The organism is Enterobacter sp. HSTU-ASh6 (assembly GCF_026319105.1).
Lineage (GTDB): Bacteria > Pseudomonadota > Gammaproteobacteria > Enterobacterales > Enterobacteriaceae > Enterobacter > Enterobacter sichuanensis.
In genome coordinates, this window is sequence record NZ_WSPD01000009.1 from 1 (window position 1) to 57,671 (window position 57,671).

Below are 57,671 nucleotides of genomic sequence, written 5' to 3' on the forward strand. Positions count from 1 at the left end.
AAGTCGATCACCATGGGTAAAGGATGTTAAAAAGTGTTCACCATGTCCCCGAACACCTGTCTACCATGTCCCCGGACCGTACACCCTCAAGGGAGAGGGGGTTGTCTGTGCAGGCATTATTTTGTGGGGGTTCCTCAGCCCTTTGGGAGAGGGTTAGGGTGAGGGGAAACCTACCCCTCCGGCTTAAACTGCGGATTCGCCAGCATAAATCCTCCGTCGACAATAAACGATTGCCCGGTGGTATAGCTGGCGTCGCCATCGCACAACCACGCCACGAGGCTTGCGATCTCTTTGGTATACCCCGGTCTTGCCAGCGGGATTTCCGGCAATGAACCTTCTTTCACCGTGCTGTCATCCATGTCATTCATGGGTGTGGCAATCGCCCCCGGCGCGACGGCATTCACCAGAATGTTGTGCTTAACCAGCTCCAGCGCCATGGACTTCGTTAACCCTCCCAGCGCATGTTTTGCTGCGGTATAGGCGCTGGCCTCCGGCAGCGGCGTGTGCTCATGGACCGAGGTGATATTCACAATCCGCCCCCCTTCCCCCTGCTTCACCATCTGACGTGCCGCTATCTGCGAGCAGAGAAACGCGCCGTCCACATCGACGGTGAAAATTTTCCGCCAGTCGTCAAACGGCATATCCAGAAACGGCGCTTTGGCCATCGCCCCGGCATTATTGACCAGCACGTCCAGTCGACCAAAACGCGCAATCAGCGTTTCTATAGCCTCAGCGCCGTCCGGCAGAGTACTTAAATCAAGATGGATAGCCTCTGCACGCTGGCCCTGCGCTTCGATTTCACGGCAGGTGTCCAGCGCCCCTTTTTCATCTGAGTGCCAGGTGACACCAATATCAAACCCGCGCTCAGCCAGCATCAGCGCCGTGGTTTTACCAATCCCGGAATCCGATGCGGTAACAATCGCTACTCTGGTCATACTCACCTCCTGAAAAACAGCAAAGAGGTAAGTATAGATAATGGCCTTTTTTAGCCGTGATGATAGCCACCGCCCAGGGCTGAGGTCAGCTGCAGCGTGGCGTCAACGTACTGACCTTTCAGCATTAATCCGGCGAGATGCTCTTTAAGCGCCGGGATTCTGGCTTCACTGACCCGGGAGCCGGCAATCATTCCCGCGCTAAAACGCGCCTGCGCCAGCGCTACCACCCGTGCCGCATCTTTTTCCACCTGTTGCTGATGACGGTTTTTCGCGGTCAGCGTTTCGACGTCACTGGCCGTGCGCGCCACCTGATTAACCGCCTCCACCACCGCTTTGTTGTAGTTCGCCACCGAGAGATTGTTCTGCGCCTGCGCGATATCCAGGCTGGCGTTCAGCCTGCCGCTGTCGAAAATGGGCAGCGTCAGCCCGGCGGTCACGCCCATCTGCTGCGCGGAAGCGCGGAACAGATCGCTGAGGTGGAGGGCATCCTGCTGTAAAAAGGCCATCAGGTTCACGTCAGGATAAAATGCCGCTCTGGCGGCCTCCACCTCACTCATGGAGGCTTCGATGTACCAGTGCGCCTCCTGCAGATCCGGACGGCGTGCCAGCAGTTCGTATCCCAGCGTCGAGGGTAACGAGGCTTCCACCGTCGGCAAGGCGTGCCGGGTAAGTGTTAAAGTGGATGAATTGGTCAGCGCGATCAGACGCGCCTCTATGGCTTTCATCTTGCCGCTCACCTCAGCCATCTGCTCTTCGGTTTTGCTGGCGTTGATATCCGTTTCGACGCCCTCTACGGAGGAGGTAATCCCATGCAGATACAGCTCGCGGTCGGCCCCGATGATATTGTCCTGTTCGCGTTTAATCTGCCCGAGTACATCCTCCGCGGCGGCCTGGGTTTGCCACTCCCAGTAGAGCCGCGCCACGCTGCTGGCCAGCAGCTGACGGGTTTGTTCAAGCTCCGCTTTTTGCGCATTGACTTTGCCTATTCGGGCCTCCACCTGCGCGCGATTTTTTCCCCACAGGTCGAGATCCCAGCCGGCGGTCAGGCCAAAGGTGCCATTGGTATACCACGGCCCGGTGGTGCCTGCCGCCGGGTCAGTAATAGCGAAGGGCCCCATCAGCCCTTCGGCGGACATTTTCTGACGTTCGGTATCCGCTGAAAAATCCATCTGCGGACCGTCGGCAGCCAGCGTGGCTTTTGCCTGGGCTTCGGCAAGCGTAATACGCTGGCGGGCAATCTGCATATCCGGCGCATCGTTCAATGCTTTTGCAATAAGACGGTTAAGCTGGGGATCGTTATACGCCTTCCACCACTCATTTTTCGGCCAGTCCTGATGATGCAAAACCGTATTAACCGACGCCGTTACCGTCCGGGCCTTGAGAGGGGAAACCGTGGCATGTTCCGGCGCACAGGCAACCAGTACAAACGCGAGAGGAGCACTCAGAGATAAAATAAAAGAACGTTTCATTACGCCATAGACTCAAAAAAGAAAGGCGCAAATTACGCTTGATGTTATTTGTTTTTTTAGTAATGCGTGGCAATCCGTAAATTGTTATACATTTACATAAACAGAAAATTATTCATCAAATGAATTAATTACTTCGACTGAATTACCCGGGCAATATCAGCGGAGGTTTGTAATGTCCGGATCTCCTGAAATAACCCCAGCGCTTCATCATATTCTTTGCGTAAATAACTCAGCCACTGTTTAATTCGCGCCACGTGATACAAACCGGTGTCGCCCTGCTTTTCCAGACGGCTGTATTTTTGCAGCAGCGTGACGACATCTGCCCACGGCATACGCGGCTCGTTATATTTTACCACCCGGCTGAGGTTGGGCACATTCAGCGCCCCGCGGCCGATCATCACCGCATCGCAGCCGGTGGCGTTCAGACAGGCCTGCGCGCTCTCGTAGTCCCAGATTTCGCCGTTGGCGATCACCGGAATGGAGAGACGTTTGCGGATCTCACCGATCGCCTGCCAGTTAATGCGCTCGGCTTTGTAGCCATCCTCTTTGGTGCGGCCATGCACCACCAGCTCGGTAGCCCCGGCCTGCTGCACCGCATCGGCGATTTCAAATTGCCGGGCATCGCTGTCCCACCCCAGGCGCACCTTAACCGTCACCGGCAAATGCGAAGGCACGGCCTCACGCATTGCTTTCGCGCCGCGATAAATCAGCTCCGGATCTTTCAGCAACGTCGCTCCGCCGCCGCTGCCGTTCACCAGCTTCGACGGGCAGCCGCAGTTGAGATCCACGCCGTAAGAGCCCAGTTCAACCGCACGGGCGGCGTTTTCCGCCAGCCATTCCGGATACTGACCGAGCAGTTGAATACGCACCAGCGTGCCGGAAGAGGTCCGGCTGTTGTTGTGCAGCTCGGGGCACAGGCGGAAGAAGGATTTTACCGGCAACAACATATCGACCACGCGCAGAAACTCCGTCACGCAGAGATCGTAATCGTTCACCTCGGTCAGAAGCTCGCGCACGAGGGAGTCGAGCACGCCTTCCATTGGGGCCAGTAAAACACGCATAGCAGTACCTGTAAAAAAAGACGCGCTATAGTATCTGCTCTCCGGGTATGTGGAAAGCACGACGTTCCATTCCGGAATGTCTGGTATGCTCAAATTTCATGATGTGATCCGTGGCACATTTTCAGGTTTAATTGTATGATGAATGCGTTTCAGCAAGGACTTTCACCATGAGTAAATCATTGAACATTATCTGGCAATATCTGCGCGCATTCGTCCTGATTTATGCCTGCCTGTATGCCGGGATTTTCATCGCGTCGCTGCTGCCCATTACTATTCCCGGCAGCATTATCGGTATGCTGATCCTCTTTGTTTTGCTGGCGTTGCAAATTTTGCCCGCAAAGTGGGTCAACCCTGGGTGCTTTGTCCTTATTCGCTATATGGCGCTGCTTTTCGTGCCTATCGGCGTCGGGGTGATGCAGTATTTTGATTTGCTTAAAGCCCAGTTCGGCCCGATTGTGGTCTCCTGCGCGGTCAGTACGCTGGTGGTTTTCCTGGTGGTGAGCTGGAGTTCGCATCTGGTGCATGGTGAACGCAACGTGATCGGGGAGAAAACAAAAAAATGATAGCCAATATCTGGTGGTCGCTGCCGTTAACCCTGGTGGTGTTCTTCGCCGCACGTAAACTTGCCGCACGTTTCAAAATGCCCTTGCTGAACCCGCTGCTGGTGGCGATGGTGGTGATTATCCCGTTCCTGCTGCTCACCGGCATTCCTTACGAACGCTACTTTGCTGGCAGCAAAATCCTCAACGACCTGCTGCAGCCCGCCGTTGTCGCGCTGGCGTTTCCTTTATATGAACAGCTGCACCAGATCCGCGCTCGCTGGAAATCCATCATCACCATCTGTTTTGTCGGCAGCCTGGTGGCAATGATTACGGGGACATCGGTGGCGCTGTTGATGGGGGCTTCCCCGCAGATTGCGGCGTCTATCCTGCCGAAATCGGTGACCACGCCTATCGCGATGGCGGTCGGCGGCAGCCTCGGCGGTATTCCGGCCATCAGCGCAATGTGCGTGATTTTCGTTGGCATTCTTGGCGCGGTATTTGGTCATACCCTGCTGAACGCCATGCGTATCCATACGAAGGCTGCCCGGGGACTGTCGATGGGTACCGCCTCGCATGCGCTGGGCACCGCCCGCTGCGCGGAGCTGGATTATCAGGAAGGGGCGTTTAGCTCCCTGGCGCTGGTGATCTGCGGGATTATCACCTCCCTGCTGGCCCCGTTTATTTTCCCGCTGATTCTGGCGGTGATGGGCTAAAATTTGCGATGCGTCGCGCAAATTTCATTTTGATTTCATAAGTTGCATACATAATGAGAAGTGGATCACATATAAAGCCCTGACGGCTCCGTAAACTACCGATCCATTAACCTTTATGAGGCAAACGCCATGCACCCACGTTTTCAAGCTGCTTTCGCCCAGCTTGCAGAGAATTTGCAGTCAGCCCTGGCTCCCGTTCTGGCAGATGCACACTTCCCCGCCCTGTTGACGGCTGAGCAGGTCACGATGCTGAAACAGGCAACGGGACTGGACGAAGACGCGCTGGCTTTCGCACTGCTGCCCCTGGCCGCCGCCTGCGCGCGGGCCGATCTTTCCCACTTCAACGTCGGAGCCATTGCACGCGGGGTCAGCGGTACCTGGTACTTCGGTGGCAATATGGAGTTTCTGGGCGCAACCATGCAGCAAACCGTTCACGCCGAGCAGAGCGCCATCAGCCACGCCTGGCTGCGCGGTGAAAAAGCACTGAGCGCCATTACCGTGAACTACACCCCTTGCGGTCACTGCCGTCAGTTTATGAATGAGCTGAACAGCGGTCTGCAGCTGCGCATCAACCTGCCGGGCCGCGCGCCGCACACGCTGGCGGATTACCTGCCAGACGCATTTGGCCCGAAAGATCTGGAGATCAAAACGCTGCTGATGGACGAGCAGGACCACGGTTTCGCCCTGTCCGGCGATGACCTGTCCCAGGCGGCCATTCGCGCTGCCAACAAGAGCCATACCCCGTACAGCAAGTCCCCGAGCGGGGTGGCGCTACAGTGCCGCGATGGGCGCATCTTTAGCGGCAGCTATGCGGAGAACGCGGCGTTTAACCCAACGCTGCCGCCGCTGCAGGGCGCCCTCAACCTGCTGAGCCTGAACGGCTATGACTATCCTGACATTCAGCGCGCCATTCTGGCAGAGAGAGCCGATGCGCCGCTGATTCAGTGGGATGCCACCGCCGCGACGCTCAAGGCGCTGGGCTGTACGACGATTGACCGCGTACTGCTTGCCTGATTCCTTCCGGCGGGCAGAAATGCCCGCCAGTTTGCTGAAAAACCCCTCAGTTGAGTCGCTGTTTCTTGCGCTAACCAGGCGGGTAAAGTAGCCTGAGTTAAATTTCATCTTCGGTACGAGCCATCTGTATGTTAAAGCGCGTGTTTTACAGCCTGTCTGTCCTGGTCGGCATACTGCTGTTGATCGTGCTCGGTCTCGACCGCTGGATGAGCTGGAAAACCGCCCCCTATATCTTTGATGACCTGCAGGACCTGCCTTACCGTCAGGTGGGCGTGGTGCTCGGCACCGCCAAGTATTACCGCACCGGCGTCATCAACCAGTATTACCGTTACCGCATCCAGGGCGCGCTGAACGCCTACAACAGCGGCAAAGTGAACTACCTGCTGTTAAGCGGGGATAACGCCCTGCAAAGCTATAACGAACCGGTGACGATGCGTAAGGATTTGATTGCCGCGGGGGTGGACCCTGCTGATATCGTCCTCGACTACGCCGGGTTCCGCACCCTCGACTCCATCGTGCGCACGCGCAAAGTCTTCGACACCAACGACTTCATCATCATCACCCAGCGCTTCCACTGCGAGCGCGCGCTGTTTATCGCCCTGCATATGGGTATTCAGGCGCAGTGCTATGCGGTGCCATCGCCAAAAGATATGCTCAGCGTGCGCGTTCGCGAATTTGGCGCCCGCTTTGGCGCCCTGGCAGACCTCTATATTTTCAAACGCGAACCGCGCTTCTTAGGCCCGCTGGTGCCGATTCCGGCGATGCATGAAGTGCCTGAAGACGCTCAGGGTTACCCGGCGGTGACGCCAGAGCAACTGCTTGATATGCAGAAAAAAGAGAAAAAATAGCCCGCCTTTATACTTTCTTTACGCCGGGCGCGACGCTTTTTATCCCGCCTTTACGCTGGCTCTTTTACGCTGAGTTCACTGCCGCTACGGCTTCATTGAAGAATGAATATGAACTCAATAATGAATGCGTTTTTCCTGAAAAGTCTCCGCCCGTATTTTAACTTTCCCGGTTTATCCCTCCCCGGCACACTGAATTCCGGTCTCTGGCTTGATGAAAAAATTGATGCCCTGCAGCACAACATTGCCGTGGAAGTGGCCGATTACCTGGAACGCTACCCGCAGACGAAGCACGTTGACGTTTATCTGAACGATATCAACGGCACGATGCGCGGCAAACGCCTCTCGGTAGAGAGCATGCTGACGCTGGAAAACGGCTGTTATTTTCCGCTTTCCGTCTATTCGATGGACCAGAAAGGACAAATCGCCGCCTCGCTGCCTGATGAACCCGACCGCCTTTGCGTCCCCGTCGCCGGCTCCCTGCGTCCCTGTCCACACGATCCACAGCACAACGCGCAGATCCTGCTGACGATGAAAGACAGCGACGAGAAACCCTGCCCGCTTGAGCCGCGAGTGATCCTGCAGACTGTACTTTCCCGCTTCCACCAGCACGGGCTCTTCCCGGTTATTGCCCCGGAAATCGAGTTCTACCTGACGGCACAGGGGCGACAGGATGCGCAAAATCAGGGCTGCTTTCATATGGATACCCCAAGCGCGCACGCGGCGCTGTTTGACGAACTGGAACAGCTGGCACACCTTCAGCGCATTCCGCTCACCGGGATCGTGGCGGAAGCCGAGTCCGGTCAGTACGAATTAAATCTGAAGCATAGCCATCACGTTGTTGAGGTCTGTGATAACGTGCTGGCGCTACGCCGCCTGGCCCGATACGCGGCGGAAAAACACGGCCTGCAGGCCAACTTTATGGCCAAGCCTTTCAGCCAGCTCTCGGGCAGCGGTTTTCACGTCCACTTCAGCCTCAACGACAGTCGCGGCAACAACCTCTTTGCCTCACCGGTGAATGCGCTTAACAGCATGATGCGTTTATGTATCGCGGGCCAGCTGGCGCTGATGCCCGCCTCCGTCGCCATTCTTGCCCCGGGCGTCAACGCGTTTCGTCGTTTGCGTAAAAACCTGACGGAACCCCTCTTTCACTCCTGGGGTTATAACACCCGTACCGCCGCCCTGCGGATCCCCTGCTCGGATGACAGCAACCGTCGCATTGAGTACCGTCTGGCCGGGGCTGATGCTAATCCCTATCTGGTGGTTGCAACCCTCCTGACCGGCATGCTGTACGGGCTGGAAAATACCGACGAGGAGGCGTTGGCTGAACCGCAGCAGGACCAACCCGACCTGCCGCTGTTTCAGCAGGAAGCGATTGAGACCTTCGCCCGCTGTCAATATCTCACCGACAGCCTGGGTGAGGCCTTTTCTGAACAGTGGGTTGCCTGCAAGCTCTCAGAACTCGACTGGTTTGAGCGCATTGTGACCCGGGAGGAGTCAAATCTGGCGTAGGGCATAAAAAAGCCCGCTCGTTGAGCGGGCCGCAGGAGACGAGTGAGGCTTACTTCTTACGCGCGTATTTCAGTGAATCCAGCGCGACCGCGAAGATGATGATGGCGCCCTTGATGATGTACTGCCAGTAAGGGTTTACGCCGATATAGGTCAGCCCGTAGTTGATGACGGTGAAGATGATCACACCGGTCACCACGCCGAGTACGGTACCCACACCACCGCTGAAGGAGACGCCGCCCACCACGCAGGCTGCGATCGCATCCAGCTCATACATAAAGCCAAGGTTGTTGGTTGCAGAGCCAATACGGCCCGCTTCCAGCATCCCGCCGAAGGCGTAGAACACCCCGGACAGGGCATAGATGATGAGCAGGTTGAGGGCAACGTTGACGCCGGAGACTTTCGCCGCTTCCGGGTTACCCCCGATAGCGAAGATGTTTTTACCAAAGCGCGTTTTGTTCCACAGGATCCAGACGAAGGCCACCGCAATCAGGGCATAGAAGGTGATATACGACAGGCGGAAGCTGCCGAGCGCGATAAACCCTTGCGTAAAGCTTGAGAAGCCGCTGTCAAAGCCCGAGATAGGAGACGCACCGACAAAGTCGTAGTACAGGGAGTTGATACCGTAAACGATGATCATCGTACCCAGCGTGGTGATAAATGGCGTCACGTTCAGGTAGGCGATGATAATACCGTTGATCAGACCAATCACCGCACCGATGGCGCAGACAATCAGGATCACCACGAAAATGGGCATGGTGGCCATTTCCGGGAAGACCTTGTTGGCGTTTTCCATCGACTGCAGCAGGGTTGCCGCGATAACCGCCGCCAGGCCGACCTGGCGACCGGCAGAAAGGTCTGTCCCCTGGGTGACGATCAGACCCGCTACGCCCAGCGCAATGATAATACGCACGGAGGACTGGGTCAGGATGTTACTCAGGTTCAACAGGCTTAAGAACGTAGGGTCCTGGAAAATGATAATGGCCAGCAGTACTAAAAGAACAACGTAAATACCGCCTTCTTTCAGATAAGTGAGAAAACTTTTTTTATTTAACGCACTCATGAGGAGCCCCTGATCTTAAAGGTGCAAAGACGCAAGACGCAAAATTTCGTTTTGCGTTGTCGTTTTGGTGTCAACAATACCGGCAACGAGACCATTGCTCATAACCAGAATACGATCTGTGATCCCTAACAATTCCGGCATTTCGGAAGAAATAATAATGATCCCTTTATTCTTTTTCGCCAGCTCGGCAATCAGTTGATAAATTTCAAACTTCGCGCCGACGTCAATACCACGGGTAGGCTCATCCAGCATCAGAATCTCTGGCTGGGTTAATAACCAGCGGCCGATAATGACTTTCTGCTGGTTACCGCCCGAAAGCGAACCGATCTGAGTGCGGTGCCCTGGCGTTTTCACACGCATGGAGTCAATAACCCATTGGGTATCGCTCTTCATGCGGGAGTTATCCAGCAGCCCGACTTTGTTTTTATAATTGCGGATATTAGAAATTAACGAGTTAAAGTTAATATCCAGATACGCATAAATACCGGTCGAACGACGCTCTTCCGTTACCAGCGCAAAACCATTATTAATGGCTTCGTTGGCGTTGTGGTTGTTAATCTTTTTGCCGTGCAGCGTAATCGTGCCTTCGGCTTTCTCACGAATGCCAAACAGGGTTTCCACGATGTCGGTACGCTTTGCCCCCACCAGACCGGCAATGCCCAGGATTTCACCCTTGTGCAGGTCGAAGGAGACATCGCGGATAGAGGGCTGACGCAGCGAAGTCAGGTTGCGGACTTCGAGGATCACTTCACCCGGTTTGTTTTCTTTGTCCGGGAAGCGCTGGTTCAGGGAGCGGCCCACCATCATGGCGATGATCTTGTCCATGTCCAGCCCTTCGAGCGGCTGCGTGGCAATCCACTGACCGTCGCGCAGAATGGTTATCTCATCACACAGCTGGAAGATCTCTTCCATTTTGTGGGAGATATACACAATGCCGCAGCCGCGTTCTTTAAGCTTACGGATAATGGTAAAAAGGTGATTAACCTCTTTTTCCGTCAGTGACGATGTCGGTTCATCCATGATGACGATTTTCGCATCATAGGAGAAGGCTTTAGCAATTTCGATCATCTGCATCTGGGATACGGATAATGTTCCCACGCGGGCGCGCGGATCGATATCAATATCCAGCTCATCGAAAATCGCTTTGGTGTCTCGATACATTTTGTCCTGATCGACAAAAACACCTTTGGTTGGATAACGTCCCAACCACATGTTATCCATGACTGAACGCTGCAGTACCAGGTTTAATTCCTGGTGAACCATCGAGATACCGTTTTCCAGTGCTTCTTTCGCTGAATGGAAATCGATCTCTTTCCCCTGAAAAAGAATGCTGCCAGAATCTTTTTGATAGATCCCAAAAAGGCATTTTAATAATGTTGATTTACCCGCACCGTTCTCCCCCATTAAAGCATGAATAGAGTGAGGACGAACTTTTAAATTAACGTTATCGAGTGCCTTAACGCCGGGAAATGACTTGTTAATACCGTTCATTTCCAACAGGTATTCACCGGATGACGGAGTAGTTGTGCTGACCATAATTATACCTTGTTGGCCTCGCATATCGCGTTATAAAAGGGCGCAACGAATTGCGCCCAGTGAAGACAATTTAATGCTCTTATTTACCGATAAACTCAGCCAGGTTGGACTGGTCTACGCCCACGTAAGGTACGCGAACGATTTTATTATCAATCTTCCAGTTGGTGCCATCTGCCGCACCTTTGCCATCGGCCAGATTTTTCGCCAGATCGAAGGTCGCTTTCGCCTGGTTGTTGGCATCGTTCAGCACGGTACCGGCCATCGCACCGGATTTAACCAGCGCCAGCGCTTCTGGCAGCGCATCCACGCCGAATACCGGGATGGAGGATTTATTGTGAGCTTTCAGCGCTTCTACCGCACCCATTGCCATCGCATCGTTGTTGGCGATAACCACTTCAATTTTGTTGGCGTTAGGACCGGACAGCCACGCGTCCATCTTATCTTTCGCCTGAGCGGTGTCCCACATCGCGGTATCTAACGCCAGCTGCTGGGTTTTCAGACCCTTGTCGTTCAGCTCTTTGATAACGTAAGTGGTACGGGCTTCCGCATCCGGATGGCCAGGTTCGCCTTTCAGCAGCACAAACTGAATCTGACCGTCTTTGTTCAGGTCCCAGTTCGGGTTTGCCGCCCAGTGTTTCGCGATCAGATCGCCCTGAATAATGCCGGACTCTTTGGAGTCGGTACCGACGTAATACGCTTTGTCGTAGCTGTCCAGCGCCTTACGGGAAGGTTCTTTGTTGAAGAAGACGATCGGCACGTTCTGGCCGCGCGCTTTTTCAATCACCGTGCCTGCTGCCGCCGGGTCAACCAGGTTGATGGCCAGGGCTTTCACACCTTTCGCCAGCAGAACGTCGATCTGGTCATTCTGTTTGGACTGGTCGTTCTGGGAGTCATTCATCAGCAGCTGAACGTCTGGCGCTGCTTTAGCATCTTTCTCAATTGCTTTACGCACAACAGACATGAAGTTGTCGTCGTATTTATAGATGGTCACACCAATACGGGTATCCGCAGCGTGCGCTGCTGCACCAAAAAGCATGCTTGCCATTACAGCAGACAGAGTCAACACCTTCTTATTCATGGTATCTCCGGTTTTTTTTATGCAGGGTAGTTCTTGTGAATAACGATCGGCGGGCAGGTGTTAATAAAACGTTACTGACAGCCGAAGTTCACTTATAAAATTTCTATCTTCCGTGTTCGGTAACGCTCCAGAAATGCGTTTTATTCGTTGTTTGCGGCACGTTGGCTATAGTGAAAGTGAATAATCACTGTTACATAGCGTTTCAGCCCCTAAAACGCTGACATCATAGTCAGCGCCTTGTTAAGATACTGTGAATTTACTCACAGATTGAAAACGGTTACATCACCCCATGTAATCAGTTAGTGATCGGAACCACAATTTGCCGGGCCGCAACGGAGTGTCGACGTACTAAAGTCGGCATGAAACAATGTGTTGCCCCCGGATCCAGTAGCCCTGCCGCCCCCTGTAACGCCAGTTCAGTCGCCAGTTTCGCCATAGAGGCTATAGGGTAACGCACCGTTGTCAGCTGCGGGTCGGTGTAACGGGCAATCGGGATATCGTCAAAACCAATGAGCGACAAATGCTGTGGCACCGCAATACCGTTATCTTTCAGCGCGGTCAGGGCCCCGGCCGCCATGCTGTCGTTATAGGCAAACACCGCTGAAAGCTGGAGATTGCGGCCCAGCAGCTCCACCATGGCCGCCTCACCGCCCTGCATATCCGGCGAACCGGTTCCCACCCAGCTCTCGGATGGCGTAATGCCGTGCTCTTTCAGGGCGTTCTGCCACCCCTCGCGCCGCAGTTCGTCATCTTCAATCTGGTGGCTGGAGGCCAGATAACCGATCCGCTGATGGCCGTTGTTGATGAGCATTTTGGTGGCCATCATCGCGCCGCTGACGTTATCCAGCCCGACGCAGCGGTGGGCATAGCCCGGAACGATGCGGTTAATCAGCACCATGCCCGGGATCTGATCCATAAACCCGATTAACTCTTCGTCGCTCAGGGCCTTAGAGTGAACGATCAGGGCGTTACAGCGCTGACGGATCAGCACTTCGATGGCATAGCGCTCTTTTTCCGCCTCATGATAGCTATTGCCGATCAGGACATATTTCTGATGCTGCTGGGCGACCACATCGACCGCTTTCACCAGCGCACCAAAAAAGGCGTCCGATACATCCATCACCACCACGCCGATGGTGTCGCTGACCTGCGTTGCAAGCGCCTGGGCATTGGCATTTGGCCGGTACCCAAGCTGAGTCACGGCTTTCATTACGGTTTCACGGGTTTCAGGGCTAACCAGCGCGCTGTTGTTCAGGACACGCGAGACGGTAGCCACAGAAACGCCCGCCTGACGGGCGACGTCACGAATGGTGATCATATTCACCATCCTTCAAAGGATTGCAGCAACTCACAGACACCCCCTGTGTTTAGCAAGGTGGCTATTTTGGCAGTGAGAGAAAGGGGACTACGTGAAGAAGCTCACACTCATGAAAACGCTTACATCCGTTTTGTTAATGATTGTGATCCAGATCGTTATCTGGATGTATTTTTCAATGATATCCCTGAAGCACGTGCGGTTAACTGACGCCACACCCACTCCAGTGGCCCCTGGCGGAAATAGCGTAGCCAGAGAACAGAAAACGCCAGGTTTACCGCCCAGACCGGGATAACAAACGCCAGCAGTTCGAGGCGGTCGAATTTCATAAACAGACCAAAGCGATAGAAAAGCGTGGTGCAGATAAGCGTTTGCAGGAGGTAATTGCTTAACGCCATGCGCCCCACGCAGGCGATAGCGCTGACCATCCACAGGCGAGAAAGCGTCGGCCAGAAGCCATAGATCAGCGCCGCATAGCCGATGGTCTGGAACGGTGCGCTCAGCTCACGCGGTACCTGGAGCAGGAAAGCGCACCAGCGGTAATCCCAGTGAAGGTGCCACTGCGCCATCACCGCCGGAAGGTTAATCAGCACGCCGAGCAGCACCAGCCCGGTGCCGGTGCGGCGATAGTGGCGCAGGCTGAATTCGCCTTTCAGCCAGCCGGTGCGCATCAGTGACGCGCCCATCAGCATCATTCCCGCCAGCTGCCAGCCGTATTGCGCGCCCAGCGCAAGGAGGCTATCGCCCAGCATATCCGCACGGTTGCTTATTGCTTCCGTACCGCCCTTCAGCTTCCAGTATTGCTCGTACTGCAGGTTTGCGGCATCCGGGATCCAGGAACGGTTTGTCGCCTCGCCCGAGATCATCCCCAACAGCAGCAGCACTGCCAGCCCCATAACATAGAGCATTACGCCGGTGTTAAAGAGGCTTTTTACGCTGTGCGCATCGCGAATGAGACGCCAGCAGATGAGCCCGACTAAGCCATACGCGAGGAGAATATCGCCATCCCAGAAGAACAGCCCGTGGATAAACCCGAGAATAACCAGCAGCGTCAGACGCGACTGGATCCAGCGCGTGCCGCGCCTGAGGAGGAGCTGCAGGCCTGCGCCAAACAGCAGGGCAAAGAGCGTAAGAAATTTGACCTGCGCGAAGAGATCGAGGATCGCCCACGTCCAGGCATCACTGCGCGTGATGTCGCCATACCACGCAGGGTTAAGATAGGCCGCCTTCGGCAGACCGAAGGCGCTGATATTGAGCAGCAGGATACCGAGAATGGCGACGCCGCGAACAAAATCGAGCGTGACGTTTCGCTCCATGGTCCCTGCCCTGTAAGACTTAGTTGTGGTGACGAACGGCGCGCAGGAACTCCTGGCGGGTATTCTGGCTCGATTTAAACAGCCCACCCAGCGAGGTAGTGGTAGTCGCACTGGTGGCATCACGCACGCCGCGCGCTTTCACGCAGTAGTGAACCGCGTCGATTGAGACGGCCACGTTATTGGTGCCGAGCAACGTTTGCAGCGCGGTCAGGATCTGCTGCGTCAGACGCTCCTGCACCTGTGGACGCTGCGCAAAGAACTGCACAATGCGGTTGATCTTCGACAGGCCAATCACCGTATCTTTGGGGATATACGCCACGGTCGCTTTACCGTCGATAGTGACGAAATGGTGTTCGCAGGTGCTGGTCAGCGTGATATCACGCACCGTCACCATCTCATCCACTTTCATCTTATTTTCGATGACGGTAATTTTCGGGAAGTTGGCGTAATCCAGGCCAGAGAAAATTTCGTCGACGTACATTTTCGCGATGCGGTGCGGCGTCTCCATCAGACTGTCGTCACTCAGATCGAGATTCAGCAGCTCCATGATATCGGTCATATGACCGGCAATCAGACGCTTTCGGGTTTCATTGTCCATATCCTGAACGGGCGGACGCAGTGGCGTTTCAAGACCGCGCGCAACCAGGGCTTCATGGACCAGGGCAGCTTCTTTACTGAGTGATGACATTTTGTTCTCCTGCAGGTGTGGCGTCTTTTGCCCTCGTTGTGGCAAAAGTATGCGCTCATTGTGCGTGAGGCCGCGCACATAATCCAGTATTCACGACGATAATTATTGCAATTGCTGTTGCCTTTCAGCGTGACGATTCCACACCAGGGCACCGCCGACGAACAGCGCAACGCCCGCCAGGCCCAGCGCAGGCTCCAGCCGGTGGGTAAGCCAGGTCGATAACGCTGAGGTTACCGGCCCTACCAGCTGGCCTATGGCATACCCGGTGGTGAGCAAACCGGCCATATACCGCGTGTGCTCCGGAGCCAGTTCGCGGCCGTACAGCAGCGAGAGCTGAACGGCGCAGAGGAACCCGCCGCCCACCAGTAGCCCGCCTGTCAGCAATCCGCCAATTCCGGGCAGCAGCCAGGCCGCCAGCACGCCGGCCCCCTGAAGCCACAGCACGATAGCCAGCCGGCGGTTAGCCGTTGAGGTATGGCGTAAAAGAATGCTGAGCGCAATGCCCACCACGGCGGCGAGACCAAAAATCGGCCAGACGAACTGGGCAAACAGGCTGCCGGGAAAACGTACGGCCGCCATTTGCGATAGAAAGGTCGCCGGCAGAATGTACCCAAACCCGGCCAGGCTGTAGCTCCAGACCAGGCGTTTTAAATCTGCCGTCAGTACCAGCGGCTCCGGTGCGGTGCCGGGTCGATGAAGTTGTCCGGCTCGCGGCAGGTAGCGTGCCACCAGCGCAATCAGCACCAGCGCCAGCACGCCGTAAATTTGCCATGCTGCACCGGCCGAAAGGGATTTCGCCTGAATATAGACAGCGAGCAGCCCGCTCAGGGCAATGCCTGCTCCGGGCCCGGCAAACACAGCGGCGCTCAGGCCCGGTTTGCCCAGCTGGCCCAGGCGTTCGTTGGTCCAGGCAGCAATCAGCACCATAGACCAGCCGCTCATGCAGCCAATCACAAAACGCAGCAGACCGTGTACAACGGCGTTATCCGCCGCCGCAGAGAGTAGCGTCAACGCCACCGCCCCCGCGATGCCCAGCCAGAGACGCATTTCAACAAAGCGGTGGGCGCGCATCGCATCCCACGCGCCCACCAGATAGCCCAGATAGTTCATCGCCGCCACCAGACCCGCGCTGGTCAGCGTAAGCTGCCCGGCAGCTATCATCAGCGGCACCTGAGGGGTAAAGGCAAAGCGCCCGATTCCCATTGCTACCACCAGAACGACGAACCCACTGAGCGCAATACGCAGCGCCATGAACGCTCCAAATGTTAAAGAAAAGTAAATTTATGATGCAGCATCTCGTCGTCTGACGAAAGTGAAAGTTGCTCACAGGTTAATGAAAACGCTGTATTATGGGTTTTATGACTGCACATTCTCATTAAGGAGCCCAGCATGGAACTGCTCGAAGAGCACCGTTGTTTTGAAGGTCGACAGCAGCGCTGGCGGCACGACTCCACCGTTCTGAACTGTGCGATGACGTTCAGCATTTTCCTGCCCGCGACGGAAAACCCGCCGGTTCTGTTCTGGCTTTCCGGCCTGACCTGCAACGATGAAAACTTCACCACCAAAGCAGGCGCGCAGCGTATTGCTGCCGAACTGGGTATTGCGCTGGTCATGCCGGACACCAGCCCACGTGGCGATGATGTGGCCGACGATGCGGGATACGACCTGGGCAAAGGCGCCGGCTTTTATCTGAATGCCACCGAACTGCCCTGGGCGCGCCACTACCGTATGTATGATTACATTCGCGATGAACTTCCTGCCCTCGTGCAGTCTCAGTTTGCGGTCAGCCAGCGCTGCGCGATCAGCGGCCACTCGATGGGCGGTCACGGGGCGCTGATCTTGGCGCTGAAAAACCCAGGAAAATACGTCAGCGTGTCGGCATTTGCGCCTATCGTGAACCCCACCCAGGTGCCATGGGGGCAAAAAGCCTTTACCCACTATCTGGGTGACGATACGGAAAAATGGCTGGCATGGGACAGCTGTGCGCTGATGCTGAACAGCAAACCGGAAGATGCCCTTCCTATCCTTATCGATCAGGGAGATGCGGATCAGTTCCTTGCCGGGCAGCTACAGCCCGCGGTGCTGGCAGAAGCGGCACGCCAGAAAGACTGGCCGCTGACGCTGCGTATTCAACCGGGATACGATCACAGCTATTACTTCATCGCATCCTTTATTGAGGATCATCTCCGCTTCCATGCGGAGCATTTGTTCGGGTAAGTGCGGCCTTTTTTGCCCGGTGGCGCTTCGCTTACCGGGCCTGCAAGCTTGTGCCTTTTTGTAGGCCGGGTAAGGCGCAGCCGCCACCCGGCACCTGACTGGATCAGAACCTGTAATCCACACCCACGAAGTAACGACGGCCATCTTCTGTATAGCTGTAATCATCACGGCTCAGGTCTTTATCCAGCAGGTTCTGCACGCCCGCGCGCAGCTTAACGCTTTTCGTTGCCTGCCACGCCGCACCGGTATTCCAGATGACATAGCCACCCGGCGTAGGGGCACTGCTGGTCAACGCGCGTTTCTCGCCGGTGTAGTTGCCCTGAACGTAGAACGACCAGTCCTGGGTCGCCTGCCAGTCAACGGTACCGTTGGCCGTGTGGAATGGCAGATCGGACAGCGGTTTGTTGCCGCCGTTACTGATATCACGACCATCGTTATAGGTGTAGTTCAGCGTCACTTTCCACTCTTCCGCCAGCGGGAATTTCAGCTCCGTCTCCACCCCGCGGATACGCGCCTTGTTAACGTTGTAATAGCGGAAAATCGGTTCACCGTCCGCATTCAGGCCAACGTAGTTAGGGTAGCTCTGGGCCTGCTTCACATTGGCCGTACGGCTAATGCTGATGCGGTCATCCACATTATTCTGGAAGGTGGTAATGCTGGCCTGCACGCCCTCTAACCAGCCCTCTTCCCCGCTGTAGTAGAGACCGAATTCGAAGCTCTCACTGGTTTCCGGTTTCAGGTCCGGGTTACCGACAATCTCACAGGCACCACGGCATGAGCCGCTGACCCAGTCGGGACTCAGCTGCAGCAGTGACGGCGCTTTAAACGCGGTAGCCCAGCCCCCTTTCACCGTTACGGTATCGGTCGCGTTATACACCAGATACGCCCGCGGACTCCAGTGATCGCCATAGGTGTCATGGTCATCCATACGGATACCGGTGGTCAGCGCCAGAGGTTCAAAGATACGCCACTCATCCTCCAGGAACAGAGCATACTGGCTTGTCGAGGTACTGCTACTGGAACCGCCAGTCAGGTTGACCGGATCTTTCAGCTTATCGTGACGCCATTCACCACCGAAGGTCAGGAACTGATTGATTTCGCCCAGCGGCAGCACGTATTTCCCGTCCACTGCGTTGCTCTCGGAGGTGATAGGGTTGCTGTTGCCCGGGTTTTTGTTGTCAACCTTCTCGCCGTATACCTTCAGCTCGCTGTTGCCGATACCCCAGCGACCGTTGTGACTGAGGGAGTAGTTCTGACGCTCAAGGCGGTTTTTGTCGAGGGAATCCGAGTCGCGATCCTGACGGTCGAAACCATAGCCCGCCGTAAAGTCGTGATTTTCAGACGGCGTCCAGGCGAATTCGACATTAGCATCGCGGCTCGTGAAGCCTTCGATGCGCGGCGTTTCACCGCTCGCCGTGGTAGAAGATTTCTGCTGGCCGTCTTTCTCACGCTTCGCGAGGCTACCGTAGGCTTTCAGCCCCAGCAAGCCATCCACCAGCGGGCCGCTGGTGTAGAACTGACCGTTGTAGGTGTCACCGCGATCGCGATGTTCCTGAATCGTGGAATCGGCGCTCAGGGTGCCCGTCCACTTCTGACCGATTTTTTTGGTGATAATGTTCACCACGCCGCCCAGCGCGTCGGAGCCATAAAGCGAGGACATCGGCCCGCGCACCACTTCGATTCGTTCGATGGCGTCAACCGGCACCCAGCTGAGGTCGAAATCATTATGGCGGAACACCGCGTTGCGGGAGTTAACGCGCTTGCCGTCGACCAGGATCAACGTATAGCTGCTGTCCAGACCGCGAATACTTACCCCTTTACGGTTGTCCCCTTCGCTCGTGAGTTGTACGCCCGGCACATCCCGTAACACATCTTTCAGGTTCTGAACGGGTTTGCGCTGCAAATCTTCCTGCGTAATCACGCTGATGCTGGCTGGCGCATCTTTCAGGTTTTGCTCGGTTGCGGAGGCCGTTACAACCATTGTGTCGCCGGATTCTGCTGCGATAACAGGCAGGGCCAGGGACATTGCGGACGCACAAAGTCCTCCCCTGACGAAGGGATTCAACCTAAACATTCCATATCTCCATGAGGTAAATACAACTACATCAAATCATCACTCACAGCGTCTTCCTTGCCGCCCACATCTGCGGTGGGTCGGTGACACGCTTATTTTTGATAACGATAAAGCAAACGATAATTATTATCAATTAAATTGTTAAAAAATATATCTTTGTTTCTGCCTACAGGGATAAAAAACCCGCTCGAATGAGCGGGTTAAAAGAGAGGGAGTGCGGTTATTGTTTAAATCGTTCCGGGAATTCCATTTCACTGTAGCGAACGAAGTGTGTTCCTTTCGTCAGTTTGTAACCAAACCAGATGACAAGGAACAGCGGAATACCAATGTAGGTTGCCGTGACGGCGCCCCAGTCAATGGTATCCGCCAGGAACGCTTCATAGTTCTGTCCCAGCGTAATAATCAGACACAGAATGAAGGCGAAAATAGGACCCAGCGGGAAGAAGCCGGAACGATACGGCAGCGAGTTAATGTCATAGCCCTGTTTGACATAGCCACGGCGGAAACGGTAGTGGCTAATGGCAATCCCCAGCCAGGCAATAAAGCCCGTCATCCCCGAGGTGTTCAGCAGCCACAGGTATACCGTCTGGTTGCCAAACATGGAGGTCAGGAAGCACAGACCGGCGATTACCGTTGTTGCGTACAGCGCGTTACGTGGAACGCCGCCGCGGGACAGTTTCGCGAAGATACGCGGGGCTTTACCGTCGCAGGCCAGGGTGTAGAGCATACGGGTGGATGCGTACATCCCGGAGTTACCGGCAGAAAGCACGGCGGTCAGGATCACGGCGTTCATCACTGCCGCCGCAGACAGCAGACCGGCGTGCTGGAAGACCAGCGTGAACGGGCTGACGCTAATGTCTTTGACGTCATTGCGCAGCAGGCTTGGATCGGTGTATGGAATGATCAGGCTGATAATCAGGATCGCGAACACGTAGAACAGCAGGATACGCCAGAAGACCTGACGAACCGCACGCGGAATATTTTTTTCCGGGTTCTCAGACTCACCGGCAGCGATACCAATCAGTTCAGTCCCCTGGAAGGAGAAGCCGACAATCATTGCCACGCCAATCATTGCCGAAAGACCACCGGCAAACGGCGCATCGCCTGTTGTCCAGTTGCTCCAGCCCGCAGGTTCAGCACCTTTGAAAATACCAACGATCATCGCCACACCGACGACGATAAAGATGATGACGGTTGCCACTTTGATCAAAGAGAACCAGTATTCCGCTTCGCCGAAACCGCGCACGGAGATGTAGTTCAGCAGGAAGATGACGGTCAGGAACAGTGCGCTCCAGATCCAGCCCGGCGTATCCGGGAACCACCAGTTCATCACCAGCTGTGCGGCGACGAGGTCAACGGCGATGGTGACCGCCCAGTTGTACCAGTAGTTCCAGCCCAGCGCGAAGCCGAAACCTTCTTCAACGTATTTTTGACCGTAGGTCGAAAACGAACCTGACACCGGCATGTACGCGGCCAGTTCGCCCAGACTGGTCATCAGGAAGTACACCATCAGGCCAATCAGAATATAAGAGAAAAGCGCCCCACCCGGGCCTGCTGCCGAAATCGTTGCGCCAGAGGCAACGAAAAGACCTGTACCGATTGAACCGCCAATGGCGATCATCGTCAGGTGACGCGCCTTGAGTTCACGACGGAGCGTGGGCGCTTCTGTGGTTTTAATTTCTGAAACCATATGAAAATGCTGTCCATTTAATAAATGAGGCGCGATTGTAGCAGACGATCCGGATTCCTTCCGGCAGAAATACTCAGTTATAAGAGAGCTTCATGACGCGGCCAGGATTATAAGTAAAGCATAATTTTTCCCTCTCCCCTTTGGGGTGAGGGACGCGTTTAGATTTCGCAATAGCGCAGAAAACGCTGCAGCGAGCTGGAGAGGTGTTTCTGACGATGGTGAATGCGCCACAGCGTGCGTACCAGTTTCGGGAGCGGAACGGGAATTTCCACCAGCGACCCCGTCTCAAGCTGTTCAGCAATGACCCGCCGTGAAAGACAGCTGATGCCCAGGCCATGACGCACCGCGTGCTTAATCGCCTCTGAGTTCCCCAGCTCCATCCCCAGCTGGAAATGCGGCAGATGGGACAGCAGCAGGTAATCGACAATTTCCCGCGTGCCGGAGCCCTGCTCACGCAGGATCCACTGCGCCTGCGCCAGCCGCTCCAGCGTCACTTCGCCCTGTAATAAAGACGAGGCCGGGGACGCAAAGACCACCAGCTCATCCTCCAGCCAGGGCTCGGCAATGATATCGACGTTATGGCAGGGACCTTCGATGAGACCGATATCCACGCGGAAATCGATCACCGCGTTGATGACGTCCTGGCTATTACCGACGCTCATTTCCAGCGGCAGGGTGGGAAAATCCCGACGGTAGCGGGCAATCACTTCCGGCAGGATGTAATTCCCGATGGTGCTGCTGGCGTAGACGCGGATCGCCCCGTTGTCTTCGCGGAACAGCTGTTCGATTTCGATAGCCTGCTCCAGCAAGGCCAGCGCGCGCGGGTAGAGAAGGCGCCCGTGCTCGTTGACCACCAGGCGCTTCCCTACCCTGTCGAAAAGCTGAACGCCCAGCTGACCTTCGAGGTCGGTCAGGGCTGCGCTGACCGCTGATTGCGAGAGCGCCAGCATCTGCGATGCCTGCGTCGTCGACCCGCTTTTCAGCACTTCGGCAAAGACTTCCAGCTGGCGCAATGTAATGTGCATGGTTGCTTACCACTTATATAGATTGATTATAAGTATATAATCAATTTTATTTTTAAGCCAGAGCGCCGTAACCTTTAGCCAGACAAAGGAGAAGGTTATGTCAGAACTCACCTTACAGCATCATCGTACATTGTGGCACTTCGTGCCGGGTCTTGCGCTCAGCGCCGCGGTGACCGGCGTGGCGTTATGGGGCGGAAGCATTCCCGCCGTTGCCGGCGCAGGTTTTAGCGCCTTAACGCTGGCGATATTGCTCGGCATGGTCGTGGGTAACACCGTTTACCCACATATCTGGAAATCCTGTGACGGCGGCGTGATCTTCGCCAAACAGCACCTGCTGCGTCTCGGGATCATTCTCTACGGCTTTCGTCTCACCTTTTCGCAGATTGCCGACGTTGGCGTCAGCGGGATCGCCATCGATGTCCTGACCCTGACCAGTACCTTTTTACTGGCCTGCTTTATCGGTCAGAAAGTCTTTGGTCTGGATAAGCAAACCAGCTGGTTAATCGGCGCAGGCAGCAGTATTTGCGGCGCTGCGGCGGTACTGGCAACGGAACCTGTCGTGAAGGCCGAAGCCAGCAAAGTGACCGTGGCGGTGGCGACGGTAGTAATCTTCGGTACGGTGGCGATTTTCCTCTACCCGGCGATGTATCCGCTGGTGGCCCACTGGTTCAGCCCGGAAACCTATGGCATCTATATTGGCTCAACCATGCACGAAGTGGCTCAGGTGGTCGCAGCAGGTCACGCGATTAATCCGGAAGCTGAAAACGCGGCGGTGATTGCCAAAATGCTGCGCGTGATGATGCTCGCGCCGTTCCTGATTTTCCTGGCCGCGCGGGTTAAACAGCTGGCTCCGGCGGGCGGCAGCGAGAAAAGTAAAATCACCATTCCGTGGTTTGCGATCCTGTTTATCGTGGTGGCGATTTTCAACTCCTTCCACCTGCTGCCGAAAGCCGTGGTCGATATGCTGGTGACGCTGGATACCGTGCTGCTGGCGATGGCCATGGCGGCGCTGGGGGTGACCACCCACGTCAGTGCGCTGAAAAAAGCCGGTGCAAAACCGCTGCTGATGGCGCTGGTGCTCTTTATCTGGCTGATTGTCGGCGGCGGTGCCATTAACCTCGCGGTGCACAGCCTGATGGCATAAACCACTACGTCCTTCTCCTGCTAACCCGCTATCATAAGCGTTTCGGGTTAGCAGGAGTTTTTTTATGAAATATGTTGGAGCGCACGTCAGCGCTGCAGGTGGCCTTGCCAATGCTGCCATTCGCGCCGCCGAAATTGAGGCGACCGCTTTCGCCCTGTTCACCAAAAACCAGCGCCAGTGGCGCGCCGCGCCGCTCACCACGGATGTGATTGATGATTTCAAAGCCGCCTGTGAGAAATACCACTACGGGCCGGGTCAGATCCTCCCCCATGACAGCTACCTGATCAACCTCGGACATCCGGTACAGGACGCGCTGGAGAAGTCCCGCGAAGCGTTTCTCGATGAAGTACAGCGCTGCGAACAGCTGGGGCTGACGCTGCTGAACTTCCATCCGGGTAGCCATCTGATGCAGATCGACGAAGATGCCTGTCTGGCGCGCATTGCCGAATCCATCAACATCACCCTGGATAAAACTAAAGGCGTGACGGCGGTGATTGAGAATACCGCCGGTCAGGGCAGCAACCTCGGCTTTAAGTTTGAACATCTGGCGGCCATTATTGACGGGGTGGAAGATAAATCCCGCGTGGGCGTGTGCATTGATACCTGCCACGCCTTTGCCGCCGGTTATGACCTGCGCACCACCGAGGCCACGAAAAACACCTTCGACGAGTTCGGGCGCATTGTTGGCTTTAAGTATCTGCGCGGTATGCACCTGAACGATGCGAAAAGCGCCTTTGGCAGCCGCGTTGACCGCCACCACAGTCTGGGCGAAGGTAATATCGGCCATGATGCGTTCCGCTTTATCATGCAGGATGCCCGTTTCGATGGGATCCCCATGGTGCTGGAAACCATTAACCCGGATATCTGGGCGGAAGAGATTGCCTGGCTGAAGGCACAGCAGACAGAACAGGCGGTTGCGTAAGAATGAACGAAAGAGAGAAGCAGATACTCAAGATCCTGCGGCGTAATCCCCTTATTCAGCAAAACGAAATCGCCGATATTTTGCAGATCAGCCGTTCGCGTGTCGCGGCACATATTATGGATCTGATGCGTAAGGGGATGATCAAAGGTAAAGGATATATCCTCACCGAACGGGAGTATTGCGTGGTGGTCGGCGCCATCAATATGGATATTCGCGGCACGGCGGAAATCCACTATCCGCAATCGGCCTCTCATCCGGGCAGCATTCACTGTTCCGCTGGCGGCGTGGGGCGTAATATCGCGCATAATCTTGCCTTGCTGGGAAGAGACGTCCATTTAATTTCAGCGGTAGGCAGTGATTTTTACGGCGAAACACTGCTGGAGCATACGCGTCAGGCGGGGGTAAATGTCTCCAGCTGTATCCGCTTACACGGACATAACACGTCAACCTACCTCTCCGTCGCAAACCAGCAGGATGAAACGGTGCTGGCGATAAACGATACACAGATTCTGCAAAAGCTGACGCCGCAACTGCTGGACAACTCGCGGGATCTGCTCCGTCACGCCGGGGTGATACTTGCCGATTGCAACCTCACCCCGGAAGCGATGGAGTGGGTCTTTACCATAGCGGATGATATTCCGGTCTTTATTGATACCGTTTCTGAATTCAAAGCGGAAAAAATTAAGACCTGGTATTCACGGATCCATACCCTAAAGCCGACCCAAAAGGAACTGGAGATCCTCTGGGGCAATCCCGTCATTACCGATGCTGACCTGGCCCGCGCAGCGGATTTTCTGCATCAGCAAGGGGTTCAGCATGTGTATGTTTACATGAAGGATGAATCGGTTTTTTGTAGCCAGAAGAATGGCGAACAATTTCGTCTTTTCCCGCCTGCGCATCCTGTCGTGGACGGTTTTGGCGCGGATGACGGTTTTATGGCGGGCCTTCTCTATAGTTTTCTGGAAGGGAGCGATTTTCGTGACGGTGCGAATTTCGCGATGGCGTGTGCTGCCTTATCACGCGCCAGCGTCAGCCTCAATAATCCTGCCCTTTCCGCTAATAACGCCCTCTATCTGCTCAATACAACCCAGGCATAATGCCTGGGTCATTCTTTATAAACTGATGAAGAAACCCGCAATCGTCGCGCTCATGAGATTGGAAAGCGTGGCTGCTGCCAGGGCCCGCATTCCCAACTGCGCTATTTCGGGCGCCCGCTGTGGCGCAATGGCGGAAAATGCGCCGACGACAACGCCAATGGATCCAAAATTGGCGAAACCGCATAGGGCGAAAGAGATAATGGCGATGGTTTTTACATCCAGAGAGCCTGCTGTTTGCAGATACGGTGAGAAATTGAGGTAGGCCACAAACTCATTGATTGCCAGCTTCTGACCGATCAGGCTTCCGGCAAGCGTTGCTTCATGCCAGTCAACCCCCATAATCCAGGCCAGAGGAGCCAGAACATAACCCAAAATCCCTTCAAGCGTGACGTGTTCGTAACCAAACCAGCCACCAATGCCGCCAATCATGCCGTTGATCAGCGCAATGATAGCGACAAACGCCATCACTACCGTTGCAACACCCGCAGCAATTTTTAGCCCGGTCATCGCCCCGCTCGCGGCAGCTTCAATAATGCTTTTCGGTGGAGTTTCAGTGAATGACAGGTTATCAAAAGTGACGTTTGACGCTTCTGTCGCCGGGCTGAGTATACGCGCAAACAGGATCCCACCCGGAATGGCCATCAGCGATGCGGCAAGCAGATAATCAATCGGCACGCCCATTCCGGCATAACCAATCATCATCGAGCCAGCAATCGATGCCATACCGCTACAGATCGCGGTGAACAGTTCATTGCGGTTAAGACGCTCAATAAACGGCTTCACAATTGCCGGGATCTCGTTTTGCCCGAGAAAGATGGTGGTCACGGCAACAAAGGATTCGATCTTACTGATGTGCAGTGCTTTCTGGAAAATACCGCCAAGAAACCGGATAAGCAGCCCCATCACGCCGATGTAATAGAGCAGGCTGATCAGGGCGGTGACAAAAATAATGGCAGGTAACACACGAAACGCGAAGATGAACCCCGCCCCATCAAACAGAACATCCATTTTCGGCCCTACCAGCGAGCCAAAGATAAAGGCGCTCCCTGCATCACTGTAGGACATGACTTTATGTACGCCCAGCGCGGCCTGCTCAACAAGCCATTTACCAGGAGGAAAATAGAGCATAATCCCACCGATGGCGATCTGCAGAACCAGCGCAGCCCCCACGGTACGCAGGCTGATACGCTTTTTATTGACTGACAACAGGAACGCAATTGCCAGTAAAATTACCATCCCCACAACACTTCTCATGATATCCATAACGAATTCCCTTCATGCCAGTAAACCCGGCGTTGTCGCCGGGCCTCAGTTGTGTTTGCCCCTGGTGGTCGACAGCATGCTGACTGAACGGTTTTAGCAGGCGAGACGTTGATAGGCTTTCGCTATCTCGCTGGCCAGCACGGCGTTGTTGAAGACCAGCTGTATATTAGACTTCAGGCTGTCGCCACCGGTCAGATCGGCCACCCGGGCCAGCAGGAAAGGCGTGCTTTCTTTGCCCACGATGCCCTGCTCTTCAGCTTCTCGTACCGCCTGATCGATGGCTGCATTAATTTTGCCTTCTGCCATAGCGAACGATTCAGGAATCGGATTGGCCACCACCAGTCCGCCGTTCAGACCCGTCTGCCACTTCACGAGCATGGCGCGGGCAATCTCTTCTGCGGTATCGAGACGAATGCTCACGTCAAATGGACTGGTACGACAGAAAAATGCCGGAAGAGAGGTTGTCTGGTAGCCAATTAACGGGACACCGAAAGTTTCTAAATATTCGGTGGTGAGCCCCAGATCGAGAATAGATTTCGCGCCCGCACACACCACCGTGACATTGGTATGTGCCAGCTCCTGAAGATCGGCAGAAATATCAAACGTGCGTTCAGCACCACGATGAACACCACCGATTCCCCCGGTTGCAAAAACTTTAATTCCGGCCAGCGCCGCAATAATCATGGTGGAGGCAACCGTTGTGGCTCCATTTTTTTTGGCTGCTACGACAAACGGTAAATCCCGGCGACTGACTTTTGTGACGCTGTGCCCTTCGCGCCCCAATAACTCAATTTCATCTTTACTCAAGCCCACCTTCATTATTCCGCCAATAATGGCAATAGTTGCCGGAACAGCGCCATGCTGACGAATGGTTTGTTCGACCTCAATTGCCGTTTGTGCATTTTGTGGGAAAGGCATCCCATGAGAAATAATGGTGGATTCGAGCGCGACGACCGGCTTTTTATTTTTAAGCGCGTCCTGTACCTCTGGTGAGATTTGCAGTAATTCAGCATTCAGTGTTAATTCAGACATGCGGATTTCTCCAGTAAGGAAATAACGTTTTCAACAGATAAATCAGGGTTGTTGGTATATTCACAGGCAAGCGCCATGGATGAGCAACCCTGCGCGAAACGTACGGAATCAATAAATGACAAACCATCCACCCAGCAGGAGACCAGCCCGGCCATCATGGCGTCGCCTGCACCGGTCACATTAATGACCTGCGTTTTAACAGGTAATGCCCACCCATGCTCCCCGTTGGCGTGACTGTAGTAAACGCCATCCCCCCCCATGCTGAGTACCAGCCGCGTTAGCCCATGCGTATGGAACCAGGCGGCAACATCCGCAGCGTCGTCACGTCCGGAAAGCGCAATCCCACTGAGGGTTTCGGCTTCCAGTCGGTTGGGTTTCAGCGTGTGGATTTTGTCGAGATGATTGCGAATTTTGATACATTTCCAGGCGGATACCGGGTCTACAAATACCGGTACGCCGCCGGCATTTTCGAGTATCCAGACCAGTGCCTCCTCACTGATATTACAGTCGGCAACAACTGCTGATGCGTGATGAATAAAATCCGCATGTTGTGCTAAAAAACGGGCAGAAATATGCTCAGAAATGCCCATATCATTGATAGCCACTAACATTTCACCCGTATTATCGAGCAGTGATAAATAACAGGATGTATTTTCACCGGGCACACACAGACTTTTTTCTACGTGGACACCACTCTGACGGGTTTGTGTTAATAACATTTCACCATAAAAATCCTGGCCTACGGCAGTGAGTAGCCATGATGCTTTACCCAGCAATGAAAGATTATGGGCAATATTTCTTCCCACGCCGCCGGGAGAAAATTTTATCCGCCCTGGATTAGAGTCAGCATAATTGAGTGAATCATGTGAATATCCGGCCACATCCATATTGGCTGATCCGATTGTTACTATGTATTCCTTTTTGCGCATAGCACACCCTCCGGCAAAGTATTGCCATAGTAATGATGCCGCAATTAACGACATCAAAATCTATTAGAGCTTATGTTTGCAAACAAACATCTGTTTGTATTGCGCATGTTTTGATCAAACTAAATCTGGCTGCAAGCGATAAAGCGAGTAGTTATGAACAGAATCACATTTTTTAGCGGATATAATTCGGGAAGACAGGAAAACCTGAGAGACAGGGCACAAAATGCAGAAATAAAAAAGGGCAGAGGATTCTCTGCCCTGGGAGAGGGGATTTATATCACGCCGCTTTCGCCACCACGTCCGCTTCAGGACGTTTGAGCACCGCGTAAGAGAGCCCAGCTACCAGCGTACCCGCAACAATCGCCAGCAGGTAACCCAGTACCGGTGTGATGGCGCCAGGGATCAACAGGACAAACAGACCGCCGTGTGGTGCCATCAGTTTTGCGCCAATCGCCATGGAGATAGCGCCGGTCACCGCGCCGCCAACGATACAGCACGGCAGAACACGCATTGGATCACGGGCGGCGAATGGAATCGCCCCTTCGGTGATAAAGCACAGACCCAGTACCAGCGCCGCTTTACCCCCTTCCTGCTGCGCTTTGTCGAATTTACGACGCGCGATAATCGTGGCCAGACCCAGTGCCAGCGGAGGCACCATACCTGCGGCCATAATGGCAGCCATCGGTGCGTAGGTCTGGGTACTCAGCAGGCCAACACCGAAAGCGTACGCCGCTTTGTTCACCGGGCCACCCATGTCGGTACACATCATGCCCCCGAGGATCGCACCCAGCAGTACCGCATTCGCAGTACCCATGGTTTGCAGCCAGTGAGTCAGGCCCGCGAGGATACCTGCAACCGGCTTACCAATCAGGTAAATCATCGCCAGACCGACCACCAGACTGGAAATCAGCGGGATAATCAGGATCGGTTTCAGCGCTTCCATACTCTGCGGCAGCTTCAGCTTCGCGCTGATAAGCTTCGCGACGTAACCCGCCAGGAAACCGGCAATGATACCGCCGATAAAACCGGAGCCGGTGCTGACGGCCAGCATACCGCCGATAAGTCCCGGCGTCAGGCCCGGACGGTCAGCGATGGAGAAGGCAATAAAGCCCGCCAGAACAGGTACCATCAGCGCGAACGCAGAACCACCACCGATCTGCATCAATGCCGCAGCTAGCGTCCCTTGTTCTTTAAACGCGGTAATACCAAATGCGAATGACAGCGCAATACACAAACCACCCGCGACCACCATTGGCAGCATGTAAGAGACACCAGTCAGCAAGTGACGATAGGCGCCTGCTGACTCTTTCTTCCCTTCCGTCGCGGTCTGTGCGGTACCAGTAGCCTGATACGGCTTCGCTTCCACCAGCGCTTTATCAAACTCCTGCGCGGTTTTTTTCAGCGCCAGGCCGGTTGAGGTACGGTACATCGGCTTACCGGCAAATTTCGCCAGATCCACTTCGATATCCGCCGCCACAATCACCAGATCGGCTTCCGCCACTTCTTCTGCGGTGATAGCGTTGCCCGCGCCCACAGAGCCACGCGTTTCAACTTTTACCCACCAGCCGCGTTTTTTCGCTTCGGTTTCAATGGCTTCAGCCGCCATGAAGGTGTGAGCCACCCCCGTCGGACAGGCCGTCACCGCGACAATGCGTTTCGGTCCTGCTACAGCAACCGGTGCCGTGACAACAGGCGCGCTGTAAACAGACGCATGACCTTTCGCTTCACTCAGGAACAGTTCCGGGTGGGCCACCGCACGATTAATATCGCCCAGCCACACTTTTTTGCCATTCAGCGCACTGTCAGCCGGGATTTTATCGCCCAGGACAATGGCCAGTTCTGCATCACCTGGATTATCGATAATCTCCAGATGCGCTTTTTGTGCCGCCGCGCCCAGCAGGGTCTTCGCCATATAGGCGCGAGCCTGTCCGAGACCGGAGTCAATGATCAGCAGCGTTTTCATTATTCCTCTCCTGCTGTTAGTTAAAAGGTTTTAAGTCAACGCGCGCCATCATCGCGGCTAACTGGGTACGATCGGTAATACCGACATTGCTCTGGCTGACGGCCAGGGCTGCAACGGCGGTGGCAAGACGTAAAGTATGTTCACTGGATTCACGCATCAGCAGACCATAAATCAGGCCGCCAACCATGGAATCCCCTGCACCAACGGTGCTGACAACGTCAACCGATGGCGGTTTGGCGATCCATTCGCCGGACGCGTTAACCCACAACGCCCCTTCTGCCCCAAGCGAAATCACCACATGAGCGATACCCTGCTCGCGCAGCGCATGGGCAGCGTCAATCACATCTTTTAATTCTGGCAGCTTACGACCGGCCCAGATCTCCAGTTCACGGCGATTTGGCTTCACCAGCCACGGAGAGGCTTTCAGACCCGCAACCAGCGCGTCGCGGCTGCTGTCAAAAATAATGCATGGGCACTGGCTGCGCAGGCGCGTCATCCAGTCGGTGAACGCTTCCGGGCTCACGCCGGACGGCAGACTGCCGCTGACGCACACCATGTCGAACTGGCCCAGCCAGGTCAGGGAATCGTTCACAAAACGCTCCCAGTCGGACGGAGTCACCTCAAAGCCGGAGAAGTTCAGATCGGTTACTTCACCGTCTTTCTCCGTCAGCTTAACGTTGATACGGGTACGGCCCTGAACAACCTGAAAACGGTTAGCAATGCCCAGCTCGCTGAACAGCTGCTGGAAACCATCCTGGTTATCTTTACCGAGGAATCCCCCCACGGTGACATCGATACCGAGATCCTTGAGCACTTTCGCGACGTTAATCCCTTTACCCGCAGCATGCAGGCCAGTGGTACGCACGAGGTTTACTTCGCCGCGCTCAATTTCCGGGCAAAACCCCACCAGGTCATAAGCCGGGTTCAGCGTAATAGTCGCAACACGTCTGCTCATTATGCGCCCTCCCCCAGACCCGCAGCGATGGCATCGCCAATCGCTTTCAACGCCTGTTCAGCATCCGCACCCTGCGCGGTGAAGCGCAGACGGTGACCTTTCTTCACGCCCAGCGCGACAACTTTCATCAGACTACGGCCGTTGGCCGGTTTGCCCGTGCCATCAAGATTCGCCACGGTGATCTCACTTTCGAATTGTTTAATGGTATTCACCAGCATGGTGCCGGGACGGGCATGCAGGCCGTGTTCGTTACGCACCACGAACTCTGCGGTCAGCACGTCATCCGTCAGCGCATCATCACTGGTCAGCAGTGCCAGCACGGTGGAGGCATCAGCGTTCAGCAGTTTTTCAGCTTTGTTGTTCAACAGCAGATCGCCCAGACGTTTCAGCACGGAAACCGGCTGTTCATCGTTCATCGCCACGGTCACCAGCATGGCCGCACGTTCGCCGTCTACGTCAAACGCGCTGGCCGCGCGGCTCACGGCGATAGCACTGCGCAGGTTGCCTTCAGCACTGTCGTTCAGCCAGATACCCTGCCCCAGATTCAACGGCTTATCGTTGATCACGCGCGTTACGAAGGTGGCATCCGCCGCGCCGGCTTCCTTCAGGCGACCCGCGTTTAGCGCCTGCAGCGTCACCAGGTCGGAGGCAACCACGTCCAGCGTCAGCGTTTCATTATCCAGTTTCAGCGCTTCACTCTGTTTTTCGCCCATCAGCAAGGCGCGCAGCTCTTCCGCTGTCGTGGCGGATTTGAGCTGTTCAGCCACCGCGTCATCGCTCAGGACGTGCGTCAGCTGACGCAGCAGGCCTAAGTGTTCGTCGCTGCTGGCCGCGATACCGATAGCCACATAGGCCACCTGCCCCTCGCCCCAGAGCACGCCCTGCGGGAACTGATAAACCTTAACGCCGGTTTTCAGCACCTGATCGCGGGTGTCCGTCGTGCCGTGCGGAATGGCAATGCCGTTGCCGAGGAAGGTTGAGGTCTGCTGTTCGCGCGCCAGCATGCCGTTTACGTAGCCGTCCGCGACGTTACCCGCTTGCACAAGTGCAGCGGCAACCTGGCGAATAGCCTCTTCTTTATCCCCGGCCTGAGCGCCCGGGTGGATATCCTGAACAGATAACTGGAACATGGTTCTCCTCTCCTGCTGAACTTGAATCGTTTCAGCTTAAATGAGAAAAAATGCGCTAGCCTGCTCCGTTTGTTAAAACAAGATAGCGCTGAAACGTTTCAAAAAGTCTTGCGCTTTTTGCAATGCCTTGCAAGTAAACTCGTCTTTCTGATGTCAGAATTTAGAGATACAGCACATTTCTTATTCCTTCAGCTGAATTTTGCTGAAGTTCAGCAAGTCAGTTTCAGCTAAGGTCAGCCGGGGAGGATGCAAGATGAAATGCCATTTTGATTTTTCGTGGCATCATTGACCGCACCCACTGTTTATTTTTTAGCTGACGGCGTAAACTCCGCTCCCTCTCTGCTACTCGCTAATTATAAAACATGCATAACACCCCTGCGGCTGCCTCGCCGAAGCCCTTTGATTTGACCTCAGCAGCCTTCCTGATTGTTGCCTTCTTCACGGGTATTGCCGGTGCGTTACAGACGCCGACGCTGAGTTTATTTCTGACCAATGAGGTTCATGTTCGTCCGGCAATGGTCGGCTTCTTTTTTACCGGAAGTGCCATCATCGGCATCCTCGTCAGTCAGTTTCTGGCAGGGCGTTCCGACAGAAAAGGCGATCGTAAAAGTCTGATCGTTTTCTGCTGCCTGCTCGGTGTACTGGCCTGCGTTCTGTTTGCCTGGAACCGTAACTATTTTATTTTGCTGTTCATCGGCGTGTTCCTGAGCAGCTTTGGCTCGACGGCGAACCCACAGATGTTCGCCCTTGCCCGCGAGCACGCCGACCATACCGGACGCGAAGCGGTGATGTTCAGCTCTGTTATGCGTGCTCAGGTGTCGCTGGCATGGGTGATAGGGCCGCCGCTGGCTTACGCGCTGGCGATGGGTTTTGGCTTTACGGTGATGTACCTGAGTGCGGCCGTTGCGTTTGTCGTCTGCGGCGCGCTGGTGTGGTTCTTTCTGCCGTCAATGCGCAAAGAGCCCAAAGTGGCAACGGGTGTGCTGGAAGCCCCGCGCCGTAACCGCCGCGATGCCCTGCTTCTCTTTATTATCTGCACGCTGATGTGGGGCACCAATAGCCTGTATATCATCAACATGCCGCTGTTTATTATTGATGAACTGCATCTGCCGGAAAAGCTGGCGGGCATTATGATGGGCACCGCCGCCGGGCTTGAGATCCCGACCATGCTCATCGCGGGTTACTACGCGAAGCGTTTCGGAAAGCGTTTTTTAATGCGCATAGCCGCCGTCGCTGGCCTGCTGTTCTATATTGGTATGTTGACGGTTCACACGCCGGGGCTGTTGCTGGCTTTACAGCTGCTGAACGCCATTTATATCGGCATTCTCGCCGGGATAGGCATGCTCTACTTCCAGGATCTGATGCCGGGCCAGGCAGGTTCCGCCACGACCCTGTATACCAATACCACCCGCGTGGGCTGGATTATCGCCGGTTCAATGGCCGGCGTCGTGGCTGAGATCTGGAACTATCACACCGTGTTCTGGATTGCGCTGGTGATGTGCACGCTGACGCTTGGCTGTCTGGCGAAGATTAAAGACGTTTAAGGCGCGGTGAGCGCTTCCAGCTCAAGCAGGTACGTCATCGCCTGCTCGCGCGTGGTGCCGCACATTTCGGCTGAGGGCTGAAGCCCGGAACAGACCTTCGGGCGCAACGGTGAGCCAAAGATCATACACAGGTTAGTCTCTGAGAGCTGAACGCAGCGGGTATTGGCAGGCTTGCCTTCGGGCATTCCTGGAATGGGACTTGAAATGGACGGTGCAGTACAGCACGCGCCACAATCTGGACGGCAATCCATAAATGCTCTCTTCGCTGACGAACGCCCGCTCAGTCGGGCATCGCGCGCACAGTAACACCTTTTGTGTATTGATAGCAAAACCCACGAATTCCTCTTGCCTGAAAGGCCGCGCACGAGTAATTTGGCGCGATATTTTTTACCTCCCGTAAACAGGATTACTGCAATGCCAAGAGCGAACGAAATTAAGAAAGGTATGGTACTGAATTACAACGGCAAATTGCTGATTGTGAAAGATATCGACATTCAGGCCCCGAGCGCCCGTGGCGCAGCAACGCTGTACAAAATGCGTTTCGCCGATGTCCGTACTGGCCTGAAAGTGGAAGAGCGCTTTAAAGGTGACGATATCGTTGATACCGTGACCCTGACCCGTCGCTACGTTGATTTCTCCTACATCGACGGCAACGAATATGTGTTCATGGACAAAGAAGATTACACCCCGTACATCTTCACCAAAGATCAGATTGAAGAAGAGCTGCTGTTCATTCCTGAAGGCGGTATGCCTGATATGCAGGTTCTGACATGGGATGGCGTGCTGCTGGCGCTGGAACTGCCTCAGACTGTCGATCTGGAAATCGTTGAAACGGCACCAGGCATCAAAGGCGCATCTGCGAGCGCCCGCAACAAACCGGCTACCCTGACAACCGGTCTGGTTGTGCAGGTACCGGAATACCTCTCAGCGGGCGAGAAAATCCGCATCCATATCGAAGAAAAACGCTATATGGGTCGTGCTGACTGATTGCGGCTTTTGCCCGGTGGCGCTACGCTTACCGGGCCTACGAAAAACCGGCCCTGAAGCCGGTTTTTGTGTTTTTGTAGGCCCGGTAAGGCGTAGCCGCCACCCGGCAATTTCGCTTACAGAAGCTCCGGATACTTCGTCATCTTCAGCGCCAGCTCCACGCCGCGCACTTCCGCCATCCCTTTAAGACGGCCAATTGCCGAATAGCCAGGGTTGGTTTTCTTACGCAGATCGTCGAGCATCTGGTGGCCGTGATCGGGACGGAATGGAATAGGACGTACATCGCCCGCCTGCTTACGACGCGCCTCTTCCGCCAGAATGGCGTCCACCACCGCAACCATATTCACATCACCGCCCAGGTGCGCGGCTTCGTGGAAGGTTTTTGGGTTCTCTTCACGGCAGGTCGCACGGAGATGCGTGAAGTGGATACGATCGCCAAAGGTTTCAATCATCCGCACCAGATCGTTATCCGCACGCACGCCGTAGGAGCCGGTACACATGGTAAAACCGTTGTAGATGCTGTTAACCGTCTCCTTCAGCCACTGCATATCTTCAATCGTGGAGACGATACGCGGCAGGCCGAGGATCGGACGCGGTGGATCGTCCGGGTGTACGGCCAGGCGAACCCCAACCTCTTCCGCCACAGGAACAATGGCGCGCAGGAAGTACGCCATATTTTCACGCAGCTGGTGCTTATCAATATCGCCGTACTCCGCCAGACGCGCGCGGAACTGATCCAGCGTGTATCCCTCTTCAGCACCCGGCAGGCCAGCAATAATATTGCGGGTCAGCTTTTCAATGTCCGCGTCGCTTGCCACGTTAAACCACGCCAGCGCCTGCTGCTGCTCTTCCGCGGTATAGTCCGCTTCGGCGCCCGGGCGCTTCAGAATGTGCAGTTCGAATGCCGCAAAGGCAATCTGATCGAAACGCAGCGCTTTTGAACCGTCCGGCATCTGATATTCAAGGTCAGTGCGCGTCCAGTCCAGGATCGGCATGAAGTTATAGCAGACGGTATCAATGCCGCAGGCCGCAAGGTTACGAATGCTCTGCTGATAGTTCGCAATCCAGGTCTGATACTCCCCGGTATGGGTTTTGATATCCTCATGAACCGGAATACTTTCCACGACAGACCAGGTTAATCCCTTCTCCGCCAGCAGGGCCTGGCGCTGTTTAATTTCCTCCACCGGCCAGACCTGACCGTTAGGAATGTGATGCAGCGCCGTGACAACACCCGTTGCGCCAGCCTGACGCACATCATCAAGAGAAACCGGATCGTTCGGCCCGTACCAACGCCAGGTTTGTTCCATTACCCCACCCCTCAAGTTGTTATACCAATACATGTTAATGCGATGACGACTACCATACATGTTTGCCATGAAGGGTCAATACACCGCCACACATTGATTGATCAAACTCACAGAACCGGGATATTTACGGCTCACCAATTTTATTTGTTGTCATATAACTTTACACTGGCATTGTTAATTAATGGTTAATCAGGTGTGTATTACATGAAGACAATTGCCTCCACCTCGCTGCCTGCTCACGTTCAGCAACCTCGCTACGATCGTGCGCAGTTACGCTCCCGCATCGTTCATTTTGGCTTTGGTGCCTTTCACCGCGCGCATCAGGCCTTGTTAACAAACCGGGTGCTGAATGAAAAAGGCGGCGACTGGGGGATCTGTGAGATCAGCCTCTTCAGCGGTGATGTGCTGATGAGCCAGCTGCGCGCGCAGGATCATCTGTTTACCGTGCTGGAGAAAGGTGCAGACGGCAATCAGCCGATTATCGTCGGCGCCGTCCATGAATGCCTGAACGCAAAGCTGGACTCCCTGTCTGCCATTATTGAGAAATTTTGTGAGCCGCAGGTCGCGATTGTGTCGCTCACCATAACCGAGAAAGGCTATTGCATCGATCCTGCGACCGGTAAACTGGATCTGCACAACGCGCGGATCGTCCACGACCTTGAAAATCCGAATGAACCGCATTCTGCCCCGGGGATTCTGGTCGAAGCGCTCCATCGCCGCCACGAGCGTGGCCTGCCCGCCTTTACCGTGCTCTCCTGCGACAATATCCCGGATAACGGGCACGTAGTGAAAAATGCGGTGCTGGGCATGGCGCAAAAACGTTCCGCTGCGCTGGCGGAGTGGATCGAAAGCCACGTCAGTTTTCCGGGCACGATGGTCGACAGGATTGTCCCCGCCGCAACTGACGCCTCGCTTGCGGAAATCACCGAAGCGCTCGGCGTTGAAGATCCGTGCGCCATCAGTTGCGAACCGTTTATTCAGTGGGTGGTGGAAGATAACTTTGTCGCGGGCCGTCCCGAGTGGGAAGTGGCGGGTGTCCAGATGGTGCAGGATGTACTGCCGTGGGAGCAGATGAAATTACGCATGCTCAACGGCAGCCACTCTTTCCTGGCGTATCTCGGGTATCTCGCGGGCTATGCGCACATTAATGAATGTATGGAGGATCCCTCTTTCCGTAATGCCGCCCGTCGGCTCATGCTCGACGAACAGGCGCCCACATTACGTATTCAGGATGTCGACCTCACCGCCTACGCCGATAGCCTGCTCGAACGCTTTGCGAACCCGGCTCTCCAGCACCGTACCTGGCAAATCGCGATGGACGGTAGCCAGAAACTGCCCCAGCGCATGCTGGACGGGATCCGCATCCATCTTGAGCGAAAAACGCCGTGGCCACTGCTGGCGCTCGGCGTGGCCGGCTGGATACGCTACGTCAGCGGCACCGACGACCGTGGCAACGCGATTGATGTTCGCGATCCCCTCAGCGATAAAATTCGTGCGGTTGTTGATGCCAGCAACGAGGCCGATCGCGTCAACGCGCTGCTGGGGCTGAGTGAAGTCTTTGGCCACGATCTGGCGCAAAACCACGTTTTTGTTGAGGCGGTTAACCAGGCCTACCAGCGTATCAGCCGCCACGGCGCGCGTCAGGCTGTTATTGAAACGTTAAATATTTAACGATTATTGCGCTTAAGGCGAACGGAAAGGGTCTCCGTTCGCCCTTCCCCTTCTCATTGGTCACGTTTTTCGTCAGGATAAGAGAACAGTGTTATCGCATCACCCTTCTCTCCCGGAGCGCACGTGACCAAAACCAACCTCATCACCGGTTTTCTCGGCAGCGGAAAAACCACCTCCATTCTTCACCTGCTGGCAAATAAAGATCCGGCCGAGAAATGGGCCGTGCTGGTCAATGAATTTGGCGAGGTAGGCATTGATGGCGCACTGCTGTCATCCAGCGGCGCGCTGATTAAAGAGATCCCCGGCGGATGCATGTGCTGCGTCAATGGCCTGCCAATGCAGGTGGGACTCAACACGCTGCTGCGTCAGGGCAAACCCGACCGCCTGCTGATTGAACCCACCGGACTGGGCCACCCGAAGCAGATCCTCGATCTACTGACCGCCCCGGTTTACGAGCCGTGGATCGATCTGCGCGCCACCCTGTGTCTGCTCGATCCACGCCAGTTGCTGGATGAAAAAGCCGTCGCCAATGAGAACTTCCGCGACCAGCTCGCCTCGGCTGACATTATCGTCGCCAATAAAGAAGATCGCGCCACGGCTGAAAGTCAGGCGGCACTGGAAGCGTGGTGGCAGCATTTCGGCGGTAATCGTACGCGGGTACAGACCACCCAGGGGAAAATAGACAGCGCCCTGCTTGATCTTCCTCGTCTGAACCTCACCGAGCTGCCCGCCAGCGCGGAGCACGCGCACAGTCATCCGGTTAAGCAGGGTCTGGCTGCCCTCAGTCTGCCGGAGCATCAGCGCTGGCGCCGCAATCTGAATAGCGGTCAGGGATATCAGGCCTGCGGATGGATCTTTGATGCTGAAACAGTCTTCGACACCATTGGGATCCTGGAGTGGGCCAGACTTGCCCCCGTCGATCGCGTGAAAGGGATCATGCGCACACCGGATGGACTGGTACGGATTAACCGCCAGGGCGAGGATTTCTTCATTGAAACGCAAAACGTGGCGCCGCCGGACAGCCGTATAGAGTTAATTAGTGCGGTTAACACCGACTGGAATGCCCTGCAGTCCAGCCTGTTGAAGATTCGTTTAAGTTCGGGCGGCTAACGTTGCCCCAGTTTTCACTCTATGCTGAATGTTATGACAACGCGATTTCCCCTGATATTACTGCTTAATGTCGCCGGTCTGGCGCTTTTCTTCTCCTGGTATATCCCGGCGAATCATGGTTTCTGGTTCCCGCTGGATTCGACCATTTTTCACTTCTTCAACCTGGAGCTGGTTAAGAGCAACGCCTTCCTGTGGCTGGTGGCTCTCACCAACAACCGCGCCTTCGACGGCTTCTCTCTGCTGGCCATGGGCTGCCTGATGCTCTCATTCTGGCTGAAAGCCGATAACGCGGGACGTCGACGCATTCTGATTATCGGTCTGGTGATGCTGCTGTTCGCGGTCATCATTAACCAGCTGGCTACCGCGATTATTCCGGTTAAACGTTCAAGCCCAACGCTATTCTTCACCGATATTTATCGCGTCAGCGAGCTGCTGCATATTCCGACAAAAGACGCGTCGAAGGACAGTTTCCCCGGCGATCACGGGATGATGTTGCTTATTTTTTCCGCAATAATGCTTCGCTATTTCGGCAGAAAAGCCTTTGCAATAGCCCTGATTATTTTTGTGGTTTTTGCCTTCCCGCGCGTAATGATTGGCGCCCACTGGTTCAGCGATATTGCCGTCGGTTCGCTCTCCGTTGCGCTGATTGCGTTGCCGTGGTGTCTGATGACGCCGCTGAGTGACAGAATAATAGGCCTGTTCGATCGCTATCTTCCGGGCAAAAAGCAACAATAATTAAACAAACATCTAACTCAAATTAACGTTAATCATCAGGGATCGACATGATCCCTGATAGCCTTCCCGCCACGATCGTTTCGTGCTGTCATATTCCTGTCATCAGTTTCATGATAAAAATGAAGCAATTGCGCGATAACGCGTCGGATCCGACCGTATTTTAAGCAATTACGGATTTTTACTTTCTGTATCACAATTTCTTATAAAAAAAAGGCTTTTTTTACTCGCAATACCCCGGGCAATCGGTTAATCTCGAACTCGTTTTGCCCCATAGAGATAATGATTTCGCTGGTGAATAATTTTGTGCGCTGTGCCACAAATGTGATCAGAAAGAATTGTCTCAATGTGAACAGATAATTAGTCTCGTCACGTTTGGCATTTTTATAACGATATTTGTCGTTAAGGACTTCAAGGGAAAATAAACAAAATGGTCAAATCTCAACCGTTTCTGAGATATATCTTACGGGGGATCCCGGCGATAGCAGTCGCGGTACTGTTGTCTGCATGTAGTACATCGAACACCGCAAAGAATATGCATCCTGAGACGCGTGTTGTGGGAATGGAAGATTCCTCGTCACTGCAAGCCTCTCAGGATGAATTTGAAAATATGGTACGTAATCTGGACGTGAAGTCCCGCATTATGGACCAGTATGCTGACTGGAAAGGCGTGCGTTATCGTCTTGGCGGCAGCACAAAAACAGGTATTGATTGTTCCGGTTTTGTACAGCGTACGTTCCGTGAGCAGTTTGGGTTAGACCTTCCGCGTTCAACGTATGAACAGCAGGAGATGGGCAAGTCGATTTCACGTACGAAACTGCGCACCGGTGATTTAGTTCTGTTCCGTGCAGGTTCTACAGGTCGTCATGTTGGTATCTACATTGGTAATGACCAGTTTGTACATGCCTCCACCAGCAGCGGTGTGACCATTTCCAGCATGAACGAACCTTACTGGAAGAAGCGTTACAACGAAGCGCGCCGTGTTCTGACCCGCAGTTAAGATGACAATTGTATCGTTGGTTATCCCTTGGCTGGCGATACGATGAAAAAAAGCACTGCTTCGGCAGTGTTTTTTTTTGCCCGTTACACTGAATACATCCAGCGGCATTTCAGGAATCACGACGTCTATGTTCACCCGCTACTTTTCCAGCAATCGCAAGATTCTGTTCATCAGCATTATCACGGGTCTTATCGCCGCCCTGCTCCTCGGGTCATTGCAGTTTTTCTGGAGCTACCACAAGCGGGAAACCAAATTCGACACCCTGATTCGCGATATCTCCATCTATATGGAGAGCTATTTCGATGAGTTAAAAAACGCTGTCGATATTCTCCAGCCGCTCACGTTGAACACCTGCCAGGAGGTCAATCAGGAGCTCACCTCGCGCGCCGCCTTTAGCATTAATGTTCGCGCCTTCCTGCTGGTAAGAGACAAAATGGCATTTTGCTCATCGGCCACCGGCCCGATGAATGTCCCGATGGAGGAGCTGATACCTGAGCTGCACATCGGTAAACCGATCGATATGGCGTTGCTACCGGGCACCCCGATGTTGCCCAATAAACCCGCGATTGCCATCTGGTACCGTAACCCGTTAGTGAAGGATGGCGGAGTGTTCACCTCGGTGAATATCAATCTGACGCCTTACCTGCTCTATACCGCGCGTCAGGACGAGTTTGCGGGCATTGCCATCATTATTGGTGATAATGCGTTGTCAACGCGCTCCAGCAGGCTAGTCAAAGCGCATGATTTACATGATATTCCGGCCCGTACCGCGACGCTGAAAGAGGTCCCCCTGACCATAAAACTGTATGCGGACGCGTGGACCAGCGATGAAATTCTCTATGCCCTGTTCTTCGGGCTGGTATGCGGTATTGCTGCCGGATCGCTCAATTACTACATCCTCAGCATTCGGCTCAATCCGGGTAAAGAGATTTTAAGCGCCATTAAGCGCGGTCAGTTTTATGTGGTTTATCAGCCCGTCGTTGATGCCAAATCGCTCCGGATGACCGGGCTTGAAGTGCTGATGCGCTGGAAACATCCGACAATGGGAGAAATTCCGCCAGATGCATTTATCAATTTCGCTGAAGCGCAGAAGCTGATTGTCCCGCTGACGCTGCATCTCTTTGATCTGATTATTCACGATGCCCCCGTGTTACAGACCCTTCTTCCCCCGGGCGCAAAAGTGGGGATCAACATTGCGCCCGGACATCTGCATGCGGAAAGCTTTAAAGACGATATGCGCACCTTCAAAGCGCTACTGCCGCCGGATTATTTCCAGATCGTGCTGGAAATTACCGAGCGCGACATGCTTAACCATCGGGAAGCCAACAGCCTTTTCGAGTGGCTGCATAATGAAGGTTTTGAGATAGCCATTGATGATTTTGGTACGGGCCACAGTGCGCTAATTTATCTTGAGCATTTCACCATGGACTATCTCAAAATCGACCGCGGTTTCGTGAATGCCATTGGTACCGAGACCGTGACCTCGCCGGTGCTGGATGCCGTGCTCACGCTGGCAAGGCGACTGAATATGTCCACCGTCGCCGAAGGGGTGGAAACGCCGGAACAGGCCGCCTGGCTGCGTGAACATGGCGTCAACTTCCTGCAGGGATACTGGATTAGCCGCCCGATGCCGCTGGCACAGTTCCGTGAATGGCGACCGGACGTGTCACCCGACGGTGAATAATTTCACATTGCCTGCGGCGTCACTTATTATTCAGCTTAACCGAGCCGGTCTGTAAAAGAGGGAGCCGCCGCGAAATGCTTATGCGCGTTATGTTGCTGATGTTGGCATTCACGAGCCTGTCCAGCCAGGCGCAAGCCATCAAAGAAAATATCGCCTTCGCGGTGATTGGCGAGCCGAAATACGCCGTCAATTTTACCCACTTCGATTACGTTAACCCTGACGCGCCGAAAGGCGGAAAGGTCACGCTTTCCGCCACGGGAACGTTCGACAACTTCAACCGCTTCGCCCTGCGTGGGGTAGCGGCGGCGCGAACGGAATCGCTTTACGATACGCTCTTTGTCACGTCTGATGATGAGCCCGGCAGCTATTATCCGCTGATTGCCGGGAATGTGCGTTATGCCGATAACTTCGCCTGGGCGGAAATCACCCTGAACCCCCGGGCACGTTTTCACGATGGCACACCGGTTAAGGCCAGCGACGTCGCCTTCACCTTTCATAAATTTATGACCGAAGGCGTTCCCCAGTTCCGCATTGTCTATAAGGGGGCGTCAGTCAGAGCTATTGCGCCGCTGACCGTACGCATTGAGCTGAGCGAACCGAACAAAGAGAATATGCTCAGTCTGTTCTCGCTGCCCGTGATGCCGGAATCGTTCTGGAAGAATCATAAGCTAAGCGACCCGCTCTCGACGCCACCGCTGGCAGGCGGTCCCTATCGCATCACCGACTGGCGCATGGGGCAGTATGTGGTTTACTCCCGCGTTAAAGACTACTGGGCGGCTGACCTGCCGGTAAACCGCGGGCGCTGGAACTTCGACACCCTTCGCTATGACTACTACCTTGACGATAACGTGGCGTTTGAAGCGTTCAAAGCCGGTGCCTTCGATTTACGCGTAGAGAGCAGCGCCAAAAACTGGGCGACCCGCTATATCGGGAAAAATTTCGCCAAAGGCTATATCGTTAAGGACGAACACAAAAATGCGTCTGCCCAGGACACGCGCTGGCTGGCGTTTAATATTCAGCGTCCGGTATTTACTGACCGCCGGGTGCGGGAAGCCATTACCCTGGCCTTTGATTTTGAATGGATGAACAAAGCGCTGTTTTACGGCGCCTACAGCCGCGCTAACAGCTATTTCCAGAATACCGAGTATGCCGCGCGTGATTATCCGAAAGCGGACGAACTGGCCCTTCTGACGCCGCTGAAAGCCGAGCTCCCCCCGCAGGTGTTCACCCGTGTCTTTCAGCCACCCGCGTCAAACGGTGACGGTTTCGATCGCGACAACCTGCTGAAAGCCAGCAAGCTGCTGGATGATGCAGGCTGGCACCTGAAGAATCAAAAACGGGTTAATGCCAAAACGGGTCAGCCTCTCAGCTTTGAACTGCTGCTCTCGTCCGGGGGCAACGATCAATGGGTACTGCCGTTTAAGCATAATCTTGAGCGTCTGGGCGTAACCATGAACATTCGCCAGGTCGATAACGCCCAGATAACCAGCCGCATGCGCAGCCGGGATTACGACATGATGCAGCGCCTGTGGCCCGCGCAACCGTGGCCCAGCTCGGACCTGCAAATCTCCTGGGCCTCCCGCTACATCGACTCCTCGTACAATGCTCCGGGCGTAAAAAGCCCGGCGATTGATGCGCTGATTGCGAAAATTGTGGCGGCGCAGGGAGATAAAGAAAAGCTCGTGCCGCTTGGGCGCGCCCTCGACAGAGTGTTAACCTGGAATTACTACATGCTGCCGATGTGGTACATGGGCGAAGACCGCCTCGCGCGCTGGGACAAGTTCTCCGTGCCTGCCGTGCGCCCGGTCTATTCCCTCGGCTTTGATACCTGGTGGTATGACGTCAACAAAGCCGCCAGACTTCCCGCTGAGCGGCGATAAGGAATCATCATGGGTGCGTATCTTCTCCGCCGTCTGCTGCTGGTCATCCCCACCCTGTGGGCCATCATCACGATTAACTTTTTTATCGTGCAAATCGCCCCCGGAGGGCCGGTCGATCAGGCGATTGCCGCCATTGAATTTGGCAACAGCGGCGGCATGCCCGGCGGGGGCGGTGAAGGCATGGGCGCGAGCCATGCGCGAACCGGCGTGGGGAATATCAGCGAAAGCCATTATCGCGGCGGACGCGGTCTGGATCCGGAGGTGATCGCCGAGATCACTCATCGCTACGGTTTTGACAAACCGATTCACGAGCGCTATTTCAAAATGCTCTGGGATTACATCCGCTTTGATTTCGGCGACAGTCTGTTTCGCAGCGCGTCAGTGTTAACGTTGATTAAGCAAAGCCTGCCGGTGTCGATAACGCTGGGGCTATGGGGAACGCTGATCATCTATCTGGTCTCGATTCCGCTCGGGATCCGCAAAGCGGTTTATAACGGCAGCCGCTTTGATATCTGGAGCAGCACGTTCATTATCATCGGCTATGCCATTCCGGCGTTTCTGTTTGCCGTTCTGCTGATCGTCTTTTTTGCCGGGGGAAGTTATTTCGATCTCTTCCCACTGCGAGGGCTTGTCTCCGCCGATTTCAGCACGTTGCCCTGGTACCAGAAAATAACCGACTATCTCTGGCATATTACCCTGCCGGTTCTGGCCACCGTCATAGGCGGCTTTGCCGCCCTGACCATGTTGACCAAAAACGCCTTTCTCGATGAAATTCGTAAACAGTACGTCGTCACCGCCCGCGCCAAGGGCGTGAGTGAAAAGCAGATCATGTGGAAACACGTGTTCCGCAACGCCATGCTGCTGGTGATCGCCGGATTTCCAGCCACGTTCATCAGTATGTTTTTTACCGGCTCGCTGTTGATTGAGGTGATGTTCTCGCTCAACGGTCTGGGCCTGCTGGGCTATGAGGCCACCGTGTCGCGTGATTATCCGGTAATGTTTGGCACGCTCTATATTTTCACCCTGATTGGCCTGCTGCTGAATATTGTCAGCGATATCAGCTATACGCTGGTCGATCCCCGAATCGATTTTGAGGGCCGCTGATGCCGCGTTTAAGCCCCGTCAACCAGGCCCGCTGGGCCCGCTTTCGCCACAACCGCCGCGGCTACTGGTCGCTGTGGATCTTTGCCGTGCTGTTTGTGTTGAGCATGTTTTCGGAACTGATCGCTAACGATAAGCCGTTGCTGGTGCATTTTAATGACCGCTGGTACGTGCCTGTTCTGGTCAGTTACAACGAAAGTGACTTTGGCGGCCCATTTGCCACGCCGGCGGAGTATCAGGATCCGTGGCTTCGCCAGCAGATTGAGCAACACGGCTGGGCGCTCTGGGCACCGGTGCGTTTTGGCGCAAACAGCATTAACTTCGCCACGACGACCCCCTTCCCTTCCCCGCCGTCTGCGCAAAACTGGCTGGGAACGGATGCCAACGGTGGCGACGTGCTGGCGCGCATCCTGTATGGCACCCGTATTTCGCTTCTCTTTGGGCTGATGCTGACCATATTCTCCAGCGTGCTGGGCGTCGTGGTGGGTGCTGTTCAGGGTTACTACGGGGGAAAAATCGACCTCTGGGGCCAGCGGGTGATTGAAGTCTGGTCAGGCATGCCAACGCTGTTTCTCATCATTCTGCTCTCCAGCGTGGTGCAGCCCGGTTTCTGGTGGCTGTTAGGCATCACCGTCGTGTTCGGCTGGATGGCACTGGTGGGCGTCGTGCGCGCGGAATTCCTGCGTACCCGCAATTTCGACTATATTCGTGCCGCGCAGGCGCTTGGGGTCAGCGATCGCGGGATCATCTTCCGCCATATGCTACCGAATGCCGTGGTGGCCACGCTCACCTTCCTGCCGTTTATTCTGTGCAGCTCCATCACCACCCTCACCTCACTCGATTTCCTGGGCTTTGGTCTCCCGCTGGGTTCGCCGTCGCTCGGCGAACTGCTGCTGCAGGGTAAGAACAACCTGCAGGCGCCGTGGTTAGGCATCGCCGCTTTTCTCTCCGTGGCCGTGCTGCTTTCACTGCTGATTTTTATTGGCGAAGCCGTGCGCGATGCCTTCGACCCTAACAAGGCGGTATAAGATGACCCAGCCTCTTCTCAGTATTGATAACCTGTCGATTGCTTTTTCAACGCAGGGCGAGACGCGCACCGTGGTCACCGATCTGTCGCTGCAGATCCAGCGCGGTGAAACGCTGGCCCTGGTGGGGGAATCGGGGTCCGGCAAGAGCGTATCTGCCCTTTCCATCCTGCGCCTGCTGCCGTCTCCGCCGGTGAGCTACCCGCAAGGGGATATTCTGTTCCACGGCAGTTCACTGCTGCATGCCGACGAACACACCCTGCGCGGCATTCGCGGCAATAAAATCGCCATGATCTTCCAGGAGCCGATGGTTTCGCTCAACCCGCTGCACAGCCTGGAAAAACAGCTCTATGAAGTGCTCTCCCTGCACCGGGGGATGCGCAAAGAGGCGGCGCGGGGAGAAATTCTGGATTGTCTTGAGCGAACAGGCATACGCAATGCGGCCAAACGGCTCAATGATTTTCCGCACCAGCTCTCCGGCGGCGAACGCCAGCGCGTGATGATTGCCATGGCCCTGCTCACGCGCCCGGAACTGCTGATAGCCGACGAGCCCACAACGGCGCTCGACGTGACGGTACAGGCGCAAATATTAACGCTGCTGCGGGAGCTGCGTGACGAGCTCAATATGAGCCTGCTGTTTATCACGCACAACCTGAGCATTGTGAAAAAGCTGGCCGACAGCGTCGCGGTGATGCAAAACGGGCGATGTGTGGAACAGAATATCGCCTCCACGCTGCTGAACGCGCCACAGCATCCTTATACGCAGCGCCTGCTTGACAGCGAACCCGCCGGCGATCCGGTTCCTCTCGATGCGGACAGCGCGCCGCTGCTGCGCGTTGAGGATCTGTCCGTCTCGTTCCCGATCCGCAAAGGTATTTTGCGGCGCATTGTCGATCGAAACCCGGTGCTGAAAAACCTCCGCTTCTCGCTGCGTCCTGGCGAATCCCTGGGGCTTGTGGGCGAATCCGGTTCGGGTAAAAGCACCACCGGTCTGGCGCTGCTGCGCTTAATTGCCTCGCAGGGTGAGATCCTCTTTGACGGCATGCCGCTGCACCGCTGGAACCGGCGGCAGATGCTGCCCGTTCGTCCCCGCATGCAGGTGGTTTTTCAGGATCCCAACTCCTCGCTTAACCCGCGGCTCAGCGTGTTACAGATTGTCGAAGAGGGCCTGCGCGTGCATCAGCCCGCCCTGAGTGCTCAGCAGCGCGAGCAGGAGGTGAAACGGGTGATGGTTGAAGTGGGTTTAGATCCCGAGACGCGTCACCGCTACCCGGCTGAATTCTCCGGCGGGCAGCGCCAGCGTATCGCGATTGCCCGCGCGCTGATCCTGAAACCAGAGCTGATTATTCTGGACGAACCAACATCCTCTCTGGACAGGACCGTACAGGCGCAGATCCTGGCGCTGCTCAAAGGGTTACAGGAAAAACACCGGCTGGCCTATATCTTTATCAGCCATGATCTACAGGTAGTGAGGGCGCTGTGCCATCAGGTGATTGTGTTGCGACAGGGAGAAGTGGTCGAGCAGGGTGAGTGCCAGCGCGTATTCACCGCGCCAACGCAGCGCTACACGCGCCAGCTGTTGTCGGCAGACTAGCGCTCAGAAGGGATACTGGCCAGAGAAAGGCTCAGCAATAGCAACGCCAAAATTCTTCAGACGGCAGGTGGCCGCAAACTCGTCCTGGCTTTTCACAAACAGGCACGGCTCGCCTTCGCACTCCAGCACGGAGCTGTCCACTTCGATATCGGTCAGGGCCTGGCTCAGACGTTCCATCACCCGCCATGCATTTTCGTCGCTCGGGCTCAGCAGTTTGAGCGCAACCAGGCAATTCTCGCAGCCCGCGACGTTTTGCGGAATCGGTTCAACTTTCGAACCTGCAAAACCCGCCGACCAGCGATAGCTCTGAGGCAAGCGATGGACAATGGAGAGTTGTAATGTATTCACGTTCGTTCCCCGGAAGTAAAATTCACTTCACAATTTATTTACATTTATAGTAACACATCATCGCCAGCCTGCACTATTCAGCGCTTTTTATTCGTTTCCAGGCTCGCGTCGGCGCTATATGTACCCGTTTCTGCGATCTAACTCAACCTTTTTGAATACAATGATGTGACTTTTTACACAAATAGATTTTACATAAAATAAACAAACACGGGGTAAACGAACACGGGTTTGGTTGATATGTATCAACAAAAAAGGCCCTGCCGGGCCTTCTCTGTAAATCAGTGAGCCGCTTTTCGCGGTCGACTGGCGTAAAGATAGAAAAGGATTGAGCTGGTTGCGCAAAAAGCCATCGCCCACAGCATTGGCCATGCCGTACTGAAGGTGGCCATAGCCAGTAACGCCCCGACGATCGCGCCGATACCGAAGCGGAACGTCCCCGCCAGGGATGACGCGGTGCCTGCCATGTGCGGGAACTCATCCAGGATCACCGCCATCGCATTCGATGACACCATCGCCACGCAGCCGACAAAGGCCGCCACGCCAACGACCAGCGCCCAAAAGCCCACGCCCAGAAACGCGCTCACGACCAGCCAGACGGCCATCACAAACTGGATCCACAGACCGGCGCGGAACATGTTCAGCGCCCCCACCCGCCGGACAAAACGGCTGTTGATGATGGTCATGATAAACAGGAAGACGATATTGAGCGCAAAGTAATAGCCAAAGTGCTGCGGTGAGACGTGGTTCAGTTCAATGTAAACAAACGGTCCGGCGCTCAGGAAGGAGAACATACCGGCGAAGCTGAACCCGCTCGCCAGCATATAGCTCAGCACGCGCTTATGACGAAACAGCGAAGCAAAGTTGCCGATTGTAGTGCGAATATGGAATTTCTGACGGCGCTCGACTGGAAGCGTTTCATCAATAAAGAAGAAAATCATCGCCGAGGCCAGCAGCGCGGCCAGGGCCAGGATCCAGAAAATCATATGCCAGCTAAACCACACCAGTACCGCACCACCAGCCATCGGGGCCACCAGCGGCGCAATCGTCGTCACCAGCATCACAAACGACATCATGCGGGAGAACTCTTCTTTCGGGTAGATATCGCGCATCAGCGCATTAATCACCACGCTTGCTGCCGCCGCCGCCAGACCGTGGAAGAAACGCATGATAATCAGGTGATCGATGGTCTGCGCCAGCGCACAGGCAACCGCAGCAACCGCAAAGACCAGCGTCCCGCCCAGAATGACGGGCTTACGTCCAAGGCTGTCCGCCATCGGACCATAAAACAGCTGGCCGAGGGCAAAGCCGAGAATATAGGTGCTGAGCGTCATCTGCGCACTGCCCGCCGGGACGCCAAACTGCGCCGAAATGACCGGCAGCGCAGGCAGGTACATATCGATAGACAGCGGCATCAGCATGGCCAGCAGGCCAAGAATGAAAACAATTTTGAACGACGAGTGTGGCCTGGTGGTCACAGAGTTCTCCTGAAATTAGTGCGAAGGCAGACCGACGCTGGCGATCTCTTCTTCCGTTAACGGGCGGTATTCGCCTGGCGCCAGGTCGGGATCAAGTTCAATCGCACCAATCCGTTCACGATGCAGGCCCACGACGTGGTTCCCCACCGCGGCAAACATACGTTTTACCTGATGATAGCGCCCTTCACTGATGGTCAGGCGGACTTCGGTCGGCGTGATCACCTCGAGCACGGCGGGTTTGGTCAGATCTTTTTCATTATGCAGCTGAACGCCTTTCGCGAATTGCTCTGCCGTGCCATCCGCAACCGGAGACTCCAGCGTCACCAGATAGGTTTTCTCGCAGTGGTGGCGCGGAGAGGTGATGCGGTGAGACCACTGTCCGTCGTCGGTCATCAGCACCAGACCCGTGGTATCGATATCGAGTCGCCCGGCGGCATGCAGCTTATGCGCAACCGGTTCGTCGAGGAAATAGAGCACCGTCGGGTGATCCGGATCGTCCGTAGAGCAAACATAGCCTTCCGGCTTATTGAGCATGAAATAACGCGGGCCGTGCTGCTGGGTCAGCGGATTGCCGTCATACTCCACCTGATGGTCAGGTTGCAGTTTGAACGCGCTGTCTTTCACAATGTCGCCATCCACGGTAACGCGGCTGGCGCGAATTTCGCGCCCGGCAATAGCGCGGCTTACGCCGAGTTGCTGAGCGATAAACTTATCAAGTCGCATGAAATCTTTTTAGCCTTAATGGTGCTGGAAGTCGGACAACAGGTCCGAAAAAGACGCAGTCTGGATCGGCTCAGTATAATGGTCTGGTTGCGCCACTCAAGGGAAAAAGTTTCGTGGCATACTATGTGCGGAATAACGAAACCGAGACCCCATGACTTTTACACTTCGACCCTATCAGCAGGAGGCCGTAGACGCCACCCTCGCCTGGTTCCGTAAACATCGCGAGCCGGCGGCGATTGTGCTGCCGACCGGTGCAGGCAAAAGTCTGGTGATCGCCGAGCTGGCGCGCCTGGCGCGTGGCCGCGTGCTGGTTCTGGCGCACGTTAAAGAGCTCGTTGCGCAGAACCATGCCAAATATTGCGCACTGGGACTGGACGCCGACATTTTCGCCGCCGGACTCAAGCGTAAAGAGAGCCACGGCAAAGTGGTCTTTGGCAGCGTGCAGTCAGTGGCCCGCAATCTCGACCTGTTTCGCAGCGAATTTTCGCTGCTGATTGTCGACGAGTGTCACCGCATCAGTGATGACGACGACAGCCAGTATCAGCAAATCCTCACTCACCTGAAAGAGGTGAACCCTCACTTACGCCTGCTGGGCCTGACGGCAACCCCGTTTCGTCTCGGTAAAGGCTGGATCTATCGCTACCATTATCACGGCATGGTGCGCGGGGATGACAAAGCCCTGTTTAGCGACTGCATTTACGAACTTCCGCTGCGCTACATGATTAAACATGGCTACCTGACACCGCCTGAACGGCTGGATATGCCGGTGGTGCAGTACGACTTCAGCCGTCTGCAGGCGCAGAGCAACGGCTTATTCAGCGAAGCGGATCTTAACCAGGAGCTGAAAAAGCAAAAGCGTATTACGCCGCACATCATCAGCCAGATTGAGGAGTTCGCCGCGACGCGCAAAGGGGTGATGATCTTTGCCGCCACCGTTGAGCACGCACGAGAAATCACCGGCTTACTGCCCTCTGGCGACGCGGCCCTCATCACCGGTGAGACGCCCGGCCCGGAGCGTGACGGGCTGATTGAGGCCTTTAAAGCCCAGCAGTTCCGCTATCTGGTGAACGTGTCGGTGTTGACCACCGGCTTTGACGCGCCGCACGTCGATCTGATCGCCATTTTGCGCCCGACCGAATCAGTCAGCCTGTATCAGCAGATTGTGGGTCGCGGCCTGCGACTGGCGCCGGGCAAAACCGACTGTCTGATTCTGGACTATGCCGGCAACCCGCACGATATCTATACCCCTGAAGTCGGGGCGCCCAAAGGAAAAAGCGACAACGTCCCCGTACAGGTTTTTTGCCCCGCCTGCGGGTTTGCCAACACCTTCTGGGGCAAAACCACCGCTGACGGCACGCTGATCGAACATTTTGGCCGCCGCTGCCAGGGCTGGTTTGAAGATGATGAGGGGCACCGCGAGCAGTGCGATTTCCGTTTCCGCTTCAAAAACTGCCCACAGTGCAACGCCGAAAACGACATAGCCGCCCGCCGCTGTCGGGAATGCGACACGGTGCTGGTTGACCCGGATGACATGCTGAAAGCGGCGCTAAAGCTGAAAGATGCCCTGGTGCTGCGCTGCTCGGGCATGGCACTGCAGCCCGGCGCCGATGAAAAAGGTGAGTGGCTGAAAATCACCTATTACGACGAGGACGGGGCGGACGTGAGTGAGCGTTTCCGGGTCCAGACGCCCGCCCAGCGCACGGCCTTCGAACAGCTGTTTATCCGCCCGCATACCCGCACGCCGGGCATCCCCCTGCGCTGGATAACCGTGGCCGATATCGTGCGCCAACAGGGGCTGTTGCGCCATCCGGATTTTGTGGTCGCCCGTAAGAAAGGCCAGTTCTGGCAGGTGCGTGAGAAACTCTTTGACTATGAAGGTCGCTTCCGTCGCGCTAACGAATTGCGCGGTTAGGGGGACTTTTCATTGATGTGCGGGGCATTTGAGTATAAAATGCCGCCCGCTTCACATCCGTGAGGCAGAACACTCACCTGCTGCTGGGTCGCCTGTAGTAGGGTTTTAAATACAGAGAGAAATCAATGTTTACTATCGAAGCAGAAGTACGTAACGTGCAGGGTAAGGGTGCGAGCCGCCGCCTGCGTGCCGCTAACAAGTTCCCGGCTATCGTTTACGGTGGCGAAGCTGCTCCAGTTGCAATCGAACTGGATCACGACAAACTGTGGAACCTGCAGACCAAAGCTGAATTCTACAGCGAAGTTCTGACCATCGTTGTTGGCGGTAAAGAAGAAAAAGTGAAAGTTCAGGCTGTTCAGCGTCACGCGTTCAAGCCAAAACTGACTCACATCGACTTCGTTCGCGCGTAATCGCAAACGTGTCGAAAAAAACCCCGCTTCTGCGGGGTTTTTTTATGGCTGTTATTTCCCGCCAGAGGTGCGGCGCTGAAGCTGATCGCGCAGGTTCGGCGGCGTCCCTTTGATGGTCAGCGTGTCGGTGGCCGGATCCCAGAAAATGCGTTCACCCAGCAGCATCGCGTCAAAGTTGATGGTTAACCCACCGCCGCTACCGGCAAATTTGGTTAACTGACGCAGCGTGCTGCGATCCGCCGGGAAGCTCTCTTCAAGCTCATAGCCTTTATCCGCAGTGAATTCCTGGAAGCTGACTTCACTCACGCCTGCCAGCTCTTTGGACAGCGACTCCAGCTCAATTTCTTCCCCTGCCTGCAGCTGTTCGTTGCAGTAGCTGTAAACCTGCTGACGTACGTTCTGACGCTCAGATTTATCAAGCTGTGCTTCAGCCGTGAAGTCGTCAACCGCCTGGAGCAGCCCTTTGTTTTGCGCTTTGGCGTTAAGACCTTCGCTGGCACCGAGGAAGTCCATGAAGAAATCCGCCACTTTGCGGCCCACACGCCCTTTCAGGAAAGTCAGGTAGCGGGTCGATTCCGGGTTCGTTTCCCACTCGGTCAAATCAATGCGCGCCACAATATCCGCATGGTTGATGTCCAGATAATGGGTGGAGCTGATATCCAGCTGCTCGTTCACGCGCATGCTGCTTAAGTTATTCAGCACGGTGACCAGCAGATACTCAACCGCCAGGTAGCGGTAGTGGCAGAACAGCACGATCCCGCCGTCGGCGAAGGGATATTTCGCCAGTTCGTCGCGCAGACGCCCGGTTGCGGCGCGGCTAAACGCCAGGAAATCCTCTTCGCCCTGACGCTGCAGACGCAGGCTGTCAGCCAGTTCACTCTCTTCGCTGAACAGACCGTAGGCTTTATTTTTGGCGCTGTAGACGCGATGCAGCTCTGCCATCATCTCCACAACGGTCGCCGTGGGTTCCAGTAACGAATCGCGCAGCACCACTTCAAGGGTTTGCTCATCACGCTTGATAAGCTGGTGCAAGGCAATCTGGTTGATTTCCAGACTCATGATAAACTCTCCTTTTAGACCGGGCGGTATTCAACCACCACCAGGGCATGTGTGCAACAACAGATAAAAAAGGGGAAAAAAAGCTGTTGCTACGGTAATATGTTGCCCTTTCATCAACAAACTGATTTTGATTTATGCCACAACATTCCCGCTACAGTGATGAACACGTTGAACAACTGCTCAGTGAGCTGGTCAACGTACTGGAAAAACATAAAACACCGACCGATCTCTCCCTGATGGTTTTGGGAAATATGGTCACCAACCTTATTAACACCAGCGTTGCTCCGGCTCAGCGTCAGGCGATCGCAAAATCTTTCGCCCAGGCTTTACAGTCATCCGTCAGCAACGACCAGGCCCATTAAGGGATACGAACAACAGTTTATGGTGACGAATCGTCAGCGCTACCGTGAAAAAGTCTCCCAGATGGTCAGCTGGGGGCACTGGTTTGCCCTGTTCAACATTCTGCTGGCGACGGTGATTGGCTGTCGTTATCTGTTTGTCGCAGACTGGCCCACAACGCTAACCGGGCGGATCTACTCCTGGATGAGCGTTGTCGGTCACTTTAGCTTTTTGGTTTTCGCCACCTATCTGCTGATCCTGTTCCCCCTGACGTTTATCGTCATGTCGCAGCGTCTCATGCGGTTCTTGTCCGCCATCCTTGCGACGGTGGGGATAACGCTGCTGCTTATCGACAGTGAAGTGTTTACCCGCTTCCACCTGCATCTTAACCCCATCGTCTGGGAACTGGTGATTAACCCCGACCAGAACGAAACGGCCCGTGACTGGCAGCTGATGTTTATCAGCGTCCCGGTGATCCTGTTGATTGAGATGCTGTTTGCCACCTGGAGCTGGCAAAAACTTCGCAGTCTGACCCGGCGACGTCATTACGCGAAGCCTGTCGCCACGCTCTTTTTCGTCTCGTTTATCAGTTCGCACATCATGTATATCTGGGCGGATGCGAACTTCTATCGCCCTATTACGATGCAGCGCGCCAACCTGCCGCTCTCCTATCCAATGACGGCCCGCCGCTTCCTCGAAAAACACGGTCTGCTAGATGCCCAGGAGTACCAGCGCCGTCTGGTCGAACAGGGGAATCCGGAAGCCGTCAGCGTTCAGTATCCCCTGAGCGATCTGCGTTATCGTGATATGGGTCGCGGGCAAAACGTCTTGCTGATCACCGTCGATGGCCTGAACTACTCCCGTTACGAGAAGCAGATGCCTGCGCTGGCTGAATTCGCCAGTCAAAACGTCACGTTTACTCAGCATATGAGTTCCGGTAACTCAACCGATGCGGGCATCTTTGGCCTCTTCTATGGTATTTCAGCCGGATATATGGATGGCGTGCTGTCGAGCCGCATACCTGCGGCGCTGATCACCGGGCTGAATCAGCAAGGTTATCAACTGGGGCTGTTCTCATCAGATGGCTTTAACAGCCCGCTCTACCGCCAGGCGCTGCTGTCAGATTTCTCACTGCCGCCAGCGCAGGACCAGTCCGATGCGCAGACCGCCAGCCAGTGGATAAACTGGCTGCAGCGCTACGCTCAGGAAGATAACCGCTGGTTCTCATGGGTGGCCTTTAACGGCACCACGCTCGCCAACAGCAATAAAAATGACTTTACGCGCCGCTATAGCCGCGCGGCGGGCAATGTTGATGCGCAGATAGCTCGCGTACTTGACGCGCTGCGTGAGTCGGGCAAGCTGGAGAACACCGTGGTGATCGTGACCGCTGGCCATGGTGTCCCGCTGGGTGACGAAACGAAGAGTATGAACTGGTCACGTCCGAACCTGCAGGTTCCGCTGGTGATCCACTGGCCGGGCACTCCGGCTCAGCGCATCAACATGCTAACCGAGCATAAAGATGTCATGACCACCCTGATGCAACGTCTGCTGCACGTCAGCACGCCTGCAAACGAGTATTCGCAGGGGCAGGATCTCTTTAGCGCCGCGCGCCGCCATAACTGGGTCACAGCTGCCGGGAATGACACGCTGGTGGTGACCACACCGAAGCTGACGCTGGTGCTGAACAGCAACGGCAATTATCAGACGTATAATCTCGAAGGGGAGCGGTTGAAAGACCAGAAACCGCAGTTGAGTCTGCTGTTGCAGGTCCTGACGGATGAGAAGCGCTTTATCGCTAACTGATTAATTATAAACCAGTTAGCGACAGATTCCCTTGCATTCGAAACGGAATCGAGTAGTATGCTTTCTATGCGTCGGCACGTAGCGCAGCCTGGTAGCGCACCGTCATGGGGTGTCGGGGGTCGGAGGTTCAAATCCTCTCGTGCCGACCAAAAATACATTGAAAACCAGCCTCTTATGGCTGGTTTTTTATTGCGCCTCGTCCGGCGTTTTGCGCAGATACACCAGCGTAACCAGGCAAATCACCGCTCCGGCATAAAATGTATATTCCGCACCAAACGTTTCCCAAATAACACCGGCTAGCACGCTGGCGATTAACAACCCAACACCGCTGACCAGGCTAAAAATACCGAAAGCCGTGCCGCGCAAATCCGCTGGCGCAGTTTTCGCAATCATTGCCGCCAGCAATCCTTGTGTCATCCCCATATGCACGCCCCAAAGCGCAACCCCTAAAATAATGCCCGCCCAGTGGGTGCTCAGCGCCAGCACAATGTCCGCCCCTATCAGCACTCCCAGTCCCCACTGCAGTAACCGGGTGTGACTCATGACGTCGGATAACTTGCCAAACGGATAGGCTGAGAGGAAATAGAGCAGATTCATGGCCACCATCACCAGCGGAATAAGCGCCAGCGGCACCCCGGACTGCTGGGCACGAAGGACCAGAAATGCCTCACTGAAACGGGCGAGTGTGAAGACAGCGCCTAACCCAATCACCCACCAGCAGCCTTTACCAAGGCGCCTGAGGTTCTCTTTTTTGATGGGATTCGTGCGTTTATGTTCAACAGGCGTTTTCGGCTCATGCAGCCCGAAGAAAAGCAGGGCAACGGCAAGTACACCGGGGATAACCGCAATCCAGAAAATAGTTCGGAAATCATCATTCCACAGTAGCATCAGGCCTACGGCCAGCAGCGGGCCGAGAAATGCGCCGATGGTGTCCATCGACTGACGCAGACCAAAAGCCGCACCGCGAAGTTCCGGCGGCGTGACGTCAGCGACCAGCGCATCACGCGGTGCACCGCGTATCCCCTTCCCTACCCGGTCGATTAAGCGTGCCCCCAGAATCATGCCGGACGAAGACGCAATAGCAAACAACGGTTTACTTAGCGCGCCAAGACCATATCCCAGTACCGCCAGCCCTTTACGTTTACCCAGATAGTCGCTAATTGCCCCGGAAAACACTTTGATAAACAGCGCATTGGCTTCGGCCAGCCCTTCAATCAAACCGATGAAAATCACGCTGGCTCCGAGCGTCGTCACCATAAACAGCGGGAGCAGGCTGTGAATGATCTCCGAGGAGATATCCATCAACATACTGACCCCACCGACAACCCAGACGCCTTTCGGGATCCGGCTGAGCGTTGCAAACCGGGATAACATTACGCATCTCCTGCTGTATGTAGAACATTTTGCTCAAAACAGAATATCCTGGAAGCGCAGGTAAAATA

Annotated in this window: 50 protein-coding genes and 1 tRNA gene; 25 read left to right on the forward strand and 26 right to left on the reverse strand. The window is 55.1% G+C overall.

Going from position 1 to position 57,671, the window contains the following annotated elements; all coding sequences use genetic code 11:
* Positions 1-170: 170 nt before the first annotated feature.
* From GM298_RS12565 to dusC, 3 genes are all read right to left on the reverse strand, one after another.
* Complete coding sequence (locus tag GM298_RS12565) at positions 171-935, reverse strand: SDR family oxidoreductase (RefSeq protein WP_266154187.1); 765 nt, start codon at positions 933-935, stop codon at positions 171-173.
* Positions 936-985: 50 nt separating this feature from the next.
* Entirely contained in the window at positions 986-2,404 is a 1,419-nt protein-coding gene (gene mdtQ, locus GM298_RS12570) for a multidrug resistance outer membrane protein MdtQ (protein WP_266154188.1), read from the reverse strand.
* Positions 2,405-2,532: 128 nt separating this feature from the next.
* The gene (gene dusC, locus GM298_RS12575) at positions 2,533-3,465 is read right to left on the reverse strand and encodes a tRNA dihydrouridine(16) synthase DusC (protein WP_025756256.1); all 933 of its coding nucleotides are present in this window, start codon (positions 3,463-3,465) and stop codon (positions 2,533-2,535) included.
* A 167-nt stretch (positions 3,466-3,632) separates the two neighbouring features.
* On the opposite strand from dusC, the gene GM298_RS12580 reads away from it, so the two are divergent.
* The 5 genes from GM298_RS12580 to GM298_RS12600 all read left to right on the forward strand — a co-directional run bounded on the left by GM298_RS12580 (position 3,633) and on the right by GM298_RS12600 (position 8,091).
* Positions 3,633-4,028 (forward strand): CidA/LrgA family protein, encoded by a 396-nt coding sequence (locus GM298_RS12580; RefSeq protein ID WP_014884558.1) that lies wholly within the window; start codon positions 3,633-3,635, stop codon positions 4,026-4,028.
* Positions 4,025-4,720, forward strand: a complete 696-nt coding sequence (locus GM298_RS12585) for a CidB/LrgB family autolysis modulator (protein ID WP_025756257.1) — start codon at positions 4,025-4,027, stop codon at positions 4,718-4,720. The genes GM298_RS12580 and GM298_RS12585 overlap by 4 nt, the downstream gene beginning before the upstream one ends.
* Before the next feature lie 129 nt (positions 4,721-4,849).
* Positions 4,850-5,734 carry a cytidine deaminase gene (gene cdd, locus GM298_RS12590; RefSeq protein ID WP_025756258.1) on the forward strand — a complete coding sequence of 295 codons (885 nt, stop codon included), beginning with the start codon at positions 4,850-4,852 and terminating at the stop codon, positions 5,732-5,734.
* A 128-nt stretch (positions 5,735-5,862) separates the two neighbouring features.
* A complete protein-coding gene (gene sanA / locus GM298_RS12595; RefSeq protein ID WP_014884561.1) occupies positions 5,863-6,582 on the forward strand; it encodes an outer membrane permeability protein SanA in 720 nt (239 codons plus the stop codon).
* 120 nt (positions 6,583-6,702) lie between these two features.
* A complete protein-coding gene (locus GM298_RS12600) occupies positions 6,703-8,091 on the forward strand; it encodes a glutamine synthetase family protein (protein WP_266154254.1) in 1,389 nt (462 codons plus the stop codon).
* Positions 8,092-8,140: 49 nt separating this feature from the next.
* Here the strand turns inward: GM298_RS12600 and mglC are convergent, their stop codons facing one another.
* The 7 genes from mglC to GM298_RS12635 all read right to left on the reverse strand — a co-directional run bounded on the left by mglC (position 8,141) and on the right by GM298_RS12635 (position 16,335).
* A complete protein-coding gene (gene mglC / locus GM298_RS12605; RefSeq protein WP_045285165.1) occupies positions 8,141-9,151 on the reverse strand; it encodes a galactose/methyl galactoside ABC transporter permease MglC in 1,011 nt (336 codons plus the stop codon).
* A gap of 15 nt (positions 9,152-9,166) precedes the next feature.
* A complete protein-coding gene (gene mglA, locus GM298_RS12610) occupies positions 9,167-10,687 on the reverse strand; it encodes a galactose/methyl galactoside ABC transporter ATP-binding protein MglA (protein WP_094919124.1) in 1,521 nt (506 codons plus the stop codon).
* Between the two features lie 79 nt (positions 10,688-10,766).
* Positions 10,767-11,765, reverse strand: a complete 999-nt coding sequence (mglB, locus tag GM298_RS12615) for a galactose/glucose ABC transporter substrate-binding protein MglB (protein ID WP_008500923.1) — start codon at positions 11,763-11,765, stop codon at positions 10,767-10,769.
* A gap of 295 nt (positions 11,766-12,060) precedes the next feature.
* Positions 12,061-13,083: an HTH-type transcriptional regulator GalS gene (gene galS, locus GM298_RS12620; RefSeq protein ID WP_088244307.1), complete on the reverse strand. Its 1,023-nt coding sequence runs from the start codon at positions 13,081-13,083 to the stop codon at positions 12,061-12,063.
* 155 nt (positions 13,084-13,238) lie between these two features.
* Positions 13,239-14,396: a DUF418 domain-containing protein YeiB gene (gene yeiB, locus GM298_RS12625; protein WP_025756262.1), complete on the reverse strand. Its 1,158-nt coding sequence runs from the start codon at positions 14,394-14,396 to the stop codon at positions 13,239-13,241.
* A gap of 19 nt (positions 14,397-14,415) precedes the next feature.
* The gene (gene folE / locus GM298_RS12630) at positions 14,416-15,084 is read right to left on the reverse strand and encodes a GTP cyclohydrolase I FolE (RefSeq protein WP_025756263.1); all 669 of its coding nucleotides are present in this window, start codon (positions 15,082-15,084) and stop codon (positions 14,416-14,418) included.
* Positions 15,085-15,186: 102 nt separating this feature from the next.
* Positions 15,187-16,335: a YbfB/YjiJ family MFS transporter gene (locus tag GM298_RS12635; protein WP_047959104.1), complete on the reverse strand. Its 1,149-nt coding sequence runs from the start codon at positions 16,333-16,335 to the stop codon at positions 15,187-15,189.
* Positions 16,336-16,473: 138 nt separating this feature from the next.
* On the opposite strand from GM298_RS12635, the gene fghA reads away from it, so the two are divergent.
* Entirely contained in the window at positions 16,474-17,301 is an 828-nt protein-coding gene (gene fghA, locus GM298_RS12640) for an S-formylglutathione hydrolase (protein ID WP_095450438.1), read from the forward strand.
* A 103-nt stretch (positions 17,302-17,404) separates the two neighbouring features.
* On the opposite strand, the gene cirA is transcribed toward fghA, so the two are convergent.
* The 3 genes from cirA to yieE all read right to left on the reverse strand — a co-directional run bounded on the left by cirA (position 17,405) and on the right by yieE (position 22,090).
* A complete protein-coding gene (cirA, locus tag GM298_RS12645; RefSeq protein ID WP_126801431.1) occupies positions 17,405-19,375 on the reverse strand; it encodes a catecholate siderophore receptor CirA in 1,971 nt (656 codons plus the stop codon).
* A 220-nt stretch (positions 19,376-19,595) separates the two neighbouring features.
* The gene (locus tag GM298_RS12650; protein ID WP_025756267.1) at positions 19,596-21,065 is read right to left on the reverse strand and encodes an amino acid permease; all 1,470 of its coding nucleotides are present in this window, start codon (positions 21,063-21,065) and stop codon (positions 19,596-19,598) included.
* Positions 21,066-21,223: 158 nt separating this feature from the next.
* Positions 21,224-22,090, reverse strand: a complete 867-nt coding sequence (gene yieE / locus GM298_RS12655) for a DNA-binding transcriptional regulator YeiE (RefSeq protein WP_025756268.1) — start codon at positions 22,088-22,090, stop codon at positions 21,224-21,226.
* 97 nt (positions 22,091-22,187) lie between these two features.
* Here yieE and GM298_RS12660 point away from each other — a divergent pair, with 97 nt between their 5' ends.
* The 3 genes from GM298_RS12660 (at position 22,188) to GM298_RS12670 (ending at position 25,253) form a co-directional block, all read left to right on the forward strand.
* The gene (locus GM298_RS12660) at positions 22,188-23,234 is read left to right on the forward strand and encodes a YeiH family protein (RefSeq protein ID WP_266154189.1); all 1,047 of its coding nucleotides are present in this window, start codon (positions 22,188-22,190) and stop codon (positions 23,232-23,234) included.
* Between the two features lie 64 nt (positions 23,235-23,298).
* Complete coding sequence (nfo, locus tag GM298_RS12665; RefSeq protein ID WP_094919131.1) at positions 23,299-24,156, forward strand: deoxyribonuclease IV; 858 nt, start codon at positions 23,299-23,301, stop codon at positions 24,154-24,156.
* Between the two features lie 2 nt (positions 24,157-24,158).
* On the forward strand, positions 24,159-25,253 hold the full coding sequence (locus GM298_RS12670) for a sugar kinase (protein WP_266154190.1): 1,095 nt from the start codon (positions 24,159-24,161) through the stop codon (positions 25,251-25,253).
* Positions 25,254-25,268: 15 nt separating this feature from the next.
* Here GM298_RS12670 and GM298_RS12675 read toward each other — a convergent pair whose 3' ends face one another.
* The 6 genes from GM298_RS12675 to fruB all read right to left on the reverse strand — a co-directional run bounded on the left by GM298_RS12675 (position 25,269) and on the right by fruB (position 32,525).
* Positions 25,269-26,516, reverse strand: coding sequence for a NupC/NupG family nucleoside CNT transporter (locus GM298_RS12675; protein ID WP_266154191.1), 1,248 nt, complete (start codon positions 26,514-26,516; stop codon positions 25,269-25,271).
* A 93-nt stretch (positions 26,517-26,609) separates the two neighbouring features.
* On the reverse strand, positions 26,610-27,548 hold the full coding sequence (locus GM298_RS12680) for a pseudouridine-5'-phosphate glycosidase (protein WP_266154192.1): 939 nt from the start codon (positions 27,546-27,548) through the stop codon (positions 26,610-26,612).
* On the reverse strand, positions 27,536-28,477 hold the full coding sequence (locus GM298_RS12685) for a pseudouridine kinase (protein ID WP_266154193.1): 942 nt from the start codon (positions 28,475-28,477) through the stop codon (positions 27,536-27,538). Before GM298_RS12685 ends, GM298_RS12680 begins: the two co-directional genes overlap by 13 nt.
* Positions 28,478-28,754: 277 nt before the next feature.
* Positions 28,755-30,440 (reverse strand): PTS fructose transporter subunit IIBC, encoded by a 1,686-nt coding sequence (fruA, locus tag GM298_RS12690; protein WP_025756274.1) that lies wholly within the window; start codon positions 30,438-30,440, stop codon positions 28,755-28,757.
* A gap of 16 nt (positions 30,441-30,456) precedes the next feature.
* Complete coding sequence (gene fruK / locus GM298_RS12695) at positions 30,457-31,395, reverse strand: 1-phosphofructokinase (RefSeq protein ID WP_014170919.1); 939 nt, start codon at positions 31,393-31,395, stop codon at positions 30,457-30,459.
* Positions 31,395-32,525, reverse strand: a complete 1,131-nt coding sequence (gene fruB, locus GM298_RS12700; RefSeq protein WP_045285153.1) for a fused PTS fructose transporter subunit IIA/HPr protein — start codon at positions 32,523-32,525, stop codon at positions 31,395-31,397. Before fruB ends, fruK begins: the two co-directional genes overlap by 1 nt.
* Before the next feature lie 362 nt (positions 32,526-32,887).
* Between fruB and setB the strand changes: the two genes are divergently transcribed.
* Positions 32,888-34,069, forward strand: coding sequence for a sugar efflux transporter SetB (setB, locus tag GM298_RS12705; protein WP_045285152.1), 1,182 nt, complete (start codon positions 32,888-32,890; stop codon positions 34,067-34,069).
* On the opposite strand, the gene GM298_RS12710 is transcribed toward setB, so the two are convergent.
* Positions 34,066-34,320, reverse strand: a complete 255-nt coding sequence (locus tag GM298_RS12710; RefSeq protein WP_025756276.1) for a YkgJ family cysteine cluster protein — start codon at positions 34,318-34,320, stop codon at positions 34,066-34,068. The genes setB and GM298_RS12710 overlap by 4 nt on opposite strands.
* A gap of 163 nt (positions 34,321-34,483) precedes the next feature.
* Between GM298_RS12710 and yeiP the strand changes: the two genes are divergently transcribed.
* Positions 34,484-35,056 carry an elongation factor P-like protein YeiP gene (gene yeiP, locus GM298_RS12715; RefSeq protein ID WP_008500940.1) on the forward strand — a complete coding sequence of 191 codons (573 nt, stop codon included), beginning with the start codon at positions 34,484-34,486 and terminating at the stop codon, positions 35,054-35,056.
* Between the two features lie 116 nt (positions 35,057-35,172).
* Here the strand turns inward: yeiP and uxuA are convergent, their stop codons facing one another.
* Entirely contained in the window at positions 35,173-36,363 is a 1,191-nt protein-coding gene (gene uxuA / locus GM298_RS12720; RefSeq protein ID WP_266154194.1) for a mannonate dehydratase, read from the reverse strand.
* A 204-nt stretch (positions 36,364-36,567) separates the two neighbouring features.
* Here uxuA and GM298_RS12725 point away from each other — a divergent pair, with 204 nt between their 5' ends.
* From GM298_RS12725 to yejF, 9 genes are all read left to right on the forward strand, one after another.
* Positions 36,568-38,034 carry a mannitol dehydrogenase family protein gene (locus GM298_RS12725; protein ID WP_266154195.1) on the forward strand — a complete coding sequence of 489 codons (1,467 nt, stop codon included), beginning with the start codon at positions 36,568-36,570 and terminating at the stop codon, positions 38,032-38,034.
* A gap of 123 nt (positions 38,035-38,157) precedes the next feature.
* Positions 38,158-39,144: a CobW family GTP-binding protein gene (locus GM298_RS12730; protein ID WP_252088250.1), complete on the forward strand. Its 987-nt coding sequence runs from the start codon at positions 38,158-38,160 to the stop codon at positions 39,142-39,144.
* A 33-nt stretch (positions 39,145-39,177) separates the two neighbouring features.
* A complete protein-coding gene (locus tag GM298_RS12735) occupies positions 39,178-39,879 on the forward strand; it encodes a phosphatase PAP2 family protein (RefSeq protein ID WP_266154196.1) in 702 nt (233 codons plus the stop codon).
* 427 nt (positions 39,880-40,306) lie between these two features.
* Positions 40,307-40,876 carry a bifunctional murein DD-endopeptidase/murein LD-carboxypeptidase gene (gene mepS / locus GM298_RS12740; RefSeq protein ID WP_008500946.1) on the forward strand — a complete coding sequence of 190 codons (570 nt, stop codon included), beginning with the start codon at positions 40,307-40,309 and terminating at the stop codon, positions 40,874-40,876.
* Positions 40,877-41,003: 127 nt separating this feature from the next.
* Positions 41,004-42,560 (forward strand): cyclic di-GMP phosphodiesterase, encoded by a 1,557-nt coding sequence (locus GM298_RS12745; RefSeq protein ID WP_266154197.1) that lies wholly within the window; start codon positions 41,004-41,006, stop codon positions 42,558-42,560.
* A gap of 74 nt (positions 42,561-42,634) precedes the next feature.
* Positions 42,635-44,440, forward strand: coding sequence for an extracellular solute-binding protein (locus GM298_RS12750; RefSeq protein WP_266154198.1), 1,806 nt, complete (start codon positions 42,635-42,637; stop codon positions 44,438-44,440).
* A gap of 9 nt (positions 44,441-44,449) precedes the next feature.
* Positions 44,450-45,544, forward strand: coding sequence for a microcin C ABC transporter permease YejB (locus GM298_RS12755; protein WP_059385226.1), 1,095 nt, complete (start codon positions 44,450-44,452; stop codon positions 45,542-45,544).
* On the forward strand, positions 45,544-46,569 hold the full coding sequence (locus tag GM298_RS12760) for an ABC transporter permease (protein ID WP_262783372.1): 1,026 nt from the start codon (positions 45,544-45,546) through the stop codon (positions 46,567-46,569). Before GM298_RS12755 ends, GM298_RS12760 begins: the two co-directional genes overlap by 1 nt.
* Before the next feature lies 1 nt (position 46,570).
* Positions 46,571-48,160 (forward strand): microcin C ABC transporter ATP-binding protein YejF, encoded by a 1,590-nt coding sequence (gene yejF / locus GM298_RS12765; RefSeq protein ID WP_216689772.1) that lies wholly within the window; start codon positions 46,571-46,573, stop codon positions 48,158-48,160.
* 3 nt (positions 48,161-48,163) lie between these two features.
* Here the strand turns inward: yejF and GM298_RS12770 are convergent, their stop codons facing one another.
* From GM298_RS12770 to rsuA, 3 genes are all read right to left on the reverse strand, one after another.
* Positions 48,164-48,508, reverse strand: coding sequence for a YejG family protein (locus GM298_RS12770; protein WP_008500952.1), 345 nt, complete (start codon positions 48,506-48,508; stop codon positions 48,164-48,166).
* Between the two features lie 278 nt (positions 48,509-48,786).
* Positions 48,787-49,983, reverse strand: a complete 1,197-nt coding sequence (locus GM298_RS12775) for a Bcr/CflA family multidrug efflux MFS transporter (RefSeq protein ID WP_045285143.1) — start codon at positions 49,981-49,983, stop codon at positions 48,787-48,789.
* Between the two features lie 15 nt (positions 49,984-49,998).
* Positions 49,999-50,706 (reverse strand): 16S rRNA pseudouridine(516) synthase RsuA, encoded by a 708-nt coding sequence (rsuA, locus tag GM298_RS12780; protein ID WP_266154199.1) that lies wholly within the window; start codon positions 50,704-50,706, stop codon positions 49,999-50,001.
* A 151-nt stretch (positions 50,707-50,857) separates the two neighbouring features.
* On the opposite strand from rsuA, the gene GM298_RS12785 reads away from it, so the two are divergent.
* Both GM298_RS12785 and rplY read left to right on the forward strand, forming a co-directional pair.
* The gene (locus GM298_RS12785) at positions 50,858-52,618 is read left to right on the forward strand and encodes a DEAD/DEAH box helicase (protein ID WP_128339957.1); all 1,761 of its coding nucleotides are present in this window, start codon (positions 50,858-50,860) and stop codon (positions 52,616-52,618) included.
* A gap of 125 nt (positions 52,619-52,743) precedes the next feature.
* Positions 52,744-53,028 (forward strand): 50S ribosomal protein L25, encoded by a 285-nt coding sequence (gene rplY / locus GM298_RS12790; protein WP_025756288.1) that lies wholly within the window; start codon positions 52,744-52,746, stop codon positions 53,026-53,028.
* A gap of 51 nt (positions 53,029-53,079) precedes the next feature.
* Here the strand turns inward: rplY and yejK are convergent, their stop codons facing one another.
* Positions 53,080-54,087: a nucleoid-associated protein YejK gene (yejK, locus tag GM298_RS12795; RefSeq protein WP_047346586.1), complete on the reverse strand. Its 1,008-nt coding sequence runs from the start codon at positions 54,085-54,087 to the stop codon at positions 53,080-53,082.
* 134 nt (positions 54,088-54,221) lie between these two features.
* Here yejK and GM298_RS12800 point away from each other — a divergent pair, with 134 nt between their 5' ends.
* From GM298_RS12800 to GM298_RS12810, 3 genes are all read left to right on the forward strand, one after another.
* Positions 54,222-54,449, forward strand: a complete 228-nt coding sequence (locus GM298_RS12800; RefSeq protein ID WP_014884596.1) for a YejL family protein — start codon at positions 54,222-54,224, stop codon at positions 54,447-54,449.
* Between the two features lie 19 nt (positions 54,450-54,468).
* Positions 54,469-56,229, forward strand: a complete 1,761-nt coding sequence (gene yejM, locus GM298_RS12805) for an LPS biosynthesis-modulating metalloenzyme YejM (RefSeq protein WP_095450481.1) — start codon at positions 54,469-54,471, stop codon at positions 56,227-56,229.
* Between the two features lie 72 nt (positions 56,230-56,301).
* Positions 56,302-56,378, forward strand: a tRNA-Pro gene (locus GM298_RS12810).
* Positions 56,379-56,415: 37 nt separating this feature from the next.
* Here the strand turns inward: GM298_RS12810 and GM298_RS12815 are convergent.
* Positions 56,416-57,603: an MFS transporter gene (locus tag GM298_RS12815; RefSeq protein WP_266154200.1), complete on the reverse strand. Its 1,188-nt coding sequence runs from the start codon at positions 57,601-57,603 to the stop codon at positions 56,416-56,418.
* Between the last annotated feature and the right edge of the window lie 68 nt (positions 57,604-57,671).

Bases quoted from the DNA above. Each gene is read 5' to 3' on its own strand.
- GM298_RS12760 (WP_262783372.1), top strand. From the start codon at position 45,544: ATGCCGCGTTTAAGCCCCGTCAACCAGGCCCGCTGGGCCCGCTTTCGC.
- fghA (WP_095450438.1), top strand. From the start codon at position 16,474: ATGGAACTGCTCGAAGAGCACCGTTGTTTTGAAGGTCGACAGCAGCGC.
- yieE (WP_025756268.1), bottom strand. From the start codon at position 22,090: ATGCACATTACATTGCGCCAGCTGGAAGTCTTTGCCGAAGTGCTGAAA.
- mepS (WP_008500946.1), top strand. From the start codon at position 40,307: ATGGTCAAATCTCAACCGTTTCTGAGATATATCTTACGGGGGATCCCG.
- GM298_RS12585 (WP_025756257.1), top strand. From the start codon at position 4,025: ATGATAGCCAATATCTGGTGGTCGCTGCCGTTAACCCTGGTGGTGTTC.
- yeiP (WP_008500940.1), top strand. From the start codon at position 34,484: ATGCCAAGAGCGAACGAAATTAAGAAAGGTATGGTACTGAATTACAAC.
- mdtQ (WP_266154188.1), bottom strand. From the start codon at position 2,404: ATGAAACGTTCTTTTATTTTATCTCTGAGTGCTCCTCTCGCGTTTGTA.
- yejF (WP_216689772.1), top strand. From the start codon at position 46,571: ATGACCCAGCCTCTTCTCAGTATTGATAACCTGTCGATTGCTTTTTCA.
- GM298_RS12725 (WP_266154195.1), top strand. From the start codon at position 36,568: ATGAAGACAATTGCCTCCACCTCGCTGCCTGCTCACGTTCAGCAACCT.
- sanA (WP_014884561.1), top strand. From the start codon at position 5,863: ATGTTAAAGCGCGTGTTTTACAGCCTGTCTGTCCTGGTCGGCATACTG.
- uxuA (WP_266154194.1), bottom strand. From the start codon at position 36,363: ATGGAACAAACCTGGCGTTGGTACGGGCCGAACGATCCGGTTTCTCTT.
- fruB (WP_045285153.1), bottom strand. From the start codon at position 32,525: ATGTTCCAGTTATCTGTTCAGGATATCCACCCGGGCGCTCAGGCCGGG.
- GM298_RS12685 (WP_266154193.1), bottom strand. From the start codon at position 28,477: ATGCGCAAAAAGGAATACATAGTAACAATCGGATCAGCCAATATGGAT.
- yejK (WP_047346586.1), bottom strand. From the start codon at position 54,087: ATGAGTCTGGAAATCAACCAGATTGCCTTGCACCAGCTTATCAAGCGT.
- folE (WP_025756263.1), bottom strand. From the start codon at position 15,084: ATGTCATCACTCAGTAAAGAAGCTGCCCTGGTCCATGAAGCCCTGGTT.
- mglC (WP_045285165.1), bottom strand. From the start codon at position 9,151: ATGAGTGCGTTAAATAAAAAAAGTTTTCTCACTTATCTGAAAGAAGGC.
- mglB (WP_008500923.1), bottom strand. From the start codon at position 11,765: ATGAATAAGAAGGTGTTGACTCTGTCTGCTGTAATGGCAAGCATGCTT.
- GM298_RS12710 (WP_025756276.1), bottom strand. From the start codon at position 34,320: ATGGATTGCCGTCCAGATTGTGGCGCGTGCTGTACTGCACCGTCCATT.
- GM298_RS12675 (WP_266154191.1), bottom strand. From the start codon at position 26,516: ATGGATATCATGAGAAGTGTTGTGGGGATGGTAATTTTACTGGCAATT.
- galS (WP_088244307.1), bottom strand. From the start codon at position 13,083: ATGATCACCATTCGTGACGTCGCCCGTCAGGCGGGCGTTTCTGTGGCT.
- GM298_RS12745 (WP_266154197.1), top strand. From the start codon at position 41,004: ATGTTCACCCGCTACTTTTCCAGCAATCGCAAGATTCTGTTCATCAGC.
- yeiB (WP_025756262.1), bottom strand. From the start codon at position 14,396: ATGGAGCGAAACGTCACGCTCGATTTTGTTCGCGGCGTCGCCATTCTC.
- cdd (WP_025756258.1), top strand. From the start codon at position 4,850: ATGCACCCACGTTTTCAAGCTGCTTTCGCCCAGCTTGCAGAGAATTTG.
- fruK (WP_014170919.1), bottom strand. From the start codon at position 31,395: ATGAGCAGACGTGTTGCGACTATTACGCTGAACCCGGCTTATGACCTG.
- GM298_RS12680 (WP_266154192.1), bottom strand. From the start codon at position 27,548: ATGTCTGAATTAACACTGAATGCTGAATTACTGCAAATCTCACCAGAG.
- fruA (WP_025756274.1), bottom strand. From the start codon at position 30,440: ATGAAAACGCTGCTGATCATTGACTCCGGTCTCGGACAGGCTCGCGCC.
- GM298_RS12750 (WP_266154198.1), top strand. From the start codon at position 42,635: ATGCTTATGCGCGTTATGTTGCTGATGTTGGCATTCACGAGCCTGTCC.
- GM298_RS12815 (WP_266154200.1), bottom strand. From the start codon at position 57,603: ATGTTATCCCGGTTTGCAACGCTCAGCCGGATCCCGAAAGGCGTCTGG.
- rsuA (WP_266154199.1), bottom strand. From the start codon at position 50,706: ATGCGACTTGATAAGTTTATCGCTCAGCAACTCGGCGTAAGCCGCGCT.
- GM298_RS12580 (WP_014884558.1), top strand. From the start codon at position 3,633: ATGAGTAAATCATTGAACATTATCTGGCAATATCTGCGCGCATTCGTC.
- GM298_RS12670 (WP_266154190.1), top strand. From the start codon at position 24,159: ATGAACGAAAGAGAGAAGCAGATACTCAAGATCCTGCGGCGTAATCCC.
- nfo (WP_094919131.1), top strand. From the start codon at position 23,299: ATGAAATATGTTGGAGCGCACGTCAGCGCTGCAGGTGGCCTTGCCAAT.
- cirA (WP_126801431.1), bottom strand. From the start codon at position 19,375: ATGTTTAGGTTGAATCCCTTCGTCAGGGGAGGACTTTGTGCGTCCGCA.
- GM298_RS12785 (WP_128339957.1), top strand. From the start codon at position 50,858: ATGACTTTTACACTTCGACCCTATCAGCAGGAGGCCGTAGACGCCACC.
- rplY (WP_025756288.1), top strand. From the start codon at position 52,744: ATGTTTACTATCGAAGCAGAAGTACGTAACGTGCAGGGTAAGGGTGCG.
- yejM (WP_095450481.1), top strand. From the start codon at position 54,469: ATGGTGACGAATCGTCAGCGCTACCGTGAAAAAGTCTCCCAGATGGTC.
- GM298_RS12735 (WP_266154196.1), top strand. From the start codon at position 39,178: ATGACAACGCGATTTCCCCTGATATTACTGCTTAATGTCGCCGGTCTG.
- GM298_RS12755 (WP_059385226.1), top strand. From the start codon at position 44,450: ATGGGTGCGTATCTTCTCCGCCGTCTGCTGCTGGTCATCCCCACCCTG.
- GM298_RS12800 (WP_014884596.1), top strand. From the start codon at position 54,222: ATGCCACAACATTCCCGCTACAGTGATGAACACGTTGAACAACTGCTC.
- GM298_RS12600 (WP_266154254.1), top strand. From the start codon at position 6,703: ATGAATGCGTTTTTCCTGAAAAGTCTCCGCCCGTATTTTAACTTTCCC.
- GM298_RS12660 (WP_266154189.1), top strand. From the start codon at position 22,188: ATGTCAGAACTCACCTTACAGCATCATCGTACATTGTGGCACTTCGTG.
- mglA (WP_094919124.1), bottom strand. From the start codon at position 10,687: ATGGTCAGCACAACTACTCCGTCATCCGGTGAATACCTGTTGGAAATG.
- GM298_RS12650 (WP_025756267.1), bottom strand. From the start codon at position 21,065: ATGGTTTCAGAAATTAAAACCACAGAAGCGCCCACGCTCCGTCGTGAA.
- GM298_RS12635 (WP_047959104.1), bottom strand. From the start codon at position 16,335: ATGGCGCTGCGTATTGCGCTCAGTGGGTTCGTCGTTCTGGTGGTAGCA.
- GM298_RS12565 (WP_266154187.1), bottom strand. From the start codon at position 935: ATGACCAGAGTAGCGATTGTTACCGCATCGGATTCCGGGATTGGTAAA.
- dusC (WP_025756256.1), bottom strand. From the start codon at position 3,465: ATGCGTGTTTTACTGGCCCCAATGGAAGGCGTGCTCGACTCCCTCGTG.
- setB (WP_045285152.1), top strand. From the start codon at position 32,888: ATGCATAACACCCCTGCGGCTGCCTCGCCGAAGCCCTTTGATTTGACC.